Source organism: Hyphomicrobium sp. CS1GBMeth3 (assembly GCF_900117455.1).
Taxonomy (GTDB): Bacteria; Pseudomonadota; Alphaproteobacteria; order Rhizobiales; family Hyphomicrobiaceae; genus Hyphomicrobium_C.
The window spans coordinates 1249543-1305016 of the sequence record NZ_FPHO01000003.1 but is presented as its reverse complement, the minus strand read 5'-3'; the positions used below and the strand labels follow the sequence as shown (position 1 = coordinate 1305016).

The following is a 55474-nucleotide window of genomic DNA, read 5'->3' as shown; positions in this document are numbered from 1 at the left end:
ATGGTGCCGCTGGCACGCGCATGCTCACTCATAACGGTTGCCCTCCAATCTGAACCGCAGGGCCCGCGATGCTTTTCCCCTCGGAGCTGCATCGCGCGTCTCTTGCGGTTCGGCCGGATGACTGTCCGGCGCTCCGGATATAGGGTGTCCTTGTGCGCCGCACAATACGCCAAATAAGTGTCCGTACGTATTGCCTTATTGGGTTTTTTCCGGTGCAGTGAATGGTTTGCAACATTGCACTGCAAAAAACGCCGGGCTGGGTTGTGGTTAATGCAACATTAGGTCTGTGTGTGACCAGCTATCCGACGCGAGGCCGTCGCAAGACGCGAGGCTTTCTGGCAGTTTCGGGGCCGAGGCGTTGGGGCAAGCATGGCGGAATCGGTTCTGGGGCAGTACGAGCGGCGCGTTGCGCTGGGCGAGATCGAGGCGGACGGTGCGCAGCGGGAGGCCGCCCAGCGGCTCGATCGGCTTGCCGAGGAGCTTGTGCACTGGAGTGCCGCGGGGCGCAGCGGCTTCTTCTCGGCGATCTTTCGCCCTCGGATGCCGCCGCCGCGTGGCGTCTATCTGCATGGCGCCGTCGGTCGCGGCAAAACCATGCTCATGGACCTGTTCCATGAGACAGTCAGCTTCGCTCCCAAACGGCGTGTGCATTTCCACGAGTTCATGGGCGATGTGCACGAGCGCATCCAGCGCGGGCGTGCGACGACAGATGGCGATCCGATCCCGTTTGTTGCGGCCGAGATCGCGGCGGAGGCCGGGCTTCTCTGCTTCGACGAGCTGACCGTGACTGACATCGCGGATGCGATGATCCTGTCGCGACTGTTCAAGGCTCTGTTGGCGCGGGGCGTGGTGGTGGTTGCAACTTCCAACGCGCAGCCTGAGCGGCTCTATTGGAATGGCCTAAACCGCCAGCTCTTCCTGCCATTCATTGCTCTCATCGAAGAGCACATGGATGTTTTGGAACTGAAGTCGGCTAAGGATTTCCGTCTCGAGAAGCTTGCCGGGCGCTGCCTCTACTTCAGCCCGTGCGATGCACGCGCGGCGGCCGAGATCGAGGCGCACTGGACGCGGCTCACCGGACATCACCCGGGGGCTCCGGCTTCGCTCGAGGTCAAGGGTCGGCATGTGCCGGTGCCGCTGGCCTCGATGGGGGTTGCGCGCTTCACGTTCGGGGATCTCTGCGAGAAGCCCCTCGGCGCCACCGATTACCTCCACATTGCGCATGCGTTCCATACCATCGTGCTCGAGGGAATCCCGATGCTGACGCCAGAGCGGCGTAACGAGGCGCGGCGGCTCGTGCATCTCATCGATACCCTCTACGACAACCGCAACTGCCTTATCGTCTCGGCAGAGGCCGAGCCGGCCCGGCTTTATCCCGACGGGGATGGGGCATTTTTGTTCGAGCGTACCGCCTCACGCCTCATGGAGATGCGCAGCGAGGCCTATCTGGCGCGGAATGGGTGGTCCCCGTCCGGGGATTGAGCGGTTTGGCCCGCCTCGGGGCAGGCCTCTGCCTGCTTTCGTCGCAAAGGGGAATTGGGTCTTTCGTTTGACTTGAGCGCTCCTCCGTTTCGTCCTACCAAAGCCCTTGTTTCCTCGTGCCGGAGGTGAGCCGGCCATGCAACCATGGGACGTTCACCTCATTCCAGACATGCGCGTTCAAGCATAATCAGGCCCGGATCAGGGCCACAGCCTCCAGGGAGAAATGGTTCATGGCGCGGACGAAGATCGCGTTGATCGGCGGCGGTATGATCGGCGGCACGCTGGCCCACCTCATCGGCCTCAAGGAGCTGGGCGATGCGGTGATTTTCGATATCGCCGAGGGCCTGCCGCAGGGTAAGGCGCTCGACATCGCGCAGTCCGGGGCCGTGGAAGGGTTCGACTCCATCCTCAAGGGCACCAATGCCTACGCCGATATCGAGGGTGCGAGCGTGTGCATCGTCACCGCCGGCGTGCCGCGCAAGCCGGGCATGAGCCGTGACGATCTGATCGGCATCAATCTCAAGGTCATGGAGCAGGTTGGCGCCGGCATCCGCAAGTACGCGCCCAATGCCTTCGTGATCTGCATCACCAACCCGCTCGACGCGATGGTGTGGGCCCTGCAGAAGGCCTCGGGCTTGCCGCGCAACATGGTGGTCGGTATGGCCGGCGTGTTGGACACGGCCCGCTTCCGCCACTTCCTGGCCGAGGAATTCCGGGTTTCGGTGGAGGACGTCTCGGCGTTCGTGCTCGGCGGGCACGGCGACGACATGGTGCCACTCGTGCGCTATTCGTCGGTCGGCGGCATCCCGCTGCCTGACCTCGTCAAGATGGGCTGGATCCGCCAGGAGCGGCTCGATCAGATCGTCGACCGCACGCGCAAGGGCGGCGGCGAGATCGTGGCCTTGCTCAAGACCGGCTCAGCCTACTACGCGCCTGCCTCCTCGGCCATCGCCATGGCCGAGAGCTTCCTCAAGGACAAGAAGCGCGTGCTGCCATGCGCCGCGTACCTGAACGGGGAATACGGTGTTAAGGGATTGTATGTGGGCGTGCCGGTTATCATCGGCGAAGGCGGGACGGAGCGCGTGGTCGAGATCGACCTCAACTCCGCCGAGCGTTCAATGCTCATGAAGTCGATCGAATCCGTGAAGGGTCTGGTCGACGCCTGCATCAAGATCAACCCGCAGCTCGGCGCTTAACGGCGCCCGACTGCTTCCAGCCGACGCGGGGTACGGACGGGTTCTCTTTGTTACGGTGCGGCCGCCCCCTGGCCGCTCGGCCCTCCCGACGCGTCCCCATTTTACTTTCTGCCCGAGGGGATTACGCGCTACCATGAATATCCACGAGCACCAGGCCAAAGAGCTTCTCGCCAAGTACGGCGTAGAGGTCGGAACAGGCTTCGCCGCATTCACGCCTGAGGAAGCCGAAAAGGCTGCCGCAGAGATCTCGACACCGACCATCGTCGTCAAGGCACAGATCCATGCCGGCGGCCGCGGCAAGGGCAAGTTCAAGGAGCCCGAGGCCGGCGAGAAGGGTGGCGTACGCTTCGCCAAGTCGCCGGCTGAGGCCCGCCAGCTCGCCGAGCAGATGCTGGGCCGGACGCTGGTCACGGTTCAGACAGGGGCCGCGGGCCGTACGGTGCGGCGCCTCTACATCCAGGATTCGGTCAACATCGCGCGCGAGCTGTACCTCTCGGCGCTGGTCGATCGCGCGTCCTCTCGCATCGCGTTCATCGCCTCTACCGAGGGCGGCATGGACATCGAGAAGGTGGCCCACGATACGCCGGACAAGATCCTGACGCTCACCGTCGATCCTGCGACCGGGCTACAGCCGTTCCACATCCGCAAGATCGCGTTCGCGCTGGGTCTCAAGGGCGATCAGGTCAAGGCCGCGAACAAGCTGATCTCCGGGCTCTACCGCTTCCTCAGCGAGAAGGATGTGAGCCTGCTCGAGATCAATCCGCTGGTCGTCACGGCGGAAGGGCAGCTCGTGTGCCTCGATGCCAAGGTCAGCTTCGACGGCAATGCGCTGTTCCGCCATCCCGACGTTCTCGCGCTGCGCGACGAGACCGAGGAAGATCCGATGGAGATCGAGGCGGCCAAGCACGAGCTCTCCTACATCAAGCTCGACGGCACCATCGGGTGCATGGTCAACGGCGCCGGTCTTGCGATGGCGACCATGGACATCATCAAGCTCTATGGCGCCGAGCCCGCGAACTTCCTCGATGTCGGCGGCGGTGCCTCGAAGGAAAAGGTCGAGGCAGCCTTCAAGATCATCCTGTCGGATCCGTCGGTGCGGGGCATCCTGGTCAACATCTTCGGCGGCATCATGCGTTGCGACATCATCGCCGAGGGCATCGTGGCTGCGGCGCGCGAGATGGCGATCACGGTGCCGCTCGTCGTTCGGCTCGAGGGCACGAACGTCGATCTCGGCAAGGAGATCCTGGCCAAGAGTGGGCTCAAGATCGTGCCGGCCGACGACCTCGCCGACGCCGCCGCGAAGATCACCAACGCCATCAAGGCTGCCGCGTAGGTCCGCTGCTCGTAGCGCGGTCCTATATCTTTCGAATATCCGGGAAATAGAGAGACGACATGTCCATTCTCGTCGACGCGTCCACCGTCACGATCTGCCAGGGCCTCACCGGCAGCCAGGGAACCTTCCACACCAAGCAGGCACGCAGCTACGGCACCAAGGTGGCCGGCGGCGTGACGCCGGGCAAAGGCGGCACCACGCCGGCTGACCCCGAGCTTGCCGATCTGCCGCTGTTCAACACCGTGCTCGAGGCCAAGGCCAAGACCGGTGCCACGGCCTCAGCCATCTACGTGCCGCCGCCGTTCGCGGCTGATGCCATTCTCGAGGCGATCGATGCGGAGATCCCGCTCATCGTGTGCATCACCGAGGGCATTCCGGTGCTCGACATGGTCAAGGTGAAGCGCGCGCTAGCCGGCTCGAAGTCGCGGCTCATTGGGCCGAACTGCCCCGGCGTGCTGACGCCCAAGGCGTGCAAGATCGGCATCATGCCGGGCAACATCTTCAAGAAGGGCACCGTGGGGATCGTCTCGCGCTCGGGCACGCTCACGTATGAAGCCGTGAAGCAGACGACAGATGCGGGACTTGGTCAGTCTACGGCCGTTGGTATCGGTGGCGATCCGGTGAAGGGTACGGAGTTCATCGACGTGCTCGAGCTGTTCCTCGCAGATCCCGACACGCATTCGATCATCATGATCGGTGAGATCGGCGGTTCGGCCGAGGAAGAAGCTGCCGAATTTTTGGTCAGCGAGGCGAAGAAGGGCCGCAAGAAGCCGATGGCCGGGTTCATCGCCGGCATGACGGCGCCGCCAGGCCGGCGCATGGGCCACGCGGGTGCTATCATCTCGGGCGGCCAGGGCCGAGCCGAGGACAAAGTGGAAGCCATGCGCCGCGCCGGCATCTCCATCGCCGACAGCCCCGCGTCGCTCGGTACCACATTGACTAAAGTGTTAAAGGGCTAATCACGCTCCTTATATATAAGTGTCGTCCAAAACGCGGAGAATTGCCTAATTCGAGAGTGATGCTCACCTCATCGCCGGCGGCGGCCGGTCATATTGGCGGGGTTTCAGATGTCACGGCAGGCTCGCAACGAGCAGTTTCTTCAGACGTCCTTCTTGTATGGCGTCAATGCGCCCTACATCGAGGAGCTTCAGAGCCAGTACGAGAAGAACCCGGGGTCCGTCAGCGACGAGTGGCGTCACTTCTTCGAGAGCCTGCGCGACGGTGGCGGGCGCGCTTCATCCGAGAGCGGACATAACGGCGGTGGCATCCAGGAGCCTTCCTGGGCGCTGCCGCTGTCGCGTATTCAGGATCCGCCAAGCGAGCTCGTCTCTGCGCTGACCGGCGAGTACGGCGAGGTCGAGCGCGGCCTGCGCGACAAGCTGCAGGCAAAGGCGCAGAGCGGCGGTTTCGAGCTGTCGCCCGCGGTGTCGTTGCGCGCGATCCAGGACAGCGTGCGCGCGATCATGCTAATCCGCGCTTTCCGCGTCATGGGACATCTCGCGGCGGATCTCGATCCGCTAGGGCTTATCGATCGCAAGGTGCATCGGGAGCTGAAGCCCGAGACCTATGGCTTCACGGATGCCGACCTCGATCGGCCGATCTTCCTCGATCGCTACCTGGGGCTCGACACGGCCACGATCCGGCAGGTGCTGCGCATCCTCAAGCGCACGTACTGCCGCAAGGTCGGCTATCAATTCATGCACATCACGTCGCCAGCGCAGAAGTCCTGGATCCAGCACCGCATCGAGGGCGAGGAGAAGGACATCCGCTTTACCGAGATGGGCAAGAAGGCCATCCTGAGGAAGCTCATCGAAGCCGAGATGTTCGAGCGCTTCGCCGACGTCAAGTATACCGGCACCAAGCGGTTCGGGCTCGACGGCGGCGAGGCGATGGTCCCGGCGCTTGAGCAGATCATCAAGCGCGGTGGTCAGCTCGGCGTCAAAGAGATTGTCATTGGTATGGCGCACCGCGGGCGCCTTAACGTGCTGTCGAACGTTATGGCGAAGCCGTTCCGCGCCATCTTCAACGAGTTCAAGGGCGGTTCGTGGAAGCCGGACGATGTGGAGGGTTCTGGCGACGTCAAATATCACCTCGGTGCCTCGTCGGATCGTCAGTTCGACGACAACACCGTACATCTGTCGCTGACGGCGAACCCGTCGCATCTCGAGATCGTCGATCCCGTCGTGCTCGGCAAGGCGCGCGCGAAGCAGGATCAGCTCGGCGTCGAGGCGGGCGATCGCACGCCCGTGCTGCCGCTGCTCCTGCATGGCGATGCCGCGTTCGCGGGGCAGGGTGTGGTCGCCGAGTGTTTTGGCCTATCGGGTCTCAAGGGTCACCGCACGGGCGGCTCGATTCACTTCATCATCAACAATCAGATCGGCTTCACCACCAATCCGCGCCATTCGCGCTCGTCGCCCTACTGCTCGGACGTGGCGCGCATGATCGAAGCGCCGATCTTCCATGTGAACGGCGACGACCCGGAAGCCGTTGTACATGTGGCGAAGGTCGCGACCGAGTTCCGGCAGAAGTTCCAGAAGCCGGTGGTCATCGACATGTTCTGCTACCGCCGCTTCGGCCACAACGAGGCCGACGAGCCGGCGTTCACGCAGCCAATCATGTACGATCGTATCCGCAAGCATCCGACGGTGGTGCAGGTCTATTCGGAGCAGCTCATCAAGGAAGGCGTTGTCAACGAGGACGATGTCGAGGGGACGAAGGCCGAGTTCCGCTCGTTCCTCGAAACGGAGCTGCAGGCGGCGGAGTCCTACAAGCCCAACAAGGCGGATTGGCTCGACGGACGGTGGAGCAAGCTCGGACTTGCCGATGACGAGGAGCGTCGTGGCAATACCGGGGTTTCTCTGGAGACGTTGCGCGAGGTGGGCAAGCGTCTGACGACGATCCCATCGGACTTCAAGGCGCACAAGACTATCGTGCGTCTGCTCGAGCGCCGTCGCGAGATGATCACCAAGGGCGAGGGCATTGACTGGGCGATGGCGGAGCACCTGGCCTTCGGCACGCTCGTCAACGAAGGCTTTCCGGTGCGCCTTTCGGGCCAGGACTGCGAGCGCGGAACCTTCTCGCAGCGCCATTCGGTGCTGATTGATCAGGAAACCGAGCGCCGCTATACGCCACTCCGGCATATCTCGGCGGACCAGGCGCGCTTCGAGGTCATCAACTCGATGCTGTCGGAGGAGGCCGTGCTCGGTTTCGAGTACGGCTATTCCCTTTCCGAGCCAAACGCGCTCGTGGCCTGGGAGGCGCAGTTCGGCGATTTCGCCAATGGTGCGCAGGTGGTGTTCGATCAGTTCGTTTCGTCAGGCGAGCGCAAGTGGCTGCGCATGTCGGGGCTCGTGTGCCTCCTGCCGCACGGTTACGAAGGGCAGGGGCCGGAGCATTCCTCGGCGCGTCTCGAGCGTTTCCTGCAGCTCTCTGCCGAGGACAACTGGCAGGTTGCCAACTGCACGACGCCCGCCAACTACTTCCACGTTCTGCGGCGGCAGCTTCACCGCAAGTTCAGGAAGCCGCTGATCCTTATGACGCCGAAGTCGCTGTTGCGACACAAGCGCGTAGTGTCGCGGCTTGATGAGATGGGCCCCGGAACAACGTTCCATCGCGTGCTGTGGGACGACCTGCGCAAGACGGATGCCGAGATCAAGCGCGTGGTGCTCTGCTCGGGCAAGGTCTACTACGATCTCGCCGATGCGCGCGACGCGGAGGAGCTGCACGACATCTATATCCTGCGTCTCGAGCAGCTCTATCCGTTCCCGGCGCGCGCGCTGCTGCACGAGATCGGCCGCTTCCCGAATGCGGAGGTCATCTGGTGCCAGGAAGAGCCGAAGAACATGGGAGCCTGGACGTTCATCGAGCCGAACATCAACTGGGTGCTCGACCGGCTCGAGCCGGCGGGGCGGCGCGTGCGCTACACCGGGCGCGCGGCCTCCGCGTCTACGGCGACGGGACTCATGAGCAAGCATATTCACGAGCAGAAGGCCCTGGTGGCGGACGCTCTCAAGGGGTAAGCAAAATTAGTCCGTCTACGGTGTCGGAAGGCGGAGTGCCGGGTGGGCCGGTAGACGAGGAAAAGGCGGGACGACGATGACGATTGAGATCCGCGTGCCGACACTCGGCGAGTCGGTGACCGAGGCGACAGTCGGCAAATGGCTGAAGAAACCCGGCGATGCGGTCAAGGTGGACGAGCCGCTGGTGGAGCTCGAAACGGACAAGGTGACGGTCGAAGTTCCGGCACCGGCGGCGGGCCAGCTCAAGGAGATCCTTGTCGATCAGGGCGCGACGGTGGCGATTGGCGCCGTGCTCGGCGCGCTCGCCGAAGGTGGCGCGGCGGCGGCGCCTGAGCCGAAGGCCAAGTCGAAGCCGACAGCGGCAGGAGCAACGGCGCCTGCGCCGCAGCGTTCGGCGCCGCGCGAAGTGCGATCCGAGCCTGCTCCTGCAGAAGAGCGCACACCGCCGAGCCCCGCGGCGCGCAAGCAGCTCGCGGAGGCTGGCCTCTCGGCCGCGGACGTCACCGGCTCAGGCCGGCGCGGACAGGTGCTCAAGGAAGACGTGGTTGCCAGCGTCGCCAAGGCAGTGGCACGGAAGGTCGAGCCGGAGCCTTTGGACGAAGAGGAGCCCGTGGCGCCGACTCCGATCCAGGTTCCTGTGGCGCAACGCGTGCGGGAGGTGCCAGCACCTCAGCAGGTGCGCGTGCCATCCTCGGTGAGCGAAGCCGGACGCGAAGAGCGCGTGCGCATGACGCGGCTGCGCCAGACCATCGCCGTTCGCCTCAAGGAGGCGCAGAACACGGCCGCGATGCTGACGACGTTCAATGACGTCGACATGTCGGCGGTGATGGGCATGCGCGCGCAATACAAGGAGCTCTTCGAGCGGCGGCATGGCGCAAAGCTCGGCTTCATGGGCTTCTTCGTGAAGGCCGTCATTCAGGCGCTGCGCGAGATTCCTGCCGTCAACGCCGAGATCGACGGAGAGGACATCGTCTTCAAGAACTATTACCACATCGGCGTCGCGGTCGGCACAGACCGCGGGCTCGTCGTGCCCGTGATCCGCGAGGCAGACCGGCTGTCGATCGCCGAGATCGAATCCAAGATCGGCGACTTCGGCAAGCGGGCGCGCGAGGGCAAGCTCTCGATCGCGGAAATGCAGGGCGGCACCTTCACGATCTCGAATGGCGGCGTCTACGGTTCGATGCTCTCGACGCCGATCCTCAATGCGCCGCAGTCAGGCATCCTCGGCATGCATCGCATCGAGGAGCGGCCGGTGGTGCGCAACGGCGAGATCGTCGTACGGCCGATGATGTATCTGGCGCTCTCCTACGACCATCGTCTGGTGGACGGCAAGGAAGCGGTGACGTTCCTTGTGCGCGTCAAAGAGTGCCTGGAGGACCCGCAGCGGTTCATCCTGGAACTCTAGGCGGTGCTCCGATCTCAGGGCTGAGTGGATAGGCGAGCGGCTACAATCGCCTGGCGTGGTTGACTACGGAAAGGAAACGCGGGGCGATGGCGGAACCGTACGACCTCATCGTGATCGGCAGCGGGCCGGGAGGCTATGTCTGTGCGATCCGCGCGTCGCAGCTAGGTCTCAAGACGGCACTGGTGGAGAAGCGGTCGACGTTCGGCGGCACGTGTCTCAACGTTGGGTGCATTCCGTCGAAAGCGCTGCTGCATGCGTCCGAGCTTTACGAAGAGGTGGGGCACGGCTTCGGCCGCATGGGCATCAAGGCGTCGCCCGAACTCGACCTCAAGCGCATGATATCGTTCAAGGACGATGGCGTGAAGGGCAACGTCGATGGCGTGGCGTTCCTGGTGAAAAAGAACAAGATCGATGCGTACCACGGCACCGGCCGCATCCTGAAGGCCGGCCAGGTTGAAGTAACGGCGGGCGACGGCGGGCGGCAGATCGTCGAAGCGCGTTCCATCGTCGTCGCCACGGGATCGGACGTGGCGAAACTCCCCGGCATCGAGATCGACGAGCAGGACATTGTGTCGTCGACCGGCGCGCTGTCGTTTCCGAGTGTGCCGGAGCGGTTGCTCGTCGTCGGCGCCGGCGTGATCGGGCTTGAGCTCGGGTCCGTGTGGCGCAGGCTTGGTTCGTCAGTGACCGTAGTGGAGTATCTCGACCGCATTCTGCCCGGCATGGACGGCGAGGTCGCGAAATCGCTCGAGCGCATCTATGCGAAGCAGGGCATAGCGTTCCGTCTCGGCACGAAAGTCGTCGGGGTCGAGCGCAGCGAAGGCGGCCTCGAGGTGACGCTCGAGCCGGCGAAGGGCGGCACGCAGGACACGATTTCGGCGGATATCGTGCTGGTTTCGATCGGGCGCGTGCCTTTCACGGATGGGCTTGGGCTTGATGATATCGGTGTGGTGCGCGACAAGCGGGGCTGCATCCTCGTCAACGGCCAGTTCGAGACCAACGTCACGGGCATTTATGCGATTGGCGACGTGATTCCGGGGCCGATGCTGGCGCACAAGGCCGAGGACGAGGGCGTCGCGGTGGCGGAGATTCTGGCCGGGCAAGCGGGCCGAGTGAACCACGACGTGATCCCGAACGTGATCTACACGTCGCCCGAGGTTGCCTCTGTCGGCAAGACGGAGGAGGAGCTCAAGGCCGAAGACGTCCCGTACACCGTCGGCAAGTTTCCGTTCCTCGCCAACGGGCGCGCCAAGGTCAATAAGACGACGGACGGCTTCGTCAAGGTGCTGGCGCACGCGGAGACGGACCGCATTCTTGGCGTGCACATCGTCGGCGCCAATGCCAGCGAGCTGATCGCGGAAGCGGCCGTGATCATGGAGTTCTCGGGATCTGCAGAGGATCTCGCACGCACGTGCCATGCGCATCCGACGCTATCTGAAGCGGTCAAGGAAGCGGCGCTCGCGGTCGCCAAGCGCGCGATCCATATGTGATTTGGGCCGGGGTTCAGGCGCGGGGGTGGGCGCTGTCGTAGACGGCGAGAATGCGTTCGCGGTCGACCTCGGTGTAGACCTGTGTCGTCGAGAGAGACGCGTGCCCCAGCAGCTCCTGGATCTGGCGCAGGTCGGCACCGGCCGCCAGGAGGTGTGTCGCGAACGAGTGACGCAGTGCGTGCGGTGTTGCTGTCTCGGGCAGCGCGAGCGCGTCACGCATGCGCGCAATCGCGAGCTGGATCAGGCGCGGTGACAGAGGTCCGCCTTTGGCGCCGACAAACAGCGGTGAGACGGGCGCAAGTGGATATGGACACAGCGCGAGATAGCGCTCCACCGCGCGCTGTGTCACGGGCAGGATCGGAACAAGTCGTTCCTTGTCGCCTTTGCCCGTGATGCGCAGGACATCGCGCCCGGTGACGGGTGCGTCGCGCCGTGTCAAGCCGAGAGCTTCGGAAATGCGCAGGCCAGCGCCGTAGAGCAGAAGCATCACGGCGACGTCGCGCGCCGAGATCCAGTCATCGCTATGGCCGCCGTCGCCTTCCACGAGCGCGGCGGCTTTGTCGACGGTCAGCGGTTTCGGCAACGTGCGCGGAATGCGCGGCATCGCGACTTGCGACAGCGCGCGGTTGGCAAGCTGATCCGTGCTCTCCAGCCACCGGTAGAATGTGCGCAGAGCGGATACAGTGCGCGCGAGCGAGCGACTTGCGACGCCCGCGCGGCGGCGCGCTGACAGGAAGCGGCGCACGACCTTTACGTCGAGACGTGCCAAGTCCGCGAGGCATGGCGGATGGCCGAGGTCATTCCTCAAAAAGCCCAGAAACTGGCGCAGATCGCGCTCGTAGGAGGTGAGCGTCGCGGCGGAGACGCCGCGCTCGTGCGCGAGGTGATCCCGCCAGGCGGAGGCGGCACGGCCGACGTCCTCGGCGAGCGGCAGTTCGCCGTCGGTATCCAGAATGTCTTCGATCGTTTCCTTCGCCATGGGCCGACTGTCGCTGCTTCGCGCTTAGAGATCGTAAATGATTTGCGTCGTGTCGCGTGTGGCTCTGCGACACTTTATGTTCTATCGATGCGTTGGTGCGTTGCTCAAAAAAGCCCGGAAAGACGGCGTTATTCGCTACTCTGGAGTCGATTGATGCTTATGAATCGCGTCTTTTCGCACGTGACCGATTGCGAGGAAACGCGCGCGGCGCTATGCAACTTTCGATGACGCCTTGCATGCGTGGTGCTGAGAAAGGCCCGTAAATAGCGGACAAATGCGCATCGTTGCGTTTGCAAGCGTGACCAAAACTCCCGTGCGAGCCTAAAAAACGTAGTCTTTTTGGTTCGGTAGCCGCGAATCTTCATTTGTTACTGTATGTTTTCGCGGTGATTCTGATTCTCTCATTGAGGAAACTTCCATGGCTAAAACCGTCACCAAGGCTGCTCCCAAGGCCGCCAAGCCCGTCAACACCGTTACGCTTCGCCACCTGGGCACCGCGCTCGCAGAGGCGCACGATCTTCCGAAGAAGCAGGCCAACGCCGTGCTCGAGGACATGATCGCGATGATCGCCAAGCACCTCAAAAAGGGTGACCGGATCCGCATCGGCGGCCTCGGCATCCTGCAGGTGCGCAAGCGTCCGGCTCGCATGGGCCGCAATCCGGCCACGGGTGAAGCGATCAAGATCAAGGCCAGCAAGAAGGTTGCTTTCCGCGCTGCCAAGGATCTCAAAGAGCAGATCTAAGCTCTTCGCGCGTGATCGAATGGAAAAGGCGGGTGGCCACACAGGCCGCCCGCCTTCTTCTGTTGCGCGGTGCGAGGAGCACCTCAGATTGTCTGGCCGGTCTTCTTCCAGTCGGCAACGAACTGAGCGAGCCCGGCATCCGTCAGCGGGTGCTTGACGAGGGCCTTCAGGATCGTGGGCGGGACAGTTGCCACGTCAGCGCCGATCAGGGCCGCCTCCTTGACGTGATTCACCGTCCGGATCGAGGCGGCGAGGATGTCCGTCTCGAGATCCTGATAGTTGTCGTAGATGGCGCGGATTTCGCGGATCAGGTCCATGCCGTTCAGGCCAATGTCGTCGAGGCGGCCGATGAAGGGCGAGACGAACGTCGCTCCGGCTTTTGCGGCTAGCAGCGCCTGGTTTGCCGAGAAGCAAAGTGTGACGTTGACCATGGTGCCTTCTGAGGTCAGCGCCTTGCAGGCCTTAAGCCCGTCGAGAGTCAACGGGACTTTGATTGCAACGTTCTTGGCGATCTTGCGCAGCACGTCTGCTTCCCTACGCATCCCCTCATAGTCGGTCGCGGCCACTTCGGCCGAGACGGGGCCGGGGACGATGTCGCAGATCTCGGCGATCGTCTGCTTGAAGTCGCGGCCGGATTTTGCAATCAGCGAGGGGTTGGTGGTGACGCCGTCAAGCAGGCCGGTCTCGGCCAGCTCCTTGATTTCGTTGACATCGGCGGTATCGACAAAAAACTTCATTCCTGGTCCTTCGTGTTCCCCTCGGTATGGGGGCCCGCTCGGCATAGGCGATCAGACGATGGCCGTCAGTCCGCCTCATCTTTCCGCCTAAGCTGTCGCTGACGCGTGATTGGTAGTTCTTCTAATCCGGTAACGACCCACTTGGATAGCCTTCTTGGCCTTAATGAAAAAGGTGAAAGCGCCGCGCGGGCCGTCGCGCCGGTGCTGATGCCCGGTGCGCCGCTGAACCAGACCTACGATTATCTGGTGCCGGAGGGGCTTGTGGCCGAGCCCGGGGCCTTCGTTCTGGTGCCGTTCGGGGTTCAGACGCGCATCGGCGTGGTGTGGGACGCGGCCTTCGGGGGCAGCGATCGCCCCGTCGATCCCAAGAAGATGAAGGCGCTCAGCGAGCGGCTCGACGTGCCGCCTTTGCCGCTTGCCTCGCTGCGCTTTGCCGAGTGGATCGCGAACTACACGCTGGCGCCGATCGGCATCGTGGTGCGCATGATGATGAGCGCGCAGGCGGCATTCGAGCCCGTGAAGCCGCGTTTCGGCGTGCGCATCGTGGCCGATGCGCCGGAGCCGGCGCGCATGACCCCGGCGCGACGACGGGCGCTCGATCTGGCGCGCGACGGGCAAATCCGCGCCAAGTCGGCGTTGGCGGCTGAGGCGGCGTGCAGCACGGCTGTGGTGGATGGGCTTGTGGCGTCGGGCAACCTCGTCGACGTGGTCATCCCGGAGCGGCGATTCCCGGAGCCCAATCCCGCGCACCGCGTCACCGATTTCACGCCTCAGCAGGCAGAGGCGGTGCATGCACTGGCGTCCGCCGTGCATGGCGATGCGTTCTCGGTCTCGCTGCTCGATGGCGTGACCGGCTCGGGCAAGACGGAAGTCTATTTCGAGGCGGTTGCGGAAACGCTGAAGCGCGGGCGGCAGGCAATCATCATGCTGCCCGAGATCGCGCTCACGGGGCAGTTTATGAGCCGGTTCGTGGCGCGCTTCGGATGTCAGCCGGCGGAATGGCATTCGGCGCTTTCGTCAGCGGAGCGCGGGCGCGTCTGGCGCGCGGCAGCGACGGGAGAGGCCCGCGTCGTGGTCGGGGCGCGCTCGGCGCTGTTTCTGCCTTATGCCGATCTCGGGCTCATCGTCGTGGACGAAGAACACGACGCGGGCTTCAAGCAGGACGATCGCGTGCACTACCAGGCGCGCGACATGAGTGTTGTGCGGGGCAGCCTGGGCAAGTTTCCGGTCGTGCTGGCGTCGGCGACACCGTCGATCGAGAGCCACGTCAACGCGCGCACGGGGCGCTATCGGCATATCGTGCTGCCTGGGCGGTTCACCGGTGCGGAGCTGCCCGACGTGAAGCCGATCGATCTCAGGGCGCATCCGCCCGAAAAGGGGCAGTGGCTCTCGCCAGTGCTGGTCGATGCAGTGGCAGAGACGCTCAAGGATCGACAGCAGTCGCTCTTGTTCCTCAACCGACGGGGTTACGCTCCTCTGACCTTGTGCCGGAGCTGCGGGCATCGCTTCGAGTGCCCGCAATGCACGGCGTGGCTCGTCGAGCATCGTTTCCGCCGGCGGCTCAACTGCCATCACTGCGGCTTCTCGCTGCCGATCCCGGAGGCGTGCCCGAAATGCGGAGAAAATGGCTCGCTGGTTGCCTGCGGGCCTGGTGTCGAACGCGTTGCGGAGGAGGTGCAGGCGCGCTTTCCCGAGGCGCGCATGGCGCTCCTTTCGTCCGACCTCATTCCGGGTCTCGAAGAGATGCGCCGGATCATCGGCTCGATCGAAAGCGGCGAGGTCGACATCATCATCGGCACGCAGATCGTCGCCAAGGGTCACAACTTTCCGCTGTTGGCAACGGTCGGCATCGTCGACGGCGATCTCGGGCTTTCGATGGGCGCCGATCCCCGGGCGGGTGAGCGGACGTTCCAGCTCCTGCATCAGGTGACGGGGCGTGCGGGGCGTGCGCTGACCAAGGGACGCGGCTACATCCAGACGCACATGCCGGAGCATCCGGTGATGGAGGCGATCATCTCGGGCGATCGCGAGGCGTTTCTGGATCGCGAGATCGACATGCGGCGCCGTGGGGTATTGCCGCCGTTCGGGCGGCTTGCGGCCATCGTCATCTCGGCGCGGGACAAGGATCTCGCCGAGACCTACGCGCGCGAGGTGGCGCGTCGCGCGCCGCGCGCGGAGCACATCGAAGTACTCGGGCCGGCAGAGGCGCCCATTGCCATCGTGCGCGGGCGCCATCGCTGGCGGTTGCTGGTGAAGGCACCCCGGGATAAGAACATCCAGGCCTATCTCAGGGCTTGGGGTGAGGCGCTGCCCAAGATCGGGGGGGACGTGCGCCTCACCGTCGATGTGGATCCCTACAATTTCTTGTAAGGGCCAGTGCGCTCCGACTTGAGTGCGTTCTCGATGCGAGCTCCCCGTGGGGCTCACCTCCGGCAAGACAGTTGAAGCTTGCCTTCGGCAAGGGCTCGCATCTCAAACGATCAGGCTCTAGCGATGATGCCCCGAGGCGAGGATCGATCCGACGGCCAGGACGCCGAGGCCGATGGCAATTCCCTTCGCGACATCGCGGCCGTGCTTGTGGCGCTTGTAGCCATACCGATGGCGCGGACCGTGATAGTGACGGGGCCCGTCGTAGTGGCGCGAATACCCATGATTATGTTTTCCGCGCCAGCCGTCGTGGGCGTTGGCGGCGGTCGTCGCAAGCGGGCTCAAGCTGGCAGCGAGCAGGCTCGTGATTACAGCAGCAGACGTGGTGATTTTCTTGAACGTCATCTGACATCCCCTTCGTTCTGATCCAAGCGCCAGCCTGTGCCGGCGCGTTGGGATCATTGATGGGGGGGACGTGCTGAACTCACCTTGAATGAGGCGTGCAGCTGCCGTTCATATTTGTTGCCAACGTGTGGAGGCCACGCCGACAGACCTTTCAGGCTGCCGGCGCGGCTTGTGCGGCGGTTCTGCTATCTGAGCCGCAAGCGGCAGGGTGGGCAGGGTAGTGATCGCCAGAAATTTTTTGCTTCTCATGTGTGATGCTCCTGTGTGGTTCAATTCGGCTTCCCACGTGGTTCACACAGCCTTGCAACCGATGTCGCGATTATACCGACGTAATTTTACCTATTCGATCCTTTTGCCCCCCGCTGTTTGAGATGGGAGGCGATGAACGGACCCCGAAAGCGCGGACGCAGGCGCAATCGCTGGCGGCACACGATGGCGCCGCCAGAAATTCGAGCATTCAAGGTGATCTCGGGGGTGGGTGAGGCGCCGCTCCTTTCGAGGAAGGGCGCCGCCTCACAGGTGAATGTAGCGTCTTCCAGCTTACTTTGGCGCTGCCCTTAGAGATACGGGCAGCGACGCCGCTCTCCGCTGACGTGCAGGAAAGTGCCGGTCGCCGAGTCGAAGGAATGATAACGGGCGGCGCAACGTGCCACCGCATCGTCATCGTAATCATCGTAATAGTAGGTCGGGCCGTAATCGTAATAATAGTATGGCACGCCGTACCAGGCCGGATAGAAGCGGCGATGTCGCCAGTGGCGGTGATGGTGGTGGCGGCCTCCGTGCCAATGGCGCCCGCCACGGAATGCATGGCGCGGGCCACCGCCCCTCATGCCGCGGAAGTGACCGCCTCTCATGCCGACCCGTGGTCCGCCGGCGCGGAGGCCGCGAAAGCCTCCCCCACCAGCCATGCCTCGGAAACCTCCCCCACCGCGCATGCCGCGGAAGCCACCACCGCCGCCCTTGCGGACGTCGATGATATTGGCTCGGGCGTCGATCTGTGCCGCTAAGGCCTTTCCTGCGCCCGGCGCCACCGCAGCAGCACTAGCGCCCGTTGCGGACAACGGCAGGGCGGCCAAGGCGGCAAGCGCGAGGAATTTTATGCTCCTCATACTCGTGCTCCATCTTTCTCATTTTTCGGCTACCCCTCGTGATCCACGCAGCCTTGTGCTGCATGTGGGGATCCCTCCTACGAAATCCTACCGGGGCAAGGGGTGTTGTTCGTGATGCGGATCAACCGCAGATGGCTGAGCATCGCTCGAAGGGGGTGATGAATGGCCGCGGAAAATGCGTCGTTCCAGCCTTCCGAGGCCGGTTGATGCATCGTGACGCACATGATACAGAACCGCGGGTTTTCGGTCGGGGGACGGTACGGGCCAGCTATGCTGGTGGTTCAGTTCGCCTCGCCCGTATCTCCTCCTGGACATTTCAGGCTGTGGCTTCGGCCGCGGGGCTTCCTACAACCCCTTGAGCGCGCGAGATTTCCTGACGTGGCGACAGAAGAACCAATCGTGGCCGGTGTGGCGGGGCGCTACGCGTCGGCTTTATTCGATCTCGCCCAAGAGCAGAACACCGTTTCCGAGGTCGAGCAGGATCTCGTCAAATTCCAGCAACTTTACGACCTCTCCCCCGATTTCCAGCGGCTCATCCGGAGCCCGGTCATCGCGGCTGACGAACAGGCTCGTGCCATTGGAAGTGTGCTTGACAAGGCTGGCGTGAGCAGCCTTGCGAAGAACTTCTTCGGGCTCGTGGCGCGCAATCGGCGCCTGTTTGTGGCCCCACAGATGGTGCAGGCCTTCCTGGCGCTGGCTGCCAAGGCACGCGGCGAGGTGACGGCGAACGTCGCAAGCGCGCATCCGCTGACGGACGCTCAGACGGCGGCCCTTAAGGCCGCGCTGGAGGAGAAGATCGGCAAGAGCGTCAAGCTCGTCGCGAAGGTCGACCCCTCGCTGATCGGCGGGCTCATCGTGAAGCTCGGCAGCCGCATGGTCGATTCGTCGCTCCGGACGAAACTTGCGAATCTCAGTCTTTCGCTCAAGGGAGGCACTTGAAGCGAATAGGCAGCGAAAGCTGCTCACTCATTCAGGAGAGCGCGTTTATCGTGCTCCCTAACACCAGAAAACACAGAGAAAACGCCCTAAATACAGAGGTCAAGTGATGGACATCCGGGCTGCAGAGATCACCTCGATCCTGAAGGATCAGATCAAGAACTTCGGCAAGGAGGCCGAGGTTTCCGAGATCGGGCAGGTGCTGTCGGTAGGCGACGGCATTGCGCGCGTCTATGGCCTCGACAACGTGCAAGCCGGTGAGATGGTCGAGTTCCCCGGCGGCATCCGCGGCATGGCGCTCAACCTCGAAACCGATAATGTCGGCGTCGTCGTGTTCGGCGATGACCGTACGATCAAGGAAGGCGATACGGTGAAGCGCACCGGCGCCATCGTCGAGGTGCCGGTTGGCAGGGGCCTTCTCGGCCGGGTCGTCGATGGTCTCGGCAATCCGATCGACGGCAAAGGTCCGATCCAGTCGACCGAGAAGAAGCGCGTCGACGTCAAAGCGCCGGGTATTCTGCCGCGCAAGTCGGTGCACGAGCCGATGGCCACGGGCCTCAAGGCTGTCGACGCTCTGATCCCGATCGGTCGCGGCCAGCGTGAGCTTATCATCGGCGACCGCCAGACCGGCAAGACCGCCATCGTTCTCGATACCTTCCTCAACCAGAAGCCGATCAACGCCGGCAATGACGAGAGCGCCAAGCTCTACTGCGTCTATGTCGCCGTCGGCCAGAAGCGCTCCACCGTTGCCCAGTTCGTGAAGGTGCTCGAGGAGCGTGGCGCTCTCGAATATTCGATCGTCGTCGCCGCGACGGCCTCCGATCCGGCCCCCATGCAGTACCTGGCGCCGTTCACGGGCTGCACGATGGGCGAGTATTTCCGCGACAACGGCATGCACGCCGTGATCGCTTATGACGACCTCTCGAAGCAGGCTGTCGCTTACCGCCAGATGTCGCTCCTGCTGCGCCGCCCGCCGGGCCGTGAAGCCTACCCGGGCGACGTGTTCTATCTCCATTCCCGCCTGCTCGAGCGCGCCGCGAAGCTCGGCGACGCGGCCGGCAAGGGCTCGCTCACGGCGCTGCCCGTCATCGAGACGCAGGCCAACGACGTGTCGGCTTACATTCCGACCAACGTGATCTCGATCACCGACGGGCAGATCTTCCTCGAAACCGATCTCTTCTATCAGGGCATCCGTCCGGCCGTGAACGTCGGCCTCTCAGTTTCGCGCGTCGGCTCGTCGGCTCAGACGAAGGCGATGAAGCAGGTTGCCGGCAAGATCAAAGGCGAACTCGCGCAGTATCGCGAAATGGCGGCGTTCGCGCAGTTTGGCTCCGACCTCGATGCTGCGACGCAGAAGCTGCTCGCACGCGGTGCGCGCCTGACCGAGCTCCTGAAGCAGCCGCAGTTCTCTCCGCTCAAGATGGAAGAGCAAGTGGCGGTGATCTTCGCCGGTACGCGCGGCTATCTCGATCCGTTGCCGGTCTCGGCCGTGGGCAAGTTCGAGGCGGGTCTGCTCTCGGGGCTGCGCGACGAAAGCTCGATCCTGTCGACGATTGCCGCCGACAAGGCGGTTTCGGACGAGACCGAGAAGAAGCTCGTGGCGTTCCTCGACACGTTCGCCAAGAACTTCGTGGCCTGACGCTCACGTAAGATGCCCGGATGCGCGCGAGCGCTCCGGGTCCGGGCTCAAGCCTGGAGCAATAAATACAACTCTGGATCTTGCGTCGCGCGATGCGCAAAGGCGGGATGACAGAGGGAGAGCCGGACTAAGCGAAGGAAGCCCGAGGCGCCATGCCGAGCTTAAAGGATCTCAGAAACCGCATCTCGTCGGTCAAGGCGACGCGCAAGATCACCAAGGCCATGCAGATGGTGGCCGCGGCGAAGCTGCGTCGTGCTCAGGAAGCGGCGACGGCCGCGCGTCCCTATGCCGAGCGCATGGACGCCGTGCTTGCTGCTCTCGGTAAGAGCGCCAATCGCGACGGCGCTTCGCCGTTGCTCGTCGGCACGGGCAAGGACCAGACCCACTTGCTGATCGTCATGACCGCGGAGCGCGGTCTCGCCGGCGGCTTCAACTCGAATATCGCCAAGCTTGCGCGCGCGGATGCGCAAAAGCTTCTGGCGGCTGGAAAGACGGTCAAAATTCTGACCGTGGGCCGCAAGGGTGCTGAGAACCTTCGCCGGGACCTCGGCCGCAATATCATCGAGCGCATCGAGCTCAAGGGCATTCGCCAGCTCGGGTTTGTCAATGCCGAGGAGATCGGGAGCAAGGTGCTCGCGAGCTTCGAGGCGGGCGAGTTCGATGTGGCGACGCTCTATTTCTCTGAGTTCAAGAGCGTGATCGCGCAGAAGCCGACGGCACTGCAGCTCATTCCGGCGAAGTTGCCGGAAGTGAATGCGGCAGAGGACGGCAAGGCGGCAGGCGCGCAGGCGGTCGTCGAGTACGAGCCGGACGAGGATGCGATCCTCGGCTATCTGCTGACGCGGAACGTCTCGACGCAGATCTTCCGTGGCTTGCTCGAGAACGCGGCGTCCGAGCAGGGCGCGCGCATGAGCGCCATGGACAGCGCGACGCGCAACGCCGGTGAGATGATCAACAAGCTGACGGTGAAGTATAACCGCCAGCGCCAGGCGAACATCACGAAGGAGCTGATCGAGATCATCTCCGGTGCCGAGGCTCTCTAACCGGTCAAGCGTTGAGGAGCGGACAATGGCATACAAGACGACAGCAACGACGAAAGGCGGCCGGGACGGTCGCGCGATCCTCGAAGGCAATGCGCTGGCGCTCGCCATGGCGCTGCCGAAGGAGCTTGGCGGTTCGGGCGAAGGCCACAACCCCGAGCAGCTGTTCGCGCTAGGCTATTCGTCCTGCTTCGGCCAGGCGATCCTGGTGCTGGCCAAGAAGCACGGTCTCGATGGCCAGGCTGCGCGGGTGACGGCCGAGGTCACGCTCAACACCACCGACGGCTTCTCGCTCGCCGTCGATCTCAAGGTTTCGCTTCCTGGTGCCGACAAGGCCGCGCTCGAGGCGCTGGTCGAGGAAGCGCATCAGATTTGTCCCTATTCAAAGGCGACGCGCGGGAACATTCCCGTGACGCTGACAGTCGCCTGAGCAATTTTGGCTGGAGAGGAAAATGGCAAGCAAGGTCGGTAAAGTTCGCCAGGTCATGGGCGCTGTCGTCGACGTGCAGTTCGACGATCATCTGCCGGAGATCCTGAACTCGCTGGAGACGGACAACCAGGGCAACCGCCTGGTGCTCGAGGTTGCGCAGCACCTCGGAGAAAATACGGTCCGCACCATCGCCATGGACTCGACCGAAGGTCTCGTTCGCGGCCAGGCCGTGACCGACACGGGGGCCCCGATCTCGGTGCCGGTCGGCGAGGAGACGTTGGGCCGCATCATCAACGTGATCGGCGAGCCGGTGGACGAAGCCGGCCCGGTCAATACCAACGCCACGCGCGCCATCCACCAGCCGGCTCCGACGTTCGCCGATCAGGCGACGGAAGCGCAGATCCTGGTTACGGGCATCAAGGTTGTCGACCTGCTCGCGCCTTACGCAAAGGGCGGCAAGATCGGTCTGTTCGGCGGCGCCGGCGTCGGCAAGACCGTTCTCATCATGGAGCTCATCAACAACATCGCGAAGGCGCACGGCGGCTACTCCGTGTTCGCGGGCGTCGGTGAGCGTACGCGTGAAGGCAACGACCTCTATCACGAGATGATCGAGTCGAAGGTCAACATCGACCCGAAGAAGAACAACGGCTCGACCAAGGGCTCCAAGTGCGCTCTCGTGTACGGCCAGATGAACGAGCCGCCGGGCGCACGTATGCGCGTTGCGCTCTCGGGCCTGACGGTCGCCGAGGACTTCCGCGACAAGGGCCAGGACGTGTTGTTCTTCGTCGACAACATCTTCCGCTTCACGCAGGCGGGCTCGGAAGTGTCGGCGCTTCTCGGCCGCATTCCTTCGGCGGTGGGCTATCAGCCGACGCTCGCCACCGATATGGGCGCTCTGCAGGAGCGCATCACCACCACCAACAAGGGTTCGATCACCTCGGTGCAGGCCATTTACGTGCCGGCCGACGACTTGACCGACCCGGCGCCTGCCACTTCGTTCGCTCACTTGGATGCGACCACGGTTCTTTCGCGCTCGATCGCAGAGAAGGGCATCTACCCGGCCGTCGACCCGCTCGACTCGACGTCGCGCATGCTCGATCCGCGCATCGTTGGTGAGGAGCACTATCAGGTCGCGCGTCAGGTGCAGTCTATCCTCCAGCGCTACAAGGCGCTGCAGGACATCATCGCCATTCTCGGCATGGACGAGCTTTCGGAAGACGACAAGCTCACGGTTGCCCGCGCCCGCAAGATCGAGCGCTTCATGTCGCAGCCGTTCACGGTCGCCGAGGTGTTCACCGGCTCGCCCGGCAAGCTCGTGTCGCTCGCCGACACGATCAAGGGCTTCAAGGGCCTTTGTGACGGCGACTACGACCATCTGCCGGAGCCGGCATTCTACATGGTGGGCTCGATCGACGAGGCCATCGCCAAGGCGGAGAAGCTCGCCGAGGCGGCATAAGGGCCCACCTTCGGGTGCCTCCCCCGCCGCAATGTCGTGCTTCGAATCACTCTATGAGAGTCTAAGTCTGGCTATGAAGCGGGGGATCGCATGACGATAGAAGCAGCGGGTGGAAACGGCGGCTTTGGGACGTGTTGCCCGGATCTCGCCGATGCAATGAGCGGCGAGGAGTACGAGCCGCTCATCACGGTGGGTGACGATGGTGTGCTCTACATGTCGGTCGGGCTCGTCGAGCTCGAGGACGAGGAGCCCGGCATGGTCGATCATCCGGTCTTCTTCTGTCCGTTCTGCGGCAAGGGCCTGCAGACGCCGGACGACGTGAAGGCGAAAGCCGGCAACGGCGAAGAGGACGACGCGTAAGGCCTCGGGGGTCGAGCCCGCACTCGTGCGGGCCAAGGCCGGGGCAGGATCGAGGACAGGAAGCCGATGGCTCAGACGTTCACATTCGAGCTGGTCAGCCCCGAGAAGGTGCTGCTTTCGGGCGAGGCGGAGCAGGTTCTGCTTCCAGGCGCCGAGGGTGACATGACGGTTCTGCCCGGACATTCGCCGTTGATCTCGACGTTGCGGCCCGGTGTGGTCGACGTGGTGCTCGGCGGCTCCAAGGCCAGCGTGTTCGTGCGTCAGGCGTTCGCGCAGGTCGAGCCGGAGCGCGTTACGGTGCTGGCGGAGAAGGCTGTCGATGTGGCCGAACTCACCGGCGCCGCACTGTCGGAGGCGCTTTCGCAGGCCGAGGCCGATCTCGCGTCTGCCAAGGACGATGCGGAGCGGCTGGTGGCGAATCAGGCCATCGATACGCTGTCGCGGCTCAAGGCTTAAGAGCCTTACAGCTCAAATGAATAAAAAAAAGCGCCCGACTACGGGCGCTTTTTTGTTTTCGGACGACATGCACCGAGACGTCGGCTACTTCTGCTCGGCGAGATCGAGCTTGCGGTTCATGCGGCGCAGAAGCTGGCCGACGTTCGCCAGCAGACTGTGCTCGATAGCGAAATAGATGCGCTCGCCTTTGAAGCGCTTCTTCACCGGATCCCACGGAAACAGCAGCACGACGTCGAATTCGATCGGGTGCCCGGTGGACGGCAGGCCCAGCAGCTCGCCGTGGTGGACGCCGTTGAAGTGCGCTTCCTCAACCACGCCTTGCGGGCCTACGAACACGTTGACGACGGAAAAGCAGTTCTCGGGGAAGGCCTTCAGGAAGCCATCGTAAAACTGCGCGGCGCCTTCGTGGCCGTGCCAGACCTTGCCATTGTTCAGGATCGTGTAGACGCAGTCATCTGTCAGGGTGGCGAGCAGGCCGGGAATGTCGCCGCGATGCTCGGCGGCGATATGGTCGAGCCATAGCTCCTTGATGCGGTTGTATTCTTCCGTGTCGAAGGGCTGCCCCGACTGGTAGTCGGCGCCGTCGTTGAACGGAGGAAGCGTTCTCGTCAAGGTGCGTTGGGACATGGCAGCAGGCTCAGCAGCTTTAACACGAAGGTTGGCTAGGAGTTCAATCGTTCAGTCAACACGAATGCGCAGCCGCCCTCAAAGTGAGACCGACTGCGCCATCTATCGCTAAATCATGAGGCGAAGCGGGATTTGATTTGGATCAGATTGAAGGTCCGATCCATCCCTTCATTTCAGCTTTGAGCGAGATAAGCAAATCTCTCGATGACGGTTTGGTAAATCGGCTTCTTGAATGGCACGACCAACTCGGGCAGCTCGTGCATGTCGCGCCAGCGCCAGCGGTCGAATTCCGCCTTGCCGCCGCGTGGACGGATATTGATCTCGCTGTCGTCTCCCCAGAACCGCATGGCGAACCAACGTTGGCGCTGGCCCCGGTATTTGCCCTTCAGCGCCACGCCGAGGAGCGGCTCGGGAAGATCGTACGTCAGCCACTGTGGGATCTCGGCGATGAGCTCGGCGCTGGTGACGCTGGTCTCCTCCCTGAGTTCCCGGTAAGCGGCTAGGACCGGTTCCTCTCCTTTCAGCAGACCGCCTTGCGGCATCTGCCAGACGTATGCGGACTTGTCGCCCACCCACTTCGGCAGGCGGCGTCCGGTCCAGACGCGACCCTCCTTGTTCAGCAGCATGATGCCGACGCACGGCCTGTAGGGCAGGTCGCGAGGGCTTTCATCGGTATTGAGCGTTACTTGGGTCATGGTTCGTGATCTGCTGCCTGTGGCCGACAGGACAAAGCCTACGCGCGCCTCGCGACCGAATCAGGGCCATTCTCAAGCCGAAAAATAACGGTTTTTTGTCACACTGTCTGTGCCGTGAGGAATATCGGCACCACTACGTGACCGGCTTGGCACGCTGCCTAGGCTTTAAGCAGGGGCTCAAACGACCGTAGCACAGCAAGGTATACGTTGCGTTTGAACGGCACGATCAATGCTGGAAGCTCGGCAGGGGCACACCAGCGCCAGGTGACGAATTCCGCATGCGGCGTGCCGGGAATGCCGAGATCAATCTCGCTGTCGTCGCCCAGGAAGCGGGCGGCGAACCATTTCTGGCGCTGGCCCCGGTAGCGGCCGCCCCAGGCCACGCCGACCAAGTGAGGCGGCAAATCGTAGGTCAGCCACTCTTCGGCTTCGCCAATTATGTCAACGCTTTGAATGGCGGTCTCCTCGCGCAGCTCGCGCAACGCCGCGCGCCGCGGGTCCTCGTTCTCGTCGATGCCGCCCTGGGGCATCTGCCACCAGGTGCCACGGCCCTCGGCGTCGCCCGGCATGTCTGTGCGCTGGCCGACCCAGACGTGGCCCGTGCGGTTCAGCACCATGATGCCGACGCAGGGGCGGTAGCCGAGCGTGGCCGGATCGGTGGGCGTGGGATGGCTCAGGGGCGGGCTCGCTAACGGATTAAACTGGTTGCGCTATGGCGGAAATGACGATGGGCGCCGAATAGCGCCCATCGCAGGTTACTATCCCAAAAGCTCTGACCTTGTCAGTTCGGCACGGGCTTATCCGCCGACAGGCTGTTCTGAGGCTGTATGGGTTTCGCTACCGTCTCGCCGGTCGCCTCGCCGCGCAGGAACTTCAGCGCGAACTGCAGCTGGGTGTCCTTCTCCGGCTCCTTCGGCACGTACGCGGAGGAGCCAGACTCCTCTTCCTTCGGTGGCTCGGCGGCCTCGCCTTCCTTGCCGGGCACCGCTTCGCCCTCGGTCTTGCCTTCGCTCTCGCCCCTCAGGTGGCCGCGCAGGCTCGCCTCGCCGCGGGGCTTCTCGGGCGTCTTGCCCTTCAGCTCTTCGGGCAGCTCCTGCTCGATCACGATGTCAGGATCGATGCCCTTGGCCTGGATCGAGCGGTTGGACGGCGTGTAGTACCGCGCCGTCGTCAGCCGGATGGCGCCGTTCGCGCCAAGCGGGATGATGGTCTGCACGGAGCCCTTGCCGAAGGAGCGTGTGCCGATGACGGTCGCGCGCTTGTGGTCCTTCAGGGCGCCGGCAACAATCTCGGAAGCCGAGGCGGAGCCGCCGTTGATCAGCACGACGATCGGCTTGCCCTCGGCGGTGTCGCCAGGACGGGCCTGGGCGCGCTGCGTCTCCTCGTTGTTGCGGCCCTTGGTCAGCACGATGGCGCCGCGGTCGAGGAAGTCATCCGAGACGGCTATGGCCTGGTCGAGCAGACCGCCCGGATTGTTGCGCAGATCGATGATGATGCCGCGCAGCTTGTCGAGTCCGATCTCCTTCTTGAGGTTGTCCATCGCCTTCACAAGATTGGCGTGGGTCTGCTCGTTGAAGGTCGTGACCTTGACGTAGGCGATGTCACCCTCGCGGCGTGCCTTGACCGCGTTGATGCGGATGAAATCGCGCACGATCTTCACGTCGAATGGCTCGTCGCGGCCCTTGCGGACAACGGTCAGCGTGATCGGCGTGTTAACGGGACCGCGCATCTTCTCAACGGCCTGCTCGAGGGTAAGGCCTGAGATCTGATCGTTGTCGAGATGGGTGATGAGGTCGTTGGCCTGGATGCCCGCCTTTGACGCAGGCGTATCGTCGATCGGAGCGACGACCTTGACGATGCCGTTCTCCATTGTGACCTCGATGCCGAGGCCACCGAACTCGCCACGCGTCTGCACCTGCATGTCGCGGTAGTTCTTCGGGCTCATGTATGAGGAATGCGGATCGAGAGCGGCCAGCATGCCATTGATCGCACTTTCGACCAGCATGGTATCGTCGGGCTTCTCGACGTAGTCGGAGCGGACGCGTTCGAAGACGTCACCGAAAAGATCCAGCTGGCGGTAGAGCTCGGAGTTGGGCGAGTTCGCCGAGTAAGTCTGCGTGACGTTCAGGACGGTGGTCGCACCGGCGAGACCCGTCATCGTCAGAAACGTCCAGAACACGAAGTCGGTCTTGCGCATCATTCCTGTACCTTCTGAAGAGAGGAGACCCACCAAGGGTCGGAATTTATGGGCTCCCCGTCCTTGCGGAACTCTATGTAAAGCACCGGTGCGTTGGATTGCGGCGCTGGGCCTGCGCCCGCTCTTCCGGTTGTAAGTTCAGCTGTGCGCGGTGCACCGCTCATGGTTCCGATCGGCTCGGCCGCCAGGACGAACTGCCCCGGTCCGACGTCCATCTGAGACAATCCTGCAATCAAGACATGATATCCGCCGCCGGCGTTGATGATCAAGAGTTGCCCGTAACTGCGGAACTCGCCGGCGTAGACGACCCAGCCGTCGCAGGGAGAGGTGACCCGGGCGCCGAAGCGGGTTTCGACCACAATCCCCTTTGATGTGCCACCATATTGTGTCTTTTCGCCAAATCCCAAGGCCTTGCGGCCACGGGCCGGCAGCGGCAACTTGCCTTTCGCCAGCTGGAAGGGGACAGCGGGTGTAATACGGTCCGGCTTGCCGGGGCTCAGCGCGGCTGCGGTCGGTGCCAACTCGACGATGGATGACGACGGTGGCGTCTGGCGCGAGGACGGCGGGGTCAACATGGCGACCTCTTCCTCAGCGCGGGGCGGGGCCGGCTCGGGGGAGGCGTCGATCGCCGTCTCGCGGACGAGCGCCCCGGTCGGGGACGGGGGGGGCGCTTCGGACGGCGTGCTCTGCTCCGGCGGAAGCACGGCGACGATCTCGTCCTTGGGCTCCGGCGCGGGCGCGGCCGCCATGGGCGGCGGCGCGTGCACCTGGCGGCTCAGCTTCGCGATCAGGTCGCTCAAGTCGGTGACGTTCTTGGCGATCTCGGCGGTGGCCTGACGTACTTGGCTGAGCTCGGTCTGGCGCTCGGCGAGCGTTTGCTTCTTGGTTTCGAGCAGGCTCGCGAGCCGCGTCTGCGTCGTGGTCAGGCGCTCGCGCTCGGCACGCAGCGAGTCTCCTTCGCGGCGGATGCTCGCCATGACGCCGACGAGGTCATTGAGCTTGGTGGTCAGCGCCTGGGCCTCGGCGCGCAGTCCCGGAAATGCGACGCCAAGCAGCATCGCGCTGCGCACCATCTCGAGCGCGTCCTCGCGCTGGGTGATGATGACCGGTGGCGGGTTGCGCCCCATGCGTTGCAGAGCGGCGAGGATGCCGGAAATCTTGCCGTGCTCTTTCGCCAGCGATGCCCGAATCTCTCGCTCCTGACGCTCGAGGCCCGCCAAGCGGGTCTCGATGGCGGTCATCTGCTCTTCGCTCTTTTGAACGAGTGCGGCTGTCTCGAGCAGGCGCGCGTTGATCTCGCGACGCTCGTCGGCGATGGCGGCGAGATCCTTCTGCAGCTCATTGCTGCGCGACTTCTTGGTGGCGAGTTCGTTCTTCTGGCTTTCGAGCTTCTTGGCGGCTTCTTCAGCCGTCTTGGAAGGTTCTGCACGCGAGGCGGAGACGGCCATGGACGCGAGGGCAACAAAAATCGCCGCCGCCGTGAGGCGCGCGCGCGGCCTTTGCTGATGCGTTGCGTCCGTCGTCCGGGTCAATCCTCGCCCACCTCGCCCGACCTTCAAGCGCTCTTTAGAGCACGCGCGTGCCGGAATCCAACACTCCGGCGCGGTTTCGACAGAACGTTATGCGCCCGTCTTGGAACCCCGCCGATCCCGGACGGTCATGGCTTCAAAATCTGCCTTCTGGCGGCGTCCGCGTCCCCACGCGAACGCTCGCCGTACCACGCGCCGATAAGTGGTTAGAATTAGGGCATGAAGGTTTATCAAAGGTGGCGGGGCCATTTATCGCGCCCCTGTGAACGGGGCCGTGGGGGCGATTCGTGGCATTCGTCCCTCGCGCGTCGTATATGAGGGGTTCAGATCACCCTAAGCAAAGGCCCTTCGCCAATGGAAATTGCGATGTATTGCCTATCGACGGGCACCATGCTCGCCGTCGTTGCGGTGCTTCTCGCAGGGCTTTGGGTCATGATGCGCGGGCGCAGCCCAAACCTCAGCCAGAAGCTGATGCGCTGGCGCGTCGGCCTGCAGTTCGCGGCCGTCGTGCTGCTCGTCGTCTACGCCTACGTGCAGCATCTCTAGAGGGGTCGCGTCTTTAGCGGAATTGCGGAGCACCCCTAGCCCGTTGTTTTGACGTGCTTCTGGTCGAAAGACCGGGTCCCGCATTTCCAAGCCACTCCGCGCGCGAAACCGGTTTTCACCGTTCCGCAAGAGCTTTAGTGTGTGCGCCGGATCGGGGGTCGGAGCGCGATGGTCAAACTGAACAAGATTTACACGAAGACGGGCGATGCCGGCACAACCGGCCTCGGCACCGGCGAACGTGTGCGCAAGGACGCTCTGCGCATCGCGGCTTACGGCACCGTTGACGAGACCAACGCGGCCATCGGCATGGTGCGTCTGCATCTCGGCGGGCACCCGGGGCTCGATCTGAAGCTTGGCCGCGTTCAGAACGACCTGTTCGATCTTGGCGCCGACCTTTGCGTGCCGGATCGCGGCGAGACACTGAGGTTCGAGCCGCTGCGCATCTCCGACGATCAGGTGGCTCGCCTCGAGGCCGAGATCGACGAGATGAACGCTGAGCTCAAGCCCCTGAAGTCGTTCGTTCTTCCTGGTGGATCACCGGCTTCCGCGGCACTTCATGTGGCGCGGACCGTGTGCCGTCGGGCCGAGCGCGAGATGGTGGCGCTTGCGGCGCAAGACAACGAGCCCGTGAGTTCCGCGGCTCTCAAATATGTAAACCGCCTATCGGACTATCTTTTCGTAGCAGGGCGCTACGTCAATGACCGCGGGCGGAGTGACGTGCTCTGGGTTCCGGGACAGAACCGCTAGGCGCGCGCGACACTGGGGCAGGGAGAGATTTGGGATGTTCGTTCCGCTGCATGACGAAAACTCGTTGAAATCTATACGTTTTCAGTGGGTTACTATCGCGTTGATCGCCATAAACGTGATCGTCTATTTCTTCGAGACGGCGCAGCTCGACCACCAGGCGATTGCCAGTTTCGCGATCATTCCCAGAGAGTTATTCGATACGAGCCTGCTGCCGATCCCGGTCGAGAGTGTGGGGCCACAGTTTCCCGAGCGGCTGACGCTGCTCACGTACATGTTCTTCCACGGCGATATCCTGCATCTCGCGGGCAACATGCTGTTCCTGTGGGTGTTCGGCGACAACGTCGAGGACGCCATGGGGCACATCAAATACCTGTTCTTTTACTTGGCGTGCGGCGTGTTCGCCGGGCTCACGCACGCTTGGATCGATCCGACATCGGAGATCCCGCTTATAGGTGCCAGCGGCGCGGTAGCGGGCGTGATCGCCGCCTACCTTGTGCTGCATCCGCGCGTGCGCGTCTGGGTGCTGGCGCTGAAAGCCATTCCGCTGCGGATCTCGGCATTATTCGCATTGGGGGCCTGGATCGTCATGCAGGTGGTCATGGTGCTCCTGCCGCAGGCGGGTCCCGTAGCCTGGTGGGCGCATATCGGCGGCCTGGTCGCGGGGGCCGTGCTGGTCGTCTTCCTGCGTCGTCCGGGCGTGCCGCTGTTCGACAAAGGGCTTGGCTATCGGGTCTGAGAGGTGGCAAAAGAGTGCCCCGCGATCGCGGATGTGCCTCCGCCCGCCGCATTGACTTGCGCTTTAACGGCTCTTAGTTTCGTTTCTCGCACTTGCGAAGGGCTCGTGCTCGCACACTGGCATCTGCCCAGATCGTGGCGAATGGAGACCGGAGGCTGCCCTGGCCGGGACGGCCGTCTCCGCGGGCAAGTTTTTCAGGACGAATAAAACCAGGACAGCAATGACAATAAGAAGGCAGTGCGCCGGGGAGCGCCGCGCATCATGAAGATACTCGTCGCGGTGAAGCGTGTGGTCGATTATGCGGTGAAAATCCGCGTCAAGTCCGACGGGTCGGGGATCGAGCTGGCCAACGTCAAAATGTCGATGAACCCCTTCGACGAGATTGCTGTCGAAGAGGCCGTTCGGCTCAAGGAGAAGGGGGGCGCAACGGAAGTCGTTGTGGTCTCCATTGGCCCCACAAAATCGCAAGAGACGATCCGCACCGCGCTCGCTATCGGCGCCGATCGCGGGATCCTCATCGAGACCGCAGACGATACGCCGGTCGAGCCGCTTGCTGTTGCGAAGCTCTTGAAAGCCGTGGTGGACGCGGAGAAGCCCGAGCTCGTCGTGCTCGGCAAGCAGGCCATCGACGACGATTGCAATCAGACCGGCCAGATGCTGGCCGCGCTACTCGGCTGGCCGCAGGGCACGTTCGCCTCGAAGGTGGCACCTGAGAGTGGCGCAGTTTCCGTGACGCGCGAGATCGACGGCGGTCTCGAAACGGTGAAGCTCAATCTGCCGGCTGTCGTCACGACAGATCTTCGGCTCAACGAGCCGCGCTATCCCTCGCTGCCCAACATCATGAAGGCCAAGAAGAAGCCGCTCGACGTCAAGAAGCCGGCTGATTTCGGCGTCGACGTTGCGCCGCGCCTCAAGGTGCTCAAGACCGCCGAGCCGCCGCAGCGCAAGGCCGGCGTGAAGGTGGCTGACGTGGCGGAACTCGTGCGCCGCCTCAAGACCGAGGCGGGGGTGATCTGATGGCAGTTCTTCTTCTTGCAGAGCATTCGAATACAGCGCTCTCTGGCGCTACGGCAAAGGCGTTGACGGCGGCCAAGGAGATCAGCTCCGACGTGCACGTGCTCGTCGCCGGTCACAATGCGGCTGCGGCAGCAGAGGCTGCGTCGAAGCTCGCCGGCGTTAGCAAGGTTCTGGTGGCGGACGCGCCGCATCTTGCCAATGGGCTCGCCGAGGAGGTTGCCGCGACGGTGGTGGCGCTCGCCGGGAGCTATGACGCGATCGTGGCGCCGGCCACGGCCTACGGAAAGAACGTGCTGCCGCGCGTCGCGGCGCTGCTCGACGTCATGCAGATCTCGGACATCACCAAGGTGGTCTCGCCCGATACGTTCGAGCGCCCCATCTATGCGGGCAATGCCATCCAGACCGTGCAGTCGCCTGAAGCGAAGAAGGTGATCACGGTGCGCACGGCCGCGTTCGCTGCGCAGCCTGAGGGTGGCTCGGCGCCCATCGAGAGCGTCAGCGCGGTGCCGTCCGCCGGCCTCTCCTCGTTTGTCGGTGCAGAGCTCACGAAGTCAGACCGGCCCGAGCTCACGGCCGCCAAGATCATCATCTCCGGCGGTCGCGGCATGGGCAACAGCGAGAACTTCAAGACCTACATCGAGCCGATCGCGACGCGGCTCGGAGCGGCGATGGGCGCTTCGCGCGCGGCCGTCGACGCGGGCTTCGTGCCAAACGATCTGCAGGTCGGTCAGACCGGCAAGGTAGTGGCGCCGGAGCTTTACGTGGCGGTCGGCATCTCGGGTGCCATTCAGCACCTGGCCGGCATGAAGGACTCGAAGGTCATCGTTGCGATAAACAAGGACGCTGAGGCGCCGATCTTTCAGGTCGCCGACTACGGACTTGTTGCCGATCTTTTCCAAGCGTTGCCGGAGCTCGACGCCGAGCTTGGCAAGGCCGGACTCTAGAGGTTTAGCGTGCTTCCGATCGGAAAACCGGTTTTCGTTGTCGGAAGCTCTCTAGATTCTCAGCCGGGACATAGAGGACATTCGCTATGGATGTTGCAGTGAAAGCCGAAAGCAAGGCCAAGCCGGAAGCCCGGCCCGTCCCGGACATCAAGCTGATCGGAGTCGTCGGCGCAGGTCAGATGGGCAGCGGCATCGCCCATGTCATCGCACTCGGCAAATATGACGTGCTGCTCAATGACATCCGCAAAGAGGCCGTCGACAAGGCCCTGGTCACGATCGAGAAGAACATGGGGCGACAGGTCAGTAAGGGGCTTGTCGCCGAGACCGACGTGAAGGAGGCGCTCGCGCGCATCAAGTTCGCACCGAACCTCGATGCCCTCACCAATTGTGATCTCGTCATCGAGGCGGCGACCGAGGACGAGGCGATCAAGCGGAAGATCTTCCAGGAGCTTTGTCCCAAGCTCAAGCATTCCGCAATCGTTGCGACCAATACGTCGTCGCTGTCGATCACGCGGCTCGCGTCAACGACGGACCGGCCCGAGCACTTCATCGGCATGCACTTCATGAACCCCGTGCCGCTGATGGAACTCGTCGAGCTGATCCGCGGCATTGCCACGGAAGACGAGGTGTTCGGCGTTGCGCGCGCCTTCGTCGACAGCCTCGGCAAGACGACGACGGTGTCGGAGGACTTTCCGGCGTTCATCGTCAATCGCATTCTGCTGCCGATGATCAACGAAGCCGTCTATACGCTCTATGAGGGCGTTGGCACGGTGGAAGGCATCGACAAGGCCATGCGGCTCGGCGCGCACCATCCGATGGGACCACTCGAGCTTGCGGATTTCATCGGTCTCGATACGTGCCTTTCCGTGATGCAGGTGCTCTACGAGGGGCTTTCGGATTCCAAGTACCGTCCTTGCCCGCTCTTGGTGAAGTATGTCGAGGCGGGTTGGCTTGGCCGCAAGACCAACCGTGGCTTCTACGACTATCGGGGCGAGAAGCCGGTTCCGACGCGCTAAGCTTTTTTGCGTCATGACGGACTCCAACAAAGTGGCCGTGGTCACCGGCGCCGGCAGCGGCATCGGGCGTGCGGTTGCGGTCGCGCTGTCCGACGCGGGGTTCGACGTGGTGCTGGCCGGGCGACGGCAGGCTGCGCTCGAGGATGCCGCGGCGGGTTGTGCGGGGCGCACAGGGCGTGCCGTTCCCGTTCAGGCAGACGTCACCGACCCGGCGCAGGTGGCGCGCCTTTTCGATGCGGCTCGTGAACAATTCGGGCGCGTTGACGTGCTGTTCAACAATGCCGGCGCGTCGGCGCCGGCGGTGCCGATCGATGAGCTCACGGTTGAGCAATGGCAGGCGGTGGTCGACGTCAACCTGACGGGGGCGTTTCTCTGCGCGCAGGCGGCGTTTCGCATCATGAAGGTACAGCGGCCCATAGGCGGGCGCATTATCAACAACGGCTCCATCTCGGCCGCGGTGCCGCGGCCGTTCTCCACACCTTACACGGCAACGAAGCATGCGGTCACCGGGGTAACAAAGTCCCTCTCGTTGGATGGGCGTGCCTACGACATCGCCTGCTCGCAAATCGACATCGGTAACGCCGCGACCGAGATGACGGAGCCGATGGCAGCGGGCGCGCGGCAGGCGGATGGTCGCGTCGAGCCGGAGCCGCGGATGGATGTCGCGCATGTTGCGGAGGCGGTCGTCTATATGGCGTTGCTGCCGCTGTCGGCCAACGTGCAGTTCATGACGCTGATGGCGACCAAGATGCCATTCATCGGGCGCGGGTGACGCTGCAGATCTTTTGACGGAAATACAGAAGGCGGGAACACCATGTTCCCGCCTTCTGGATTTCAGCTCCGCGACTGAGCCGGGACTTAGTCCTCGAGATCCTTGTCGATGATCTTTCCGTCGCGGATGTCGACGTCGTAGACGCGGCCATCGGAGTGGCGCGCATCGTCAACCTCGAACTTGTTGTCGTCGGTGTCGAACTCGATCTTCTTCCAGGAGCTGAAGCCGGCGGCGTTCAGAATGGCGCTGATCTCGGACTGCTCGGCGGCCGTGGCGGGACGATCGTCGGCATAGGCGCCGGTCGCGGCCGCGCCGGAGATCAGGGCTGCAAGTGCGAGGGTCAGCATCGTCTTGGTCATGGTCATCTCCGTAATAGTCGGTTCAAATCTGCCCGCGGAGTGTCCCTTTGGGGCGCCGCGAATGAGATCAGTGTTAAAGCTTTGCTGCTGACGGCGGTCTGACTGCGATTGTCGGTGTTTTGTCAGGTCGCGCTTGTCGTCTCTCGATCGCTCTGGGCCGGAAATTGCACAGTGGCGATGAGGCCCGGGATGCCCTCGGCGAGGGTCAGCGTTCCGCCCCAGGATTCGACGATGTCGGTCACGATGGCCAAGCCGAGGCCGGCGCCCGAGCCGCGCTCGTCAAGGCGTCCGCCGCGGCGCAATACCTCCGGCAGCTGCTCCGCGGGGATGCCGGGGCCGTCGTCGGCGACGGATAGCGTGACGGTAGCGTCGGTGGTGTTGCCCGTCACCGTCACCATGTGGCGGGCGTGGCGGGCGGCGTTCTCGATCAGGTTGCCCAATGCCTCGGCCAGATCATCGCGATCAATGGGGGCGGAGAGGCCCGCAGGAATGTCGACGATCCAATCCAGGCGTTCTCCTTCCGGCATGCGTTCCACGACGCGGACCACCTGGGTGACGGCCGAGGCGATGTCAGCTTGTGCATTGCGATGGGGCGCTGCGAGGCGGACACGCGCGAGCTCGCGCTCGACGGTGCGCTGCATGGTGCGCGTCACGGTAGCGAGATGCAGGGCTGCCGTCTCGTGTCCGTCGCGGGCCAGCCGCTCGATTTCTGTTTGCAGTACCTGCAGCGGTGTTCGCAATCCATGGGCGAGGTCGCCGGCGCGTGCTTTCGCGCGCGCCAACTCGGCATCGCGCGCGTCGATCAAGGCATCGATCTCCTGCGCGAGCGGGCGCACTTCCTCGGGAAATTCTGCGCCGAGACGTTTGCTCTTGCCCGAACGGATCGCGGCGAGCCGCGTGCGGACGGCGTTCAACGGCCGCAGGCCGATGGTGACCTGCACCCACGCCGCGGCGAGCAACAATGCGCCGAGCACGGTCAGGAGCGGCGTCAGGTCGGCCGCGAACTGGCGCACCGCCGTGATGATCTCGGCCGAATCCCAGGCGACGGCAATGCGTGCCGTGCCGCCGCCCATGCGCGGCGGTAGCGTGATGCGGCGCTGCAGGAGGTAGAGCTCCTTCTTGTCGGGGCCTGCGATGCGATAGTGTCGGACCTCGTCGTCGACGTGAGGCTCGGGCGGCAGCGCTAAGTCCGAATCCCAGAGCGAGCGAGAGCGCAGCACGGAGCCATTCTGCTCTTCGACGATCTGCCAGTAGAGGCCCGAGAGCGGGACCTCGAAGCGCGGATCGGCGGGCGGTGTCGACAGCCTCAGACGACCTTCTCCCGCAGGCTCAAGATGCGCGGTGAGCTGGTTCAGGTGGACGATCAGCTCGGCGTCGATGCGCCGCTCGACATGGCGCTCGAACAGGACGGCAAGGCCGTATCCTGCGAGTGCCAGTGCGATGGCTGTCGAGACGGCGCCCGCAAGCAATAGTCTCAGACGCAGCGAACGGAATGTCATTCGGGGCCTGTCGGGATCAGGTAGCCGAAGCCGCGGCGGGTCTCGACGACATTGGGGCCGAGTTTCTTGCGCAGGCGCGTGATGATAGCTTCGAGCGCGTTGGCATCGCGTGCGTCGTCGTCGCCGTAGAGGTGCTCGATCAGCTCCCCGGGCGGGATCACGCGTCCCGCGTGGTGCAGCAGGTAGGCGACGAGGCGGTATTCGAGCGGAGAGACGGCAATGTTGATGCCGTCGACCGTCACTCGCATCTGTCGCGTATCGACGGAGATGGGGCCTGCCGTGAGGACGGGCGAGGCCTGCCCGGCCGCGCGGCGGATCAGGGCGCGCACGCGGGCCATCAGCTCCTCGATCTGGAAGGGCTTGGCGAGGTAGTCGTCGGCGCCGGCGTCGATGCCTTCCACGCGCTCCGGCCAAGCGCCGCGTGCGGTCAATATCAGGACCGGCATCAGGTGGCCGGCGGCACGCCAGCGTTTCAGAACCGCTAGGCCGTCCATCTTCGGCAGACCGAGGTCGAGCACGACGAGATCGAAATCCTCGGTGTCGCCGAGGAACCAGGCTTCCTCGCCGTCGGTTGCGACGCGGGTTTGATAGCCGGACGCTGCGAGCGCGGCAGAGACCGAGGCCGCAATCGCCGGCTCATCCTCGACGACGAGAATGCGCATCAGTCGTCGTCCTCGATCTTCAGAATTTTGCCGGTGGCGGCGTCCACCTCCACCTCCCACAGGCGGCCGGACGAGTCGATGACGTCGAATTCGTAAACGATGCGTCCGTCGTCCTCGACCTCCAGCTCAACGCCCAGGATCTTGCCCGGCAGGTGCGGCTTGACCATTTCTGTGATCTTCGAAAGCGATTGGATGCGACCTTCCATCAGGGCCCGCCGCGCGATCTCCTGGTCGTCGTCATCGGCGCGCAGGGGGGCTGCCGCCAGCACGAGGCCGGCTGCCGCGAGCAGCAGAGTACGTCTTGTCGCAAATGCAGTCTTCATGGGCGGATAGGTGCACGGTTGGGCTGACAAACCGCTGACAACGGCTATCAGCCGGGGGTCAGCGGGCGCGGTGCATGGATGCGGTGTCCGGGCGTGATTGCCGTCCGAACCCGCCTGTAACCTAACCTGCAACATAAACGGAGATGGTCTGATGAAGAAACTGCTCGCTGCTACGGCGCTCTCGCTTGCTGTGGCCACGCCCGCCCTGGCCTGTGACGATTACGGCCCTCTCAATGTGCCGCGCGACCAGTGGCTGTCGATCCCCGACGTCATCAAGAAGCTCGAGGGGCAGGGTTACAAGATCCACGAGATCGAGGTTGACGATGGGGCCTATGAATTCGAGGGAACGACAGACGGGGGCGTGCGGGTCGAGGCTTGCGCTCACCCCGCTACAGGAGAGATTTTGAAGGGTCGCTAAGCGGGGCGGCGGTGCTCCGGTGGTCACATGGGCGCCAGAGCACCTTGCCGTGCCATTGCGACGCTACCATCGACGCTACGATCCGCGCCGTCTGCGCGTGGCTGCGGTCTTGCGAGCCGAGGCGGAGCGTGCGGCTGCTGGCCGCGACGCCGATGCCCGGCCGCCGAGCCTGCCGCCCTTGTGGGCTGCCGGTCGGCCGGTGCGCTTGCCGCGCCCCGACCCGCCTGGAGCCTTGCCACCGGCGTCGTCCTTGTTGACTGTCGCCCAGGCCCTGCGCTCGGCCTCCTTCTTGCCCACGCCCCGCTTCTCGTAGCCTTCGGCGATGTGATCGGCTTTGCGCTCCTGCTTGGCCGTGTATTTGCTCTTTTCTCCTCGCGGCATGTTTGTCTCCTTTCCTCCAGTTCAACATCAACAGCGTGAAGAACATCGGGTTCCGGACACTGCTTTGGTCGAAGAGGCCATTTCGTGGTTGCCCTCGCCCTAGGACGCCGCCACAACAGCGGGCGGACAGATCGTGAGGTTGATGGAATGAGCGAGACTTTTCGCGTGCTGATCGCCGATCCGATTCACGAGGACGGCCGCAAACTTCTCGAAAGCACCCCGGGGTTTTCCATCGATGTCGAGACGGGTCTCGATGCCGAGAGCCTTATTGCGCGCATTCCGAGCTATGCCGCGCTGATCGTGCGCTCGAAGACGCGGGTTACGGCACCGGTTATTGCGGCCGGCGCTGCGCTCAAGGTGATCGGGCGGGCCGGTATCGGGGTCGATAATATCGACGTGCCTGCGGCAACGGAACGCGGTGTTGTGGTGTTCAACACGCCCGACGCAAACGCGACCACAACGGCAGAGTTGACGATCGCGCATCTGCTATCGCTGTCGCGTCATCTGCCGCAGGCAGATCGCTCGGTGCGTGGCGGCGCCTGGCAACCCACGCGCTATGTGGGCTCTGAGCTTTCCGGCAAGACGCTGGGCATCATCGGGTTCGGCACCATCGGCCGGCTCGTCGCGGTGCGCGCTGCGGGGCTCAAGATGCGCGTATTGGCGCACGATCCGTTCGTTGCGCCCGAGATCATGGCCGAGAATGCCGCCGAGCCGCGCGATCTCGATGCGCTCGTGGCGGAAGCGGACTACGTCAGCCTGCATTGCCCGCTGATCGATAAGACGCGCAATCTCATTGATGCCGACAGCATCGCGCACATGAAGAAGGGCGCGCGTCTCATCAATTGCGCGAGAGGCGGTCTTGTCGACGAGGCCGCGCTTGCTGCGGCACTCGAGTCAGGCCATCTGGCGGGTGCAGCGCTCGATGTGTTCGTTCAGGAGCCGCCCAAGGAGTCGCCACTCCTCAAGCTTGAGAGTGTGGTGCTGACGCCCCATCTCGGAGCGTCGACCGCCGAGGCGCAGCAGGCGGTAAGCGTGCGCATCGCCGAGGACGTCGCGCGCTTTCTGACGACGGGGGCGGCGGAGACCGCGGTCAATCTGCCGCGTGTTTCGAGCGAGCAGCTCAGCCGGATGCGGCCGTACCAGGAGTTGGCGCAGTCGCTGGGTCGGCTGGTATGCGCGCTCAGCGATGGGCCGATCAGCGAGTTGGTGGTTCGCCTGTTCGGCGCCGTAGCCGAGCTCGATCCGCGCCCGATCACGGCAGAGGCGTTAGTGGGGCTCTTGAGCTCGCGTCTTGCCGGGCCGGTCAACCGGGTTAACGCGGCGCATCTCGCGCCCGCGCAGGGGATCGAGGTGCGCGAAGCGCGTTCGGAGCAGGCGCGTGATTACGTGTCTCTGGTCGAGGTCAGCGCGGTGACGCAAGGTGTAACGACGACGGTGGCCGGCACGCTGCTGGGTGGGCGCCTGCCGCGATTGGTGCGCATCGACAGCTATGACGTCGAGACGGTGCCGAGGGGGCATTTTCTGTTCACGCAGCATCTGGATCAGCCGGGCGTGGTGGCGGCGCTCGGTGGCATCCTGGCGCGCGAGGGCGTCAACATCTCGCGCATGCATGTGGGCGTTGACGGCAACGGCGGCGCTGAGCATGCGATTGCACTGATCAGCATTTCAGCCCCGCTCTCGCAGGCGGTTCTGTCGGAAGTCCAGGCGCTACCGGCGATCTCGAAGGCCGTAGCGCTCGAGCTGTAAGTGCTTGGCGACGCCTATTCCAACGATTGGGTTCCACTGATGACGATGCCTCAAAAGCCCACGCGCCGGCCCGCCAATCCACGCTTCTCGTCGGGACCCTGCTCGAAGCGGCCGGGATGGACGCCGGATGCGCTCGCGGAGGCGTTTCTCGGTCGCTCGCACCGCTCGAAAGAGGGAAAGGCGCGGCTCAAGGAGGCGATCGTGCGCACGCGCGCGATGCTGGGCGTGCCGGGAAACTTTTATGTGGGCATTATGCCAGGTTCGGATACGGGCGCGTTTGAAGCGGCGCTGTGGTCTCTGCTCGGTGCACGGGGTGTCGACGTGCTGGCGTGGGAGAGTTTCGGCAAGGGCTGGGTGACGGACATCGTCAAGCATCTGAAGCTCGACGATGTGCGCGTGCTGGAGGCCGATTACGGCGCGCTGCCCGATCTCGATCTCGTCGATTTTACACGCGACGTGGTGTTCACGTGGAACGGCACGACGTCAGGCGTGCGCGTGCCGGACGGAAACTGGATTCCCGATGACCGCGAGGGGCTGACGCTGGTCGACGCGACGAGCGCCATCTTCGCGCAGCCGCTCGACTGGGCAAAGACGGATGTCGTCACCTATTCCTGGCAGAAGGTGCTCGGCGGAGAGGGGGCGCACGGCGTGCTGATCCTGAGCCCGCGGGCGGTGGCCCGCCTTGAGAGCTACATGCCCGCGTGGCCGCTACCGAAGCTGTTTCGGCTGGTCAAGAAGGGTAACCTCGACGCCGCGATCTTCGAGGGCGAGACCATCAACACGCCGTCGATGCTTTGCGTCGAGGACTACCTCGATGCGCTCGCGTGGGCCGAGAGCGTCGGCGGGCTTTCGGGGCTGATGGCGCGGGCGGATGCCAATGCGGGCGTGCTGTTCGATTGGATCGAGCGGACGCCCTGGGTCGAAAATCTGGCCGTCGACCCGGCGACGCGCTCGAACACTTCGGTGTGCCTTAAGGTTGTCGATCCGGATGTTCTGGCGCTCCCGGCTGACGCGCAAGCCGCCTTCGTCAAGGTGCTCGTGGCGCGCCTCGATGCGGAAGGCGTGGCTTTCGACATCGGATCCTATCGCGATGCGCCGGCAGGCTTGCGCGTCTGGACCGGCGCGACTGTGGAAGCCACTGATCTGGATGCGCTGACCCCGTGGCTCGATTGGGCGTTCGCTGCCGGTAAAGCCGAGCTTGGCTCGCAGCGTTAGAACACGACTTCCATGCTGAGCTTCAGCGTGGTGTCTGGCGTGTCCTCGTTGAGGCCGAACAGTGCGCCGATGCCGAGGCTCACCAATTGCTCGTCGTCATCGTCATCCTTGTGACGATGCGCGTCGGCAAATTCGGGCGTGAAATTCCAGTAGATGATTGGGCCCAAGCGGTGCTGGTCGAAATCTCCAAATAGCGCCGACTCATCGCTGCGGCCGCCACGGCCGCCGATGCGCTCGACGGTGCCGTAGGCTTCGATGGCGAAATCGAGATGAGGCGACCAGCGGTACTTGAGCTGGTTCGCATAGGCAAAATCGATCTTCTCGTCCTGCCGTCCAGCTTCGTTCCGCTCGCCGCCGAAGAAGCGCACGAGCGTCGGGTTGAGGCTCAGGGACCATGGCCCGCTTGCCCATTCGAAAATCGGGCCCGCGATCAGCGTCTGCGCGCCGCCGCTTTCGGCCGGGACCTCGTATTCGACGACAATGCCAAGCCCGACGCCGTCACCCTTGCGGGGCAGCATGACCCAGATCAGTTCGGCGGCGTATTCGTCGAGCTTGAGCTCCTCGTAGCCCTGGGCCGCGCGGACCGACGCGGGATCTTCGCGGCGCTCCTTTTCATACTCGACGCCGATACGCCCTTTCAGGAATGTTGTGATGCCGAACTCGAGCTCGAGAGCGTGACGCTGGCGGGGGAGTGAGTTGTCGTCGGCCTGGATCTCTCCGCCAGGGCCGGTGATCGTCTTGCGCCGCGGATTTCCAAAAGAATACGCGTTCTGGCTTTGAAATTCGATCTCGCCGGGCTCGGCGTCCAGTGTTTTGACTTCGAATTGGCCGACGGCCGGTCCGGCCATGGCGCTTTCAGCCAGGACGCAGCTGGCCGCCACCATGACACCCCACGAGCCAACGCGAGCCGCTGGCGACGCTCCCCTACGCATGATTTCCCCGTCGATTCCTTTGTCAGGACTTTTTCCCGAGTTCATCGGGATAGTCGGGCAATAGCAAGGGAAAACTGACGCGACGCTGACAGGAGTTTGCGTGGTGGTGCCGAGGCCGTTCGGCTGATCAGGCCGGGGCGACGCGAATGGCCTGTATGAAGGCGGCCGTCGCGGCGAGGGAGGCTCCGGTGCGCACGGTGTTCCACCACGTCCAATCCGTCAGATACGTGGCCCAGACGCTTGCGCCCTGCGGGCTTGCCGCATCGGCCGCGGCGAGCTGGTCATTGAGTGGAACGTTGCAGGCAATCGTCAGGACGAATGTTCCGAGGACATAGAGCAGGGCGCCAGCCAGCCAGTAGCCGGAATGCGGATCGTCCCATCTTATCAACGCGAAGACCGCCAGAATGGCCGATGCGATTGCGGTGGCGACAAACACGGCGATGAAGCCCGAGCGCACGACGACGACGTTGATTTCCTGCATGGCGGCAATGCCTTCGGCCGCGGGGCGGTTGCCGAGTGCGGTCATGATGAAAGCGGAGAAGGCGAAAAACACACCCGCGATCAGGGCGGAGCCTAGGGCCGAAGCCCAGGTCAGCAGTGTCAGTAGCAGTTCCATGCCGGTCTCCGTCGGGATAGAGCCTTACGGCATTCTATCTCGATTTGCGGATATGCGGCGCGCTAACGGCTGAGCCAAGAGCGCCAGCCGCCGAAGGCGGTGATGTCCGTGGCGTCAGCCAGTCCGTGCGGCTCGCACAGGAAGCCTTTGACCTGCCCGCCGTCTGCCAGCGTGAGGGTGCCGATGCCGAGCGGCGGCGGGATAAGCGCGACGAACGAGCCGAAGGCGGCTTCGTCCATCTCCCAGATCTCGACCTCGATGTTGCCGGCGCCTTGTCCATCGAAGACGAGGCCGGGCTTGGCGGGCGTGGTGCCTGCGAGCGCATAGAAGCTATATCCCGCCGCCGTGCGCGTGGTGGCGACGAGCCGTGCGTTGCGCTCCCGGAGCTGCACGTTCAATGGCTGGCCCGAGAGATGCGCGCCGACGACTGCCACCGAGATGCGGCCTCCGGCGGATGCGGAGCTGACCGGCGGCGTTGCTTTGAGCGTGGCCCCTGTGGCGCCGAGCCGTAGCTCCGACAATTGGCGGTGCAGGGCGTCGCCGATCGTTGCCAGCCATCCGTCGGCAAAAGCGGGGCCGATCAATGTGACGCCGAATGGCAATCCGTTGTCGCGAAAGCCCGCGGGAACGGCGAGCGCGGAGAGATCCATCAGGTTGACGAAGTTCGTGTAGAGGCCGAGGTTCGAGTTGAGGCGAATGGGGTCGGCCAGGACTTCGCTGATCTTGTAGGTGGTCGGCGCCGTCGGGAGCAGCATGACATCCATGGCCTCCCACTGGGCTTCGGCTTCGCGCGTCAAGCCGGCTAGAGCGTAAAGGCCCTCGAATGCATCGGCTGCCGAGATTTTTTCGGCGCCAAGGATGATCTGGCCGACGACCTCATGCAGGGAGCCGGGCTTGTCTTCGGCAAAGGCGCGAATGGCTGCAAGCCTCTCGGCGACCCAAGGTCCCTGGTAGAGCAGGCTTGCCGCTTTCCGGAATGGTGTCAGATCGAAGGCGACGATCTCGGCTGCGATGTTTGCGGCGTGCTCGACGCTGAGGCGGTAGAGGCGTTCGGCTTCTTTGTCGCCGAAGAATTCGAGACCTGTCGCGGGGACGCCGATACGCAGCTTGGCCGGCGTGCGCTCGACGGCGAAGGGGCGCGGTGGTTTCCGCGAATAGGGCTCGTCGGAATCGTAGCCTGCCGCGCTTGCTGCGGCTCGAGCGGCATCGGCGACGGTCAGTGCGAAGATCGAGACCGTATCCTGCGTGCGGCAGGCCGGAACGACACCCCGCGCGCTGATCAGCCCCTTGGTGGGCTTCAGGCCGACGATGTTGTTGAACGCGGCGGGCACACGGCCTGATCCGGCAGTATCGGTTCCGAGCGCGAAGGAGACGAGGCCGGCGCCGACAGCGACGGCTGAGCCGGAGCTCGAGCCGCCGGAGACGTACTCCGGGTCGAAGACGCTCGCAGGGATGCCGTAGGGCGAGCGCGTGCCGACGAGGCCGGTCGCGAACTGATCGAGGTTGGTCTTGCCGATGGCGATGGCGCCGGCGGCTTCGAGCTGCTCCACGACGGTTGCGGAGCGCTCGGGTACGTAGGTGAAGTCGGGACACGCGCACGTCGTTGGAATGCCTGCGACATCGACGTTATCCTTGATGGCGAACGGGATGCCGGCGAGCGGGCCGTGCGCAGTGCGGGCTTTTGCAAGGGCCGCTTCTTTCGGCACCAGCGAGATCCAGACCGGTCGCTCCCCTGTTTCGGATATGCGCCGATACACTTCTTCGATGATGTCGGTGGGCGTGAACTTTCCTGAGGCGTATCCATCGGTGAGCGCTGCGATGTCGAGGGATTGTGTGGCAAGACGCGTGGTCACTAGGCAGCCTCCGTCGTCTCGTCGACCAGCACAACGAGGGTTTGCCCGAGCGAGACGGCGCGGCCCTCGGCGCAGCGGATCTCGGCGATGATGCCGTCAGACGGTGCGTGCACGGCCATCTCCATCTTCATCGACTCGACGACGAGCAGCAAGTCGCCTTTCTTGACGCGCGCTCCCTGATTCACCTCCACCTTCCACACTGCGCCTGGAACGGGGCTTGCGACCGCGACGGCGTTCTCGGCAAGGGGTTCCTCTGCCGCATCGTCCGAAACGGTGTCACTGATGGCTGCGCCGGATTGATCGCTCGCCTGCCAGCGTGATCTCTCGTCCTCGAAGGCAGCCTGCTGGCGCGCCTTTACGGCCGCGATCTCTCCGGCGTTCTCGGAAAGGAAGCGGCGATAATCGGCGAGCTTAAAAATCGTCGGTTCGATTTCGAGGCCGACCTTGCCTTGCAGGAACCCATCTCGAAATGAGAGCAGATCGTCGGCCGAGACCGGGTAAAAGCGGATCTGGTCAAAGAAGCGCAGGAGCCAGGGCTTGTCGTCCTCGAATTCCTGCGTGACGCGGTAGGTGTTCCAGACCTGTGCCGTGCGGCCGATGAACTGATAGCCGCCTGGACCTTCCATGCCGTAGATGCAGAGATAGGCACCACCGATGCCGACGGCGTTCTCGGGCGTCCAGGTGCGCGCGGGATTGTACTTGGTGGTCACCAGGCGATGGCGCGGGTCCACGGGTGTCGCGACGGGCGCGCCGAGGTAAACGTCGCCGAGGCCCAGCACCAAATAGCTCGCGCCAAAGGCGATACGTTTGACATCATCGACGCTGTCGAGACCGTTGATGCGGCGGATGAACTCGATGTTCGAGGGGCACCAGGGTGCATCCGCGCGTACCGACTGCATGTACTTCTGGATGGCGAGCTGCGTTGCCGCGTCGTCCCATGAGAGCGGCATGTGCACGATGCGGCTTGGAACCTCGATGTCGCCGATGTCGCCCATTTCGTCCTCGATGCGGGTGAGCTCTTGGAGGAGGACGGCGAGCGAGAGAATGTGGCTGTCGTAGTGGATCTGGAGTGAGCGGATGCCGGGTGTCAGATCGACGATGCCGGGAAGCCGCAGAGCCTCGAGCCGCGTCATCAGCACGTGGACACGAAAGCGCAGCTCAAGATCGAGAACGAGCGGCCCATATTCGACAAGCAGATATTTGTCGCCAGCACGTCGATAGACCACGCGGGGATGAGGTCCGGATGCCGGTCGCGTGGCGACGATGCAATCGTCGGGTCCGAGCTCGATGGCCTCAACGAGCGACGCGGTTGCGGGCGCGATCGTTGCGATCTCGCGATCCTGCTTCAGCTCGAGAGCGCGGGCCTCGGATGGAGAGAGCCGCTTGAAGCGCACCTCGTCGCCCGGCCGGAGCTGGCCGAGCTTCCACAGCTCGGCCTGGACGATGGTTGCCGGGCAGACGAATCCGCCGAGTGATGGACCGTCCGGGCCCAGGATGACCGGCATGTCGCCAGTGAAGTCCACGGCGCCGATGGCATAGGCGTTGTCGTGAATGTTGCTGGGGTGCAGGCCGGCCTCGCCGCCGTCGGCGCGCGCCCATTGCGGTTTCGGGCCGATCAGGCGCACGCCGGTGCGGTTGGAATTGTAGTGAACCTCCCATCGCGCGGAGAAGAAGGTCGCGATGTCGTCGTCGGTGAAGAAGTCTGGCGCGCCATGGGGACCGTAGAGGACACCGATCTCCCAAGCGCGGGTCAGCTCCGGGCGGAGCGCCGAGGCGAGCGGCTCGGAGGCACTGGCTGTCGCGAGCGCGCTATCGTTCGCGATATGCAGCACGTCGCCCGCCAAGAGGACGCGGCCGCCGTGGCCACCGAATTTGCCGAGCGTGAATGTTGCGCGACTGCCGAGGTACGCCGGGGCGTCGAAGCCGCCGCGCACGGCGAGATAGGCACGGGTTCCTGCTTCGGTCACGCTGCCGAGCTTCAGGACCTCGCCTGCCGTGACTGCGACCGGTTGCCAGAACGGCACTGGACGACCCGCGATGGTGGCCGTCATCTCTGCGCCTCCGATACAGATGACGGTGTCACAGTTGAACTCGAGCGTTGGCCCGGAGAGCGTTATCTCGAGTGCGGGTGCGCCTTCCCCGTTGCCGACAAGGCGATTGGCGAGGCGGAACGACAGGTGATCCATCGGCCCTGACGGAGGCACGCCGACGGCCCAGTATCCGGTGCGGCCCGGCCAATCCTGGATCGTGGTCTGGGTGCCTGGCGCCAAAACGTCGATGGTGCGCGCGTGATAAGGGAACGTCGCGAGCGTTTGCGTCAGCATCTCGCCATTGGCGAGTATCTCGGACGATGCCAGTTGGCGCAGATAATCGAGGTTGGTCTCGAAACCGCCGATCTCGGTGGCAGTGAGGGCGTCGCGCAGCTTTGCGAGCGCTTGCTCGCGCGTCTCCGCCGTGACGATGATCTTGGCCAGCATGGGATCGTAGAATGGTGAAATCTCGGCTCCACTTTCGACCCAGGTCTCGATACGCGCTGTCTTCGGCCAGGCGACGTGCGTGAGCTGCCCGGAGCTCGGGCGGAAGTCGCGGCCGGGGTTCTCGGCGTAAAGGCGAACCTGGATCGAGGCGCCCCTGGGCGTGATGCTGTCTTGATCGAGCGGGAGTGCTTCGCCGGCCGCCTGGCGGACCATCCATTCGACGAGGTCCGTGCCGGTGACCTCCTCGGTCACGCCGTGCTCGACCTGAAGGCGCGTGTTGACCTCGAGGAAGTAGAACTCGCTCGTGTCGCTGTCGTACAGGAACTCGACGGTGCCGGCGCTTTCGTAGTTGACGGACTTGCCGAGCTGGCGCGCCGTCTCCCAAAGCGCGGCGCGCGTCTCTTCAGCAAGGCCCGGAGCGGGCGTTTCCTCGATGACTTTCTGATTGCGGCGCTGGGCCGAGCAGTCGCGCTCGCCGAGGGCCACGACGCGGCCCTTGCCGTCGCCGAAGATCTGCACCTCGATGTGGCGGCCACGCGCGACGTACTTCTCGAGAAAGAGGCCCGGATCCTTGAAGTTGTTGCGTGCAAGGCGCTCGACGCTCTCGTAGAGCGGCGCAAGCTCCGACTGCGACGAGACGAGCTGCAGTCCGATTCCGCCGCCGCCTGCCGTGCTCTTCAACATTACCGGGTAGCCGATGCGCGCGGCCTCGCTTTCCGCTTCGGCGAGACTGCTTATAAGGCCGGAGCCTGGCGCGAGCGGAACGCCGGCCGCGAGGGCCAGCTCGCGGGCGCGGTGCTTCAGGCCGAAGGCGCGCATCTGATCCGGCTTCGGGCCGATGAAGACGATGCCGGCGGCCGCGCAGGCTTCGGCGAAGTCTGGGTTCTCGGAGAGAAAGCCATAGCCCGGATGAATGGCTTCGGCGCCGGTGGCTTTCGCGGCCGCGAGGATCGCATCGGTATTGAGATAGCTTTGTGCCGCGGGTGCCGGGCCGATGGCGACGGACTCGCGCGCTTGCGCGACGTGCATGGAGTGACGGTCGGCATCCGAATAGACGGCGACGCTGGCGATACCCATGCGGTCGAGCGTGCGAATGATGCGGCAGGCGATGGCGCCGCGGTTGGCGATCAGAACTTTCTTGAACACGTCAGGCGCCCTCCGGCCAGATCAGAACCTCGATGGGCGTCGGGTTGTAGGCATTGCACGGGTTGTTCAGTTGCGGGCAATTCGAGATGAGAACGATGACGTCCATCTCGGCGCGCATCTCGACGTATTTGCCGGGCGCGGAGACGCCATCGGCGAACGTCAGACCGCCGTCGGGCGTCACTGGCACGTTCATGAAGAAGTTGATGTTGTGCGCGATGTCCCGCTTCGAGAGCCCATACTGCTCGTTCTCGATGACGCCGAGCAAGAAGCTGTCGCGGCAGGCGTGCATGCTCTTCTTTTCGAGCGCGTAGCGGACCGTGTTGCTTTCCGTCGCGCAGGCGCCGCCGAGCGTGTCGTGGCGGCCGACGGTGTCGGCGGTTATGGTCATCAACGGGCGGCAGAGGTCGGACAACAGGATGGAGCCGGGGCCGAGGTAGACGTTTCCTTGCTCGCGGATGGTGTCGGTGGCCGAGTAGCGCTCGTAGGGATCGTCGGCGTTAAAGAAGAGCGTGTCGGCGGCCTGATTACCTTCGAGGTCGACGATGCGCAGCGTCTCGCCGCGCTTTACGACGTGCATCCAGTAGTCGCCGGCGAGGACGGTCTCGCGATGTGCCGCTGCGGCAGGAGCGAGCGTGCTTTCCTTGATCATTGTCGCGCTCTCCTCAGCAGCTACAACCGGCGTGGAAGATCCGGTTGTTCTCGTAGCCGCGGCTGTTCTCGGGCGCGGAGAGGCGGCAGGCGTCATCGGCGGCGGCGGGTGCGCCTTCGAGGATCTCGAAGCGCACGGATTTGCGTGGGTAGGTCGGGCTCGGGTCGAGCGGGTGTGGGCAGGTGTGGAAGAGCACCAGCGTATCCATCTCGAAGCGCAGCTCGACATCGGCGCCGGGCTTTGCGGCCGATGCGTCGAAGGCGAGCGTGCCGCTCTCGTCAGTCGCGACCTTGCTGAACCAGTTGACGTTGGCCGCGAGATCGCGCCGGCTCATGCCGTATTTCGCGGCTTCGATCAGGAAGCTGTCGCGGCCATTCTGGTACCAGTCGTTGCGGTGCGTCTGGTACGCCGCCTCCCCCCAACGGGCCTTGACCATTGCCTTCGTGCTCGCGCCGCATACGGTGTCATGCCAACCGGCGGTGTCCGAGACGATGGCGCAAAAAATGCGGCCCATGTCGGAATAGAGGCAGTGGCCCGTGGTCAGCTTGAAGGTGTGCTGGCACTTCAACGTGTCGGGCGCGTTGTAGCGCTCGAGCAGGTTCACCGGATTGTAGAACAGCATGCCGACGTTGGCGCCGCCGTCGAGGTCGGTGAGACGAAGCCGGTGGTTGCGACGCATGGTCAGGGACCAGTGCTTTCCACCCGGCAGGACATCGCTGTAGATCAATAGACTCACGTCGCTGCTCCTCTCTGCGGGGTGTCGTCCCCCGCTTGGTGAGTCCGGGCCGTCCCGGGTGAAAGAAGCCGCGCGGGGTCGTCCCCGGCGGATATCGGCGGCGCTAGTTCGGCGGTCCGCTGCCGTTGAGCGCCAACGGCTTCGCCGGATCAGCGCCCGGCAAAGGCTGCACCGTTTTCTTGGGCCAGACCTCGAAATCGCGGGTGACGCTGGCGCCGGATGCCGCCGCGACGACGTTGGCGCCGACCTCGCCAAGGGTCGCGCCGTAGCGCTCGAGTTCCTCGGGGCGATTGCGCGGCCGCTCGAAGGCGATGACACGGGTGCCGAGCCGGAACGCTTCCGAGAGATCGTGAGTGACCATCACGATGGTGAGGTTGTTCTCGTTCCAGATCTGGCGGATCAGCACGTGGATGTCGGCGCGAATGCCGGGGTCGAGCGCGCCGAACGGCTCGTCGAGAAGCAGGATTTTCGGCTTACGGTTGATCGCTTGTGCGAGCGCAAGACGCTGCTGCATGCCGCCTGAAAGGGCAGCGGGGTACTTGTCCTCATGGCCCTTCAAGCCGACAGCATCGAGCAGCTGCCGCGCCTCGACTTCGGCTTCGCGGCGCGACGAGCCGAACAGCTTGCCGAAGAAGCACGAGCGCTCGAACTCGCGACCGATCATGACATTGTGGAGCACGGTCAGGTGCGGAAACACGGAATAGCGCTGGAAGACGACGCCACGATCGGCGTCCGGCTCGGCCTTGAGCGGCGCGCCGTCGATGAGGATCTTCCCACGTGTCGGCTTCTCCTCGCCGAGCAGCATGCGAAGAAACGTCGTCTTGCCGCAGCCCGAAGGGCCGACGAGGGCCAAGAACGACCGCGAGGCGATCTCGAGCTCGATCCGCTCGAGCACGACGTGATCGCCGTACTCCTTCCAAACCTTGTCGAAGACGATGGACGTCATGCCGTGCGCGCTCCCGAGAACCAGGGGAATGCCTTTTGCTGCAGAAGACGCAGAGCGAGATCCATCAGGAATGCGAGCAGCGTGATCCAGATGACGTATGGGATGATGACATCCATTGCGAGATAGCGCCTCACGAGGAAGATGCGGTAGCCGAGACCGGAGTCTGAGGCGATGGCTTCGGCGGCGATGAGGAACAACCAGGCGGGACCCAGCTCGAGGCGTACGGAATCGATCAGGCGCGGCAGCATCTGCGGCAGCACGATGCGCAGGCCGATCTGCCAGGTGGACGCGCCGAGCGTCTGCGCCTTGATGAGCTGCTCGCGCGGAAGATCCTGCACGCGGAGCGCCACATCGCGGATGAGTTTCAGCGAAGTGCCGATGACGATCAGCGCGATCTTGGAGGCATCGCCGAGCCCCATGATGATGAACAGGATCGGCAGCAGCGCGAGCGGTGGCACCATGGAGGCCACTGCAACGACCGGCCCGAAGGTGGCGTTCATGACCGGCAGCAGCCCGATCAAGAGGCCGAATACGAGGGCGATCAGGGTCGATATGGCAAGGGCTACGAGCAAGAGATACATGCTCGACAGCGTGTCGTTCAACATCAGGTAGGCGCCGGTGCGGACATCGGCTTGGAAGGCCATGTGTTTGACGGCCTCGCCCATGGCGCTCAGGCTCGGCAGAAGCTTGTCGTTCGGGTTCTCGGCCAGACGTGCGGCCGAGCTCATGACGTATGCGATGAGAAGGGCCAGGAACGGCAAGGCCGCGAGCGCGATGGTCCAGGTTCTGTCGGGCTTCAAGTTCAACAGACGCATCGTGTCCTCGCGGCCTTGCCGTCAGTTTTGTTTGTGAGCCTTGGGGCGAAGCTCAGAGCTTACCGTCGGCTGCGGCCTGCATGTAGGTGGCGTCGAATCGGAACTTGATGTTGTCCTTGTCGCCAAAGACGCTCTTGTCCGCGAACTCGATGCCGATGGCGCCTGCGGTTTTGGCGTCCTTGCCGAGCAGTGCCTTATCGAACAGGAAGGTCGAAACCTTCTCTGACGTGGTCTTGACCTCGGGGCTGGTCGCGAATGCCACGGCGGCCTTCGGATCGGAGAAGAGCTGGGTCGTGGCGAGCTGCTCCTCATAGCCCTTGAGGTCGGTGCCAGAAGCCTTGGCCATGGCTTCCTTGGCGGCCGTTCCGTCGCTCATCGCCTTCATGGTGTCGTACCAGATGCCAACCAGCGCCTTGCCGAAGTTGGGATTGTCTTTCAGTACTTCTGTGTTGGCGACGAGCAGGTCCATGACCTCGCCCGGAATCTTCGATGTGTCGTAGACCAACTTGGCGTCAGGATTCTCGAGGATGCTCGAAGCGATCGGTTTCCAGGTGACGACGGCAGTTACGTCCGGCGTCTTGTAGGCCGATGCCAAGTCGGCGTCGGAGGTGTTGACGACTTTCACGTCCTTCTCGGCAAGACCGATGCTCTCGAGGCCGCGTGCAAGCAGATAGTGCGAGACTGAGAACTCGACCAGGTTGACGGTCTGACCTTTAATATCCTCGAGCTTGTCCTTCTCCTTGAGGATGATGGAATCGTTGCCGTTCGAGGTGCTGCCGGTGATGACGACCGTCGTATCGACACCACCCGCGGCCGGAATGGAAACTGCGTCCATGTTGGTCAGCGTCACGGCGTCGAAGGCGCCGGCTGTGTACTGGTTGATGCTCTCGACGTAGTCGTTGAACTGCTTGACCTCGATGTTGATGCCATACTTGTCGGCCCACTTTTTCACGATGCCGGAATCGGCGGCGTAGCCCCAGGGCATCCAACCGACGTAGATCGACCAGGCGACTTTGAAATCCTTTTTCTCCGCTGCGTGCGCCGCGGGCAGCGTGAGCGCGATGCTCGCCGCAGCCGCGATGGCACAACGAATGACCTTGGAGACGGACCGGTTCATGAAAAACCCCTCGTGCTGACCACTGACTGTCGTTCGCAAGGGGGGTCGACACGGACGGATGGCGCAGAACGCACGCGAGGAGGCCTTCCGTTCGAGAGCCGAAACTCCCTGCGGTGTAGGTCTCCCGGGCTTTTATCCCGCCGTGGCTTCGCCCAGGCGCGCGGCGTGGGCGAGAGAGCCTCTCTCGGACCAGCATCGCTGAGCGACCGGAACCCTAGAGGCGTTATACGGGATTGTTCTGCATGAGACGTGCCAAGCGAAATTCGCCGTTGTTTCCAGCGTTCTGACGTGGGCGATCACCAGCGGCTGCCGAATTTTTCGGCGGCTTGCCAAGATTACAGTCGAGTCGCAGCCAAAGTTGGGAATCTGCCTCGGATGCCACAGCCACTGCTGCAGCAACGGGCCTCACTTATGTTCTGATCGCCGGGATGCTGGTGCGAATTTTTCTCCCAAACCCGTCCGATTGTGGGCGCGCGTCGTGAGAAAATCCCAAAAAAAGTTGCTATGTCAGGTTCTTATTTCAATTCTTGATTGATTGCGGTTGGGCATTGCTGAGCGCTTGCGTCGTGCGTCAATCTGGCATATGGTATGTGGCATGCCAGATGGACGGACGGGAACGGCTTCGCTCATGCAAGACACCCGCACAAATATCGGCCCGATCGATGGCCCTGTCAGCCTCAAGGCGCGGGCCTACGATGCGTTGAAGGCCGCGATTGTGCGCATGGACATCTACGCGCCCGACGCGCAACTCCGCTTCGACGAGCGTGATCTCTCCGCCCGCTTCGGCGTCTCGCGCACGCCGCTGCGCGAGGCGCTCGCGCAGCTCGACAGGGAGCGTCTGGTCAAGATCGTTGCCCGGCGTGGCATCTTCATCGTGCGCAAGACCAAGGCCGAGATTCTCGACATGATCACGGTCTGGGCGACACTGGAAAGCATGGCTGCGCGTCTCGCGACGGAGGTCGCGAGCGAGGCTGAGATCAAGGCGCTGCATCGTCTCGTCGACCCGTACGCCCAGAACGATGTGCTCGCCGACATGGGCGCCTACTCGGACGCCAACATTCAATTTCATCAGGCGATCATCAAGGCCGGCGGCAATCCGCTGATCGGTGAGATCACCGACGGTCTGTTCTTTCATGTACGCGCCATTCGCCACCGCACGATCGGTGATCGCGACCGTGCGCGCCGCTCCATCGACGATCACTGTCAGATCGTTGCCGCGCTCGAAAAACGCGACGGCGAACGGGCCGAGCGTCTCGTGCGCGAGCACACGTTGAAACTGTGCGAGCACGTCGCCCGCAATGTCGACCTCAACTAGCTCGAAATACAAACATACTTTTGGGAGGCTCACCCGTGAATTTCTTTGCAAAAAAAGTGTCGACACCACCCGAGCAGGCGCCCGCTCAGACGGCGCCGGTCGCGGCACCCGCAGCACGCATCGTGCCTAGCTCGCTTCCGGCGGCGTCCTATCCGCTCGGCATCCGCAATCCTACTGCGGATGGCCCGGTTCCGGCGTTCGTACCGGCAACGTATCCGCTTGGAGTGCGCGCAACGGCGTCCGAGGAGCCCGAGTTGACCGACGGCTTTCACCTCGTCATCGACGCGCTGAAGCTCAACGGCATCGAGACCATCTACGGCCTGCCCGGTATCCCGATCACCGATCTTGGCCGGATGGCTCAGGCGGAAGGATTGCGCGTCGTATCGTTCCGGCATGAGCAGAATGCCGGCAATGCGGCGGCGATCGCCGGCTTTCTCACCGGCAAGCCAGGCATCTGCCTGACGGTGTCGGCTCCGGGCTTCCTCAACGGCCTCACTGCGCTCGCGAACGCGACGACCAACTGCTTCCCGATGATCCTGATCTCCGGCTCGTCCGAGCGCGAGATCGTCGATCTGCAGCAGGGCGACTACGAGGAGATGGATCAGCTCGCCATCGCCAAGCCGCTCTGTAAGGCGGCGTTCCGTGTTCTCCATGCCGAAGACATCGGTATCGGTGTGGCGCGCGCGATCCGCGCTGCTGTCTCCGGGCGTCCGGGTGGCGTCTATCTCGATCTGCCGGCCAAGCTCTTCGCGCAGACTATCGATGTGGTGAAGGGCAAGACGTCGCTCGTCAAAGTCATCGATCCTGCGCCGGTGCAAATTCCGGGCAAGGATGCCGTGAAGCGCGCGCTCGATCTGCTGAAGGGCGCCAAGCGTCCGCTGATCATCTTCGGCAAGGGCGCGGCTTACGCGCAGGCCGACGACGCGGTGCGTGATCTCGTCGAGAAGAGCGGCATTCCGTTCCTACCGATGAGCATGGCGAAGGGCCTCCTCCCGGACACGCACCCGCTGTGCGCGGGTGCGGCCCGCTCCAAGGTGCTCAAGGAAGCTGACGTGGTGATGCTCGTCGGCGCGCGTCTCAACTGGCTGCTCTCGCACGGCAAGGGCAAGACCTGGGGGGCGCCAGGCACGCAGAAGTTCATCCAGATCGACATCGAGCCGCGCGAGATGGACTCGAACATCGAGATTGCCGCTCCGCTCGTGGGCGATATCGGATCGTGCGTGACGGCGCTTCTCGAGGGCATCGACGGCTCTTGGAAGGCGCCTTCCGAATGGGTCGACGGCATCAAGGCCAAGAAGGACGACAATATCGCCAAGATGGCGAAGAAGCTCTCGCAGCCGAAGGTGCCGATGGATTTCCATTCGGCGCTGGCGCCGCTGAAGCAGGTCATCAAGGAGCGTCCCGACGCCATCCTCGTCAACGAAGGCGCAAACACGCTCGATCTCGCGCGCGGCGTCATCGACATGTACCAACCGCGTAAGCGTCTCGATGTCGGCACATGGGGTGTCATGGGCGTCGGGCTCGGCTTTGCGGTCGCGGCTGCCATCGAGACCGGCAAGCCGGTGCTCGCGGTCGAGGGCGACAGCGCGTTCGGCTTCTGCGGCATGGAGGTCGAAACCATCTGCCGTTACAACCTGCCGGTCTGCATCGTCATCTTCAACAACGACGGCATCTACCGCGGCACTGATGCCGATCCGACGGGGCGCGACCCGGGCACGACCGTGTTCGTCAAGGGCTCGCGCTACGACAAGATGATGGAAGCGTTCGGCGGCGTCGGCGTGAGCGTGACAACTCCTAACGAGCTGAAGCGTGCTGTCGACGAAGCCCTGAGCAGCGGCAAGCCCACTCTCATCAACGCGGTG

At 63.8% G+C, this 55474-nt stretch carries 52 protein-coding genes and 1 riboswitch (2 of these 53 running past the window's edge); of the genes, 28 read left to right on the top strand and 24 right to left on the bottom strand.

Features of this window, described 5'->3' with window-relative positions:
• Window positions 1-32 carry the 5' portion of a GNAT family N-acetyltransferase gene (locus CS1GBM3_RS13440; protein WP_072395917.1) on the bottom strand. 544 nt of this gene lie to the left of the window's left edge, so 32 of the gene's 576 nt are visible here — the first part of the coding sequence; its start codon is at window positions 30-32; its stop codon lies beyond the left edge, outside the window.
• Window positions 33-369: 337 nt separating this feature from the next.
• On the opposite strand from CS1GBM3_RS13440, the gene zapE reads away from it, so the two are divergent.
• From zapE to lpdA, 7 genes are all read left to right on the top strand, one after another.
• Window positions 370-1482 (top strand): cell division protein ZapE, encoded by a 1113-nt coding sequence (gene zapE / locus CS1GBM3_RS13435; RefSeq protein ID WP_072395915.1) that lies wholly within the window; start codon window positions 370-372, stop codon window positions 1480-1482.
• Window positions 1483-1712: 230 nt separating this feature from the next.
• Window positions 1713-2678, top strand: a complete 966-nt coding sequence (gene mdh / locus CS1GBM3_RS13430) for a malate dehydrogenase (RefSeq protein WP_072395913.1) — start codon at window positions 1713-1715, stop codon at window positions 2676-2678.
• Between the two features lie 133 nt (window positions 2679-2811).
• Window positions 2812-4011 carry an ADP-forming succinate--CoA ligase subunit beta gene (gene sucC, locus CS1GBM3_RS13425; protein ID WP_072395911.1) on the top strand — a complete coding sequence of 400 codons (1200 nt, stop codon included), beginning with the start codon at window positions 2812-2814 and terminating at the stop codon, window positions 4009-4011.
• 59 nt (window positions 4012-4070) lie between these two features.
• A complete protein-coding gene (gene sucD / locus CS1GBM3_RS13420; RefSeq protein ID WP_072395909.1) occupies window positions 4071-4970 on the top strand; it encodes a succinate--CoA ligase subunit alpha in 900 nt (299 codons plus the stop codon).
• A gap of 108 nt (window positions 4971-5078) precedes the next feature.
• Window positions 5079-8030: a 2-oxoglutarate dehydrogenase E1 component gene (locus CS1GBM3_RS13415; protein WP_072395907.1), complete on the top strand. Its 2952-nt coding sequence runs from the start codon at window positions 5079-5081 to the stop codon at window positions 8028-8030.
• Window positions 8031-8106: 76 nt separating this feature from the next.
• Window positions 8107-9435, top strand: a complete 1329-nt coding sequence (gene odhB / locus CS1GBM3_RS13410; RefSeq protein WP_072395905.1) for a 2-oxoglutarate dehydrogenase complex dihydrolipoyllysine-residue succinyltransferase — start codon at window positions 8107-8109, stop codon at window positions 9433-9435.
• Between the two features lie 86 nt (window positions 9436-9521).
• Window positions 9522-10925: a dihydrolipoyl dehydrogenase gene (gene lpdA, locus CS1GBM3_RS13405; protein WP_072395903.1), complete on the top strand. Its 1404-nt coding sequence runs from the start codon at window positions 9522-9524 to the stop codon at window positions 10923-10925.
• 13 nt (window positions 10926-10938) lie between these two features.
• Here the strand turns inward: lpdA and CS1GBM3_RS13400 are convergent, their stop codons facing one another.
• Window positions 10939-11904, bottom strand: a complete 966-nt coding sequence (locus CS1GBM3_RS13400; RefSeq protein ID WP_072395901.1) for a tyrosine recombinase XerC — start codon at window positions 11902-11904, stop codon at window positions 10939-10941.
• Between the two features lie 418 nt (window positions 11905-12322).
• On the opposite strand from CS1GBM3_RS13400, the gene CS1GBM3_RS13395 reads away from it, so the two are divergent.
• Window positions 12323-12646 (top strand): HU family DNA-binding protein, encoded by a 324-nt coding sequence (locus CS1GBM3_RS13395; RefSeq protein ID WP_072395900.1) that lies wholly within the window; start codon window positions 12323-12325, stop codon window positions 12644-12646.
• A gap of 83 nt (window positions 12647-12729) precedes the next feature.
• On the opposite strand, the gene fsa is transcribed toward CS1GBM3_RS13395, so the two are convergent.
• Complete coding sequence (gene fsa, locus CS1GBM3_RS13390) at window positions 12730-13383, bottom strand: fructose-6-phosphate aldolase (RefSeq protein WP_072395899.1); 654 nt, start codon at window positions 13381-13383, stop codon at window positions 12730-12732.
• A 141-nt stretch (window positions 13384-13524) separates the two neighbouring features.
• Between fsa and CS1GBM3_RS13385 the strand changes: the two genes are divergently transcribed.
• Entirely contained in the window at window positions 13525-15753 is a 2229-nt protein-coding gene (locus CS1GBM3_RS13385; RefSeq protein ID WP_072395898.1) for a primosomal protein N', read from the top strand.
• 117 nt (window positions 15754-15870) lie between these two features.
• Here CS1GBM3_RS13385 and CS1GBM3_RS13380 read toward each other — a convergent pair whose 3' ends face one another.
• Window positions 15871-16155 carry a hypothetical protein gene (locus CS1GBM3_RS13380; protein WP_072395897.1) on the bottom strand — a complete coding sequence of 95 codons (285 nt, stop codon included), beginning with the start codon at window positions 16153-16155 and terminating at the stop codon, window positions 15871-15873.
• A gap of 557 nt (window positions 16156-16712) precedes the next feature.
• Window positions 16713-17264, bottom strand: coding sequence for a BA14K family protein (locus CS1GBM3_RS13375; protein ID WP_072395896.1), 552 nt, complete (start codon window positions 17262-17264; stop codon window positions 16713-16715).
• A 378-nt stretch (window positions 17265-17642) separates the two neighbouring features.
• Between CS1GBM3_RS13375 and CS1GBM3_RS13370 the strand changes: the two genes are divergently transcribed.
• The 7 genes from CS1GBM3_RS13370 (at window position 17643) to CS1GBM3_RS13340 (ending at window position 23581) form a co-directional block, all read left to right on the top strand.
• Window positions 17643-18203 carry a F0F1 ATP synthase subunit delta gene (locus CS1GBM3_RS13370; protein WP_072395895.1) on the top strand — a complete coding sequence of 187 codons (561 nt, stop codon included), beginning with the start codon at window positions 17643-17645 and terminating at the stop codon, window positions 18201-18203.
• A 106-nt stretch (window positions 18204-18309) separates the two neighbouring features.
• The gene (gene atpA, locus CS1GBM3_RS13365; RefSeq protein WP_072395894.1) at window positions 18310-19839 is read left to right on the top strand and encodes a F0F1 ATP synthase subunit alpha; all 1530 of its coding nucleotides are present in this window, start codon (window positions 18310-18312) and stop codon (window positions 19837-19839) included.
• 152 nt (window positions 19840-19991) lie between these two features.
• Window positions 19992-20882: a F0F1 ATP synthase subunit gamma gene (locus CS1GBM3_RS13360; RefSeq protein ID WP_072395893.1), complete on the top strand. Its 891-nt coding sequence runs from the start codon at window positions 19992-19994 to the stop codon at window positions 20880-20882.
• A 25-nt stretch (window positions 20883-20907) separates the two neighbouring features.
• Window positions 20908-21309, top strand: a complete 402-nt coding sequence (locus CS1GBM3_RS13355; protein WP_072395891.1) for an organic hydroperoxide resistance protein — start codon at window positions 20908-20910, stop codon at window positions 21307-21309.
• A 22-nt stretch (window positions 21310-21331) separates the two neighbouring features.
• Window positions 21332-22765, top strand: coding sequence for a F0F1 ATP synthase subunit beta (gene atpD, locus CS1GBM3_RS13350; RefSeq protein ID WP_072395889.1), 1434 nt, complete (start codon window positions 21332-21334; stop codon window positions 22763-22765).
• 90 nt (window positions 22766-22855) lie between these two features.
• Window positions 22856-23125, top strand: coding sequence for a hypothetical protein (locus CS1GBM3_RS13345; protein ID WP_244534653.1), 270 nt, complete (start codon window positions 22856-22858; stop codon window positions 23123-23125).
• Between the two features lie 66 nt (window positions 23126-23191).
• The gene (locus tag CS1GBM3_RS13340) at window positions 23192-23581 is read left to right on the top strand and encodes a F0F1 ATP synthase subunit epsilon (protein WP_072395887.1); all 390 of its coding nucleotides are present in this window, start codon (window positions 23192-23194) and stop codon (window positions 23579-23581) included.
• An 84-nt stretch (window positions 23582-23665) separates the two neighbouring features.
• Here CS1GBM3_RS13340 and CS1GBM3_RS13335 read toward each other — a convergent pair whose 3' ends face one another.
• From CS1GBM3_RS13335 to CS1GBM3_RS13315, 5 genes are all read right to left on the bottom strand, one after another.
• On the bottom strand, window positions 23666-24208 hold the full coding sequence (locus CS1GBM3_RS13335; RefSeq protein ID WP_072395886.1) for an ester cyclase: 543 nt from the start codon (window positions 24206-24208) through the stop codon (window positions 23666-23668).
• A gap of 173 nt (window positions 24209-24381) precedes the next feature.
• On the bottom strand, window positions 24382-24903 hold the full coding sequence (locus CS1GBM3_RS13330; protein WP_072395885.1) for an RNA pyrophosphohydrolase: 522 nt from the start codon (window positions 24901-24903) through the stop codon (window positions 24382-24384).
• 158 nt (window positions 24904-25061) lie between these two features.
• Complete coding sequence (locus tag CS1GBM3_RS13325; protein WP_072395884.1) at window positions 25062-25580, bottom strand: RNA pyrophosphohydrolase; 519 nt, start codon at window positions 25578-25580, stop codon at window positions 25062-25064.
• A 104-nt stretch (window positions 25581-25684) separates the two neighbouring features.
• Complete coding sequence (locus CS1GBM3_RS13320; RefSeq protein WP_072397496.1) at window positions 25685-27100, bottom strand: S41 family peptidase; 1416 nt, start codon at window positions 27098-27100, stop codon at window positions 25685-25687.
• Window positions 27100-28632 (bottom strand): murein hydrolase activator EnvC family protein, encoded by a 1533-nt coding sequence (locus CS1GBM3_RS13315; protein ID WP_072395883.1) that lies wholly within the window; start codon window positions 28630-28632, stop codon window positions 27100-27102. Before CS1GBM3_RS13315 ends, CS1GBM3_RS13320 begins: the two co-directional genes overlap by 1 nt.
• Window positions 28633-28995: 363 nt before the next feature.
• Here CS1GBM3_RS13315 and CS1GBM3_RS13310 point away from each other — a divergent pair, with 363 nt between their 5' ends.
• The 7 genes from CS1GBM3_RS13310 (at window position 28996) to CS1GBM3_RS13280 (ending at window position 34407) form a co-directional block, all read left to right on the top strand.
• Complete coding sequence (locus tag CS1GBM3_RS13310) at window positions 28996-29175, top strand: twin transmembrane helix small protein (protein WP_083567866.1); 180 nt, start codon at window positions 28996-28998, stop codon at window positions 29173-29175.
• A gap of 168 nt (window positions 29176-29343) precedes the next feature.
• The gene (locus CS1GBM3_RS13305; protein WP_072395881.1) at window positions 29344-29922 is read left to right on the top strand and encodes a cob(I)yrinic acid a,c-diamide adenosyltransferase; all 579 of its coding nucleotides are present in this window, start codon (window positions 29344-29346) and stop codon (window positions 29920-29922) included.
• 34 nt (window positions 29923-29956) lie between these two features.
• Window positions 29957-30658: a rhomboid family intramembrane serine protease gene (locus CS1GBM3_RS13300; protein ID WP_072395880.1), complete on the top strand. Its 702-nt coding sequence runs from the start codon at window positions 29957-29959 to the stop codon at window positions 30656-30658.
• Between the two features lie 261 nt (window positions 30659-30919).
• On the top strand, window positions 30920-31675 hold the full coding sequence (locus CS1GBM3_RS13295) for an electron transfer flavoprotein subunit beta/FixA family protein (RefSeq protein ID WP_072395879.1): 756 nt from the start codon (window positions 30920-30922) through the stop codon (window positions 31673-31675).
• On the top strand, window positions 31675-32619 hold the full coding sequence (locus CS1GBM3_RS13290) for an electron transfer flavoprotein subunit alpha/FixB family protein (protein ID WP_072395878.1): 945 nt from the start codon (window positions 31675-31677) through the stop codon (window positions 32617-32619). The genes CS1GBM3_RS13295 and CS1GBM3_RS13290 overlap by 1 nt, the downstream gene beginning before the upstream one ends.
• An 86-nt stretch (window positions 32620-32705) precedes the next feature.
• Window positions 32706-33635, top strand: a complete 930-nt coding sequence (locus CS1GBM3_RS13285; RefSeq protein ID WP_072395877.1) for a 3-hydroxybutyryl-CoA dehydrogenase — start codon at window positions 32706-32708, stop codon at window positions 33633-33635.
• 13 nt (window positions 33636-33648) lie between these two features.
• Window positions 33649-34407, top strand: a complete 759-nt coding sequence (locus CS1GBM3_RS13280) for an SDR family oxidoreductase (protein ID WP_072395875.1) — start codon at window positions 33649-33651, stop codon at window positions 34405-34407.
• Window positions 34408-34493: 86 nt separating this feature from the next.
• On the opposite strand, the gene CS1GBM3_RS13275 is transcribed toward CS1GBM3_RS13280, so the two are convergent.
• From CS1GBM3_RS13275 to CS1GBM3_RS13260, 4 genes are all read right to left on the bottom strand, one after another.
• Complete coding sequence (locus CS1GBM3_RS13275; protein WP_072397494.1) at window positions 34494-34766, bottom strand: PepSY domain-containing protein; 273 nt, start codon at window positions 34764-34766, stop codon at window positions 34494-34496.
• Window positions 34767-34888: 122 nt separating this feature from the next.
• Window positions 34889-36265 (bottom strand): sensor histidine kinase, encoded by a 1377-nt coding sequence (locus CS1GBM3_RS13270; protein ID WP_072395873.1) that lies wholly within the window; start codon window positions 36263-36265, stop codon window positions 34889-34891.
• Complete coding sequence (locus CS1GBM3_RS13265; RefSeq protein WP_072395871.1) at window positions 36262-36927, bottom strand: response regulator transcription factor; 666 nt, start codon at window positions 36925-36927, stop codon at window positions 36262-36264. Before CS1GBM3_RS13265 ends, CS1GBM3_RS13270 begins: the two co-directional genes overlap by 4 nt.
• Window positions 36927-37250 carry a PepSY domain-containing protein gene (locus CS1GBM3_RS13260; RefSeq protein ID WP_072395869.1) on the bottom strand — a complete coding sequence of 108 codons (324 nt, stop codon included), beginning with the start codon at window positions 37248-37250 and terminating at the stop codon, window positions 36927-36929. Before CS1GBM3_RS13260 ends, CS1GBM3_RS13265 begins: the two co-directional genes overlap by 1 nt.
• A 151-nt stretch (window positions 37251-37401) precedes the next feature.
• Between CS1GBM3_RS13260 and CS1GBM3_RS13255 the strand changes: the two genes are divergently transcribed.
• The gene (locus CS1GBM3_RS13255) at window positions 37402-37668 is read left to right on the top strand and encodes a PepSY domain-containing protein (protein WP_072395867.1); all 267 of its coding nucleotides are present in this window, start codon (window positions 37402-37404) and stop codon (window positions 37666-37668) included.
• Between the two features lie 75 nt (window positions 37669-37743).
• Here CS1GBM3_RS13255 and CS1GBM3_RS13250 read toward each other — a convergent pair whose 3' ends face one another.
• A complete protein-coding gene (locus CS1GBM3_RS13250) occupies window positions 37744-38049 on the bottom strand; it encodes a plasmid stabilization protein (protein WP_072395865.1) in 306 nt (101 codons plus the stop codon).
• Between the two features lie 147 nt (window positions 38050-38196).
• Here CS1GBM3_RS13250 and serA point away from each other — a divergent pair, with 147 nt between their 5' ends.
• Both serA and CS1GBM3_RS13240 read left to right on the top strand, forming a co-directional pair.
• Complete coding sequence (gene serA / locus CS1GBM3_RS13245; protein ID WP_072395864.1) at window positions 38197-39795, top strand: phosphoglycerate dehydrogenase; 1599 nt, start codon at window positions 38197-38199, stop codon at window positions 39793-39795.
• A gap of 39 nt (window positions 39796-39834) precedes the next feature.
• Complete coding sequence (locus CS1GBM3_RS13240; protein ID WP_072397492.1) at window positions 39835-41010, top strand: phosphoserine transaminase; 1176 nt, start codon at window positions 39835-39837, stop codon at window positions 41008-41010.
• On the opposite strand, the gene CS1GBM3_RS13235 is transcribed toward CS1GBM3_RS13240, so the two are convergent.
• The 9 genes from CS1GBM3_RS13235 to CS1GBM3_RS13195 all read right to left on the bottom strand — a co-directional run bounded on the left by CS1GBM3_RS13235 (window position 41007) and on the right by CS1GBM3_RS13195 (window position 52297).
• Window positions 41007-41942, bottom strand: a complete 936-nt coding sequence (locus CS1GBM3_RS13235; protein ID WP_072395863.1) for a hypothetical protein — start codon at window positions 41940-41942, stop codon at window positions 41007-41009. The two genes, CS1GBM3_RS13240 and CS1GBM3_RS13235, sit on opposite strands and share 4 nt — an antisense overlap.
• A gap of 127 nt (window positions 41943-42069) precedes the next feature.
• Window positions 42070-42558 carry an anthrone oxygenase family protein gene (locus CS1GBM3_RS13230; RefSeq protein WP_072395862.1) on the bottom strand — a complete coding sequence of 163 codons (489 nt, stop codon included), beginning with the start codon at window positions 42556-42558 and terminating at the stop codon, window positions 42070-42072.
• 62 nt (window positions 42559-42620) lie between these two features.
• Complete coding sequence (gene atzF, locus CS1GBM3_RS13225; protein WP_072395861.1) at window positions 42621-44411, bottom strand: allophanate hydrolase; 1791 nt, start codon at window positions 44409-44411, stop codon at window positions 42621-42623.
• Window positions 44411-48034 carry an urea carboxylase gene (gene uca / locus CS1GBM3_RS13220; RefSeq protein ID WP_072395860.1) on the bottom strand — a complete coding sequence of 1208 codons (3624 nt, stop codon included), beginning with the start codon at window positions 48032-48034 and terminating at the stop codon, window positions 44411-44413. The genes atzF and uca overlap by 1 nt, the downstream gene beginning before the upstream one ends.
• Before the next feature lies 1 nt (window position 48035).
• Window positions 48036-48683 carry an urea amidolyase associated protein UAAP2 gene (locus CS1GBM3_RS13215; RefSeq protein ID WP_072395859.1) on the bottom strand — a complete coding sequence of 216 codons (648 nt, stop codon included), beginning with the start codon at window positions 48681-48683 and terminating at the stop codon, window positions 48036-48038.
• Window positions 48684-48696: 13 nt separating this feature from the next.
• Window positions 48697-49419, bottom strand: coding sequence for an urea amidolyase associated protein UAAP1 (locus CS1GBM3_RS13210; RefSeq protein ID WP_072395858.1), 723 nt, complete (start codon window positions 49417-49419; stop codon window positions 48697-48699).
• Between the two features lie 103 nt (window positions 49420-49522).
• Complete coding sequence (locus CS1GBM3_RS13205) at window positions 49523-50365, bottom strand: ABC transporter ATP-binding protein (RefSeq protein WP_072395857.1); 843 nt, start codon at window positions 50363-50365, stop codon at window positions 49523-49525.
• Window positions 50362-51180, bottom strand: coding sequence for an ABC transporter permease (locus CS1GBM3_RS13200; RefSeq protein WP_072395856.1), 819 nt, complete (start codon window positions 51178-51180; stop codon window positions 50362-50364). Before CS1GBM3_RS13200 ends, CS1GBM3_RS13205 begins: the two co-directional genes overlap by 4 nt.
• A 52-nt stretch (window positions 51181-51232) precedes the next feature.
• On the bottom strand, window positions 51233-52297 hold the full coding sequence (locus tag CS1GBM3_RS13195) for a putative urea ABC transporter substrate-binding protein (RefSeq protein ID WP_072395855.1): 1065 nt from the start codon (window positions 52295-52297) through the stop codon (window positions 51233-51235).
• Between the two features lie 119 nt (window positions 52298-52416).
• Window positions 52417-52526: riboswitch (guanidine-I (ykkC/yxkD leader) on the bottom strand.
• 399 nt (window positions 52527-52925) lie between these two features.
• Between CS1GBM3_RS13195 and CS1GBM3_RS13190 the strand changes: the two genes are divergently transcribed.
• A complete protein-coding gene (locus CS1GBM3_RS13190; RefSeq protein WP_072395853.1) occupies window positions 52926-53612 on the top strand; it encodes a GntR family transcriptional regulator in 687 nt (228 codons plus the stop codon).
• A gap of 224 nt (window positions 53613-53836) precedes the next feature.
• Window positions 53837-55474, top strand: the 5' portion of a protein-coding gene (gene oxc / locus CS1GBM3_RS13185; protein WP_072397490.1) for an oxalyl-CoA decarboxylase. The gene runs 75 nt beyond the window's last position; the window shows 1638 of its 1713 coding nt (coding positions 1-1638); the start codon lies at window positions 53837-53839; its stop codon lies beyond the right edge, outside the window.

What these genes read in the sequence shown, in the direction of transcription:
- zapE (WP_072395915.1), top strand. Translation starts at nt 370, where the DNA reads ATGGCGGAATCGGTTCTGGGGCAGTACGAGCGGCGCGTTGCGCTGGGC.
- mdh (WP_072395913.1), top strand. Translation starts at nt 1,713, where the DNA reads ATGGCGCGGACGAAGATCGCGTTGATCGGCGGCGGTATGATCGGCGGC.
- sucC (WP_072395911.1), top strand. Translation starts at nt 2,812, where the DNA reads ATGAATATCCACGAGCACCAGGCCAAAGAGCTTCTCGCCAAGTACGGC.
- sucD (WP_072395909.1), top strand. Translation starts at nt 4,071, where the DNA reads ATGTCCATTCTCGTCGACGCGTCCACCGTCACGATCTGCCAGGGCCTC.
- CS1GBM3_RS13415 (WP_072395907.1), top strand. Translation starts at nt 5,079, where the DNA reads ATGTCACGGCAGGCTCGCAACGAGCAGTTTCTTCAGACGTCCTTCTTG.
- odhB (WP_072395905.1), top strand. Translation starts at nt 8,107, where the DNA reads ATGACGATTGAGATCCGCGTGCCGACACTCGGCGAGTCGGTGACCGAG.
- lpdA (WP_072395903.1), top strand. Translation starts at nt 9,522, where the DNA reads ATGGCGGAACCGTACGACCTCATCGTGATCGGCAGCGGGCCGGGAGGC.
- CS1GBM3_RS13400 (WP_072395901.1), bottom strand. Translation starts at nt 11,904, where the DNA reads ATGGCGAAGGAAACGATCGAAGACATTCTGGATACCGACGGCGAACTG.
- CS1GBM3_RS13395 (WP_072395900.1), top strand. Translation starts at nt 12,323, where the DNA reads ATGGCTAAAACCGTCACCAAGGCTGCTCCCAAGGCCGCCAAGCCCGTC.
- fsa (WP_072395899.1), bottom strand. Translation starts at nt 13,383, where the DNA reads ATGAAGTTTTTTGTCGATACCGCCGATGTCAACGAAATCAAGGAGCTG.
- CS1GBM3_RS13380 (WP_072395897.1), bottom strand. Translation starts at nt 16,155, where the DNA reads ATGACGTTCAAGAAAATCACCACGTCTGCTGCTGTAATCACGAGCCTG.
- CS1GBM3_RS13375 (WP_072395896.1), bottom strand. Translation starts at nt 17,264, where the DNA reads ATGAGGAGCATAAAATTCCTCGCGCTTGCCGCCTTGGCCGCCCTGCCG.
- atpA (WP_072395894.1), top strand. Translation starts at nt 18,310, where the DNA reads ATGGACATCCGGGCTGCAGAGATCACCTCGATCCTGAAGGATCAGATC.
- CS1GBM3_RS13360 (WP_072395893.1), top strand. Translation starts at nt 19,992, where the DNA reads ATGCCGAGCTTAAAGGATCTCAGAAACCGCATCTCGTCGGTCAAGGCG.
- CS1GBM3_RS13355 (WP_072395891.1), top strand. Translation starts at nt 20,908, where the DNA reads ATGGCATACAAGACGACAGCAACGACGAAAGGCGGCCGGGACGGTCGC.
- atpD (WP_072395889.1), top strand. Translation starts at nt 21,332, where the DNA reads ATGGCAAGCAAGGTCGGTAAAGTTCGCCAGGTCATGGGCGCTGTCGTC.
- CS1GBM3_RS13345 (WP_244534653.1), top strand. Translation starts at nt 22,856, where the DNA reads ATGACGATAGAAGCAGCGGGTGGAAACGGCGGCTTTGGGACGTGTTGC.
- CS1GBM3_RS13340 (WP_072395887.1), top strand. Translation starts at nt 23,192, where the DNA reads ATGGCTCAGACGTTCACATTCGAGCTGGTCAGCCCCGAGAAGGTGCTG.
- CS1GBM3_RS13335 (WP_072395886.1), bottom strand. Translation starts at nt 24,208, where the DNA reads ATGTCCCAACGCACCTTGACGAGAACGCTTCCTCCGTTCAACGACGGC.
- CS1GBM3_RS13330 (WP_072395885.1), bottom strand. Translation starts at nt 24,903, where the DNA reads ATGACCCAAGTAACGCTCAATACCGATGAAAGCCCTCGCGACCTGCCC.
- CS1GBM3_RS13320 (WP_072397496.1), bottom strand. Translation starts at nt 27,100, where the DNA reads ATGCGCAAGACCGACTTCGTGTTCTGGACGTTTCTGACGATGACGGGT.
- CS1GBM3_RS13310 (WP_083567866.1), top strand. Translation starts at nt 28,996, where the DNA reads ATGTATTGCCTATCGACGGGCACCATGCTCGCCGTCGTTGCGGTGCTT.
- CS1GBM3_RS13305 (WP_072395881.1), top strand. Translation starts at nt 29,344, where the DNA reads ATGGTCAAACTGAACAAGATTTACACGAAGACGGGCGATGCCGGCACA.
- CS1GBM3_RS13300 (WP_072395880.1), top strand. Translation starts at nt 29,957, where the DNA reads ATGTTCGTTCCGCTGCATGACGAAAACTCGTTGAAATCTATACGTTTT.
- CS1GBM3_RS13295 (WP_072395879.1), top strand. Translation starts at nt 30,920, where the DNA reads ATGAAGATACTCGTCGCGGTGAAGCGTGTGGTCGATTATGCGGTGAAA.
- CS1GBM3_RS13290 (WP_072395878.1), top strand. Translation starts at nt 31,675, where the DNA reads ATGGCAGTTCTTCTTCTTGCAGAGCATTCGAATACAGCGCTCTCTGGC.
- CS1GBM3_RS13285 (WP_072395877.1), top strand. Translation starts at nt 32,706, where the DNA reads ATGGATGTTGCAGTGAAAGCCGAAAGCAAGGCCAAGCCGGAAGCCCGG.
- CS1GBM3_RS13280 (WP_072395875.1), top strand. Translation starts at nt 33,649, where the DNA reads ATGACGGACTCCAACAAAGTGGCCGTGGTCACCGGCGCCGGCAGCGGC.
- CS1GBM3_RS13275 (WP_072397494.1), bottom strand. Translation starts at nt 34,766, where the DNA reads ATGACCAAGACGATGCTGACCCTCGCACTTGCAGCCCTGATCTCCGGC.
- CS1GBM3_RS13270 (WP_072395873.1), bottom strand. Translation starts at nt 36,265, where the DNA reads ATGACATTCCGTTCGCTGCGTCTGAGACTATTGCTTGCGGGCGCCGTC.
- CS1GBM3_RS13265 (WP_072395871.1), bottom strand. Translation starts at nt 36,927, where the DNA reads ATGCGCATTCTCGTCGTCGAGGATGAGCCGGCGATTGCGGCCTCGGTC.
- CS1GBM3_RS13260 (WP_072395869.1), bottom strand. Translation starts at nt 37,250, where the DNA reads ATGAAGACTGCATTTGCGACAAGACGTACTCTGCTGCTCGCGGCAGCC.
- CS1GBM3_RS13255 (WP_072395867.1), top strand. Translation starts at nt 37,402, where the DNA reads ATGAAGAAACTGCTCGCTGCTACGGCGCTCTCGCTTGCTGTGGCCACG.
- CS1GBM3_RS13250 (WP_072395865.1), bottom strand. Translation starts at nt 38,049, where the DNA reads ATGCCGCGAGGAGAAAAGAGCAAATACACGGCCAAGCAGGAGCGCAAA.
- serA (WP_072395864.1), top strand. Translation starts at nt 38,197, where the DNA reads ATGAGCGAGACTTTTCGCGTGCTGATCGCCGATCCGATTCACGAGGAC.
- CS1GBM3_RS13240 (WP_072397492.1), top strand. Translation starts at nt 39,835, where the DNA reads ATGACGATGCCTCAAAAGCCCACGCGCCGGCCCGCCAATCCACGCTTC.
- CS1GBM3_RS13235 (WP_072395863.1), bottom strand. Translation starts at nt 41,942, where the DNA reads ATGCGTAGGGGAGCGTCGCCAGCGGCTCGCGTTGGCTCGTGGGGTGTC.
- CS1GBM3_RS13230 (WP_072395862.1), bottom strand. Translation starts at nt 42,558, where the DNA reads ATGGAACTGCTACTGACACTGCTGACCTGGGCTTCGGCCCTAGGCTCC.
- CS1GBM3_RS13215 (WP_072395859.1), bottom strand. Translation starts at nt 48,683, where the DNA reads ATGATCAAGGAAAGCACGCTCGCTCCTGCCGCAGCGGCACATCGCGAG.
- CS1GBM3_RS13205 (WP_072395857.1), bottom strand. Translation starts at nt 50,365, where the DNA reads ATGACGTCCATCGTCTTCGACAAGGTTTGGAAGGAGTACGGCGATCAC.
- CS1GBM3_RS13200 (WP_072395856.1), bottom strand. Translation starts at nt 51,180, where the DNA reads ATGCGTCTGTTGAACTTGAAGCCCGACAGAACCTGGACCATCGCGCTC.
- CS1GBM3_RS13195 (WP_072395855.1), bottom strand. Translation starts at nt 52,297, where the DNA reads ATGAACCGGTCCGTCTCCAAGGTCATTCGTTGTGCCATCGCGGCTGCG.
- CS1GBM3_RS13190 (WP_072395853.1), top strand. Translation starts at nt 52,926, where the DNA reads ATGCAAGACACCCGCACAAATATCGGCCCGATCGATGGCCCTGTCAGC.